This is a genomic window from Bacillus sp. ISL-46 (assembly GCF_018613205.1).
This window is the reverse complement of the sequence record NZ_JAGGQR010000015.1, coordinates 115,344-173,014: the sequence shown is the minus strand read 5'-3', so window position 1 is coordinate 173,014 and position 57,671 is coordinate 115,344. Positions and strand designations below refer to the sequence as shown.

48 protein-coding genes, 1 other RNA gene, 3 pseudogenes and 1 other annotated feature (2 of these 53 cut by a window edge) are annotated in these 57,671 nt (G+C 37.8%); of the genes and pseudogenes, 37 read left to right on the top strand and 15 right to left on the bottom strand.

The window, feature by feature from the left end:
* Together J7E67_RS10535 and J7E67_RS10530 are read right to left on the bottom strand one after the other, a co-directional pair.
* On the bottom strand, positions 1-131 hold the beginning of the coding sequence (locus J7E67_RS10535; protein ID WP_214731751.1) for a transcription repressor NadR. 406 nt of this gene lie to the left of the window's left edge; 131 of the gene's 537 nt are visible here — the first part of the coding sequence; the start codon lies at positions 129-131; its stop codon lies beyond the left edge, outside the window.
* 54 nt (positions 132-185) lie between these two features.
* The gene (locus tag J7E67_RS10530; protein WP_251026688.1) at positions 186-1,337 is read right to left on the bottom strand and encodes an IscS subfamily cysteine desulfurase; all 1,152 of its coding nucleotides are present in this window, start codon (positions 1,335-1,337) and stop codon (positions 186-188) included.
* Positions 1,338-1,541: 204 nt separating this feature from the next.
* On the opposite strand from J7E67_RS10530, the gene nadB reads away from it, so the two are divergent.
* From nadB to safA, 4 genes and pseudogenes are all read left to right on the top strand, one after another.
* The gene (nadB, locus tag J7E67_RS10525) at positions 1,542-3,125 is read left to right on the top strand and encodes an L-aspartate oxidase (RefSeq protein ID WP_214731750.1); all 1,584 of its coding nucleotides are present in this window, start codon (positions 1,542-1,544) and stop codon (positions 3,123-3,125) included.
* Positions 3,094-3,942, top strand: coding sequence for a carboxylating nicotinate-nucleotide diphosphorylase (gene nadC, locus J7E67_RS10520; protein WP_168245211.1), 849 nt, complete (start codon positions 3,094-3,096; stop codon positions 3,940-3,942). Before nadB ends, nadC begins: the two co-directional genes overlap by 32 nt.
* Position 3,943: 1 nt before the next feature.
* A complete protein-coding gene (gene nadA / locus J7E67_RS10515; protein ID WP_214731749.1) occupies positions 3,944-5,041 on the top strand; it encodes a quinolinate synthase NadA in 1,098 nt (365 codons plus the stop codon).
* A gap of 163 nt (positions 5,042-5,204) precedes the next feature.
* Positions 5,205-5,339: pseudogene (safA, locus tag J7E67_RS32530) on the top strand (SafA/ExsA family spore coat assembly protein); the annotation flags it as partial.
* Between the two features lie 182 nt (positions 5,340-5,521).
* Here safA and J7E67_RS32295 read toward each other — a convergent pair.
* A pseudogene (locus tag J7E67_RS32295) lies at positions 5,522-5,596 on the bottom strand (pentapeptide repeat-containing protein); the annotation flags it as partial.
* A 1,760-nt stretch (positions 5,597-7,356) separates the two neighbouring features.
* On the opposite strand from J7E67_RS32295, the gene J7E67_RS10505 reads away from it, so the two are divergent.
* The 8 genes from J7E67_RS10505 to yajC all read left to right on the top strand — a co-directional run bounded on the left by J7E67_RS10505 (position 7,357) and on the right by yajC (position 14,360).
* Positions 7,357-8,346, top strand: a complete 990-nt coding sequence (locus tag J7E67_RS10505; protein WP_214731748.1) for a phosphotransferase — start codon at positions 7,357-7,359, stop codon at positions 8,344-8,346.
* Between the two features lie 105 nt (positions 8,347-8,451).
* The gene (locus J7E67_RS10500; RefSeq protein ID WP_214731746.1) at positions 8,452-9,147 is read left to right on the top strand and encodes a YhcN/YlaJ family sporulation lipoprotein; all 696 of its coding nucleotides are present in this window, start codon (positions 8,452-8,454) and stop codon (positions 9,145-9,147) included.
* Between the two features lie 125 nt (positions 9,148-9,272).
* Entirely contained in the window at positions 9,273-9,818 is a 546-nt protein-coding gene (locus tag J7E67_RS10495; protein ID WP_214731744.1) for an intercompartmental signaling factor BofC, read from the top strand.
* A 367-nt stretch (positions 9,819-10,185) separates the two neighbouring features.
* Positions 10,186-10,797 (top strand): Holliday junction branch migration protein RuvA, encoded by a 612-nt coding sequence (gene ruvA, locus J7E67_RS10490; RefSeq protein ID WP_088089124.1) that lies wholly within the window; start codon positions 10,186-10,188, stop codon positions 10,795-10,797.
* Between the two features lie 10 nt (positions 10,798-10,807).
* A complete protein-coding gene (gene ruvB / locus J7E67_RS10485) occupies positions 10,808-11,812 on the top strand; it encodes a Holliday junction branch migration DNA helicase RuvB (RefSeq protein WP_214731742.1) in 1,005 nt (334 codons plus the stop codon).
* A gap of 29 nt (positions 11,813-11,841) precedes the next feature.
* Positions 11,842-12,870: a tRNA preQ1(34) S-adenosylmethionine ribosyltransferase-isomerase QueA gene (queA, locus tag J7E67_RS10480; protein ID WP_214731740.1), complete on the top strand. Its 1,029-nt coding sequence runs from the start codon at positions 11,842-11,844 to the stop codon at positions 12,868-12,870.
* A 27-nt stretch (positions 12,871-12,897) separates the two neighbouring features.
* Complete coding sequence (gene tgt, locus J7E67_RS10475; protein ID WP_168245203.1) at positions 12,898-14,037, top strand: tRNA guanosine(34) transglycosylase Tgt; 1,140 nt, start codon at positions 12,898-12,900, stop codon at positions 14,035-14,037.
* A 29-nt stretch (positions 14,038-14,066) separates the two neighbouring features.
* Entirely contained in the window at positions 14,067-14,360 is a 294-nt protein-coding gene (gene yajC / locus J7E67_RS10470) for a preprotein translocase subunit YajC (protein ID WP_214731737.1), read from the top strand.
* 97 nt (positions 14,361-14,457) lie between these two features.
* Here yajC and J7E67_RS10465 read toward each other — a convergent pair whose 3' ends face one another.
* Entirely contained in the window at positions 14,458-14,820 is a 363-nt protein-coding gene (locus tag J7E67_RS10465; protein WP_214731955.1) for a TIGR04086 family membrane protein, read from the bottom strand.
* A gap of 262 nt (positions 14,821-15,082) precedes the next feature.
* Here J7E67_RS10465 and J7E67_RS10460 point away from each other — a divergent pair, with 262 nt between their 5' ends.
* Complete coding sequence (locus J7E67_RS10460; RefSeq protein WP_214731735.1) at positions 15,083-15,742, top strand: DUF421 domain-containing protein; 660 nt, start codon at positions 15,083-15,085, stop codon at positions 15,740-15,742.
* 46 nt (positions 15,743-15,788) lie between these two features.
* Here J7E67_RS10460 and spoVB read toward each other — a convergent pair whose 3' ends face one another.
* Complete coding sequence (gene spoVB / locus J7E67_RS10455) at positions 15,789-17,336, bottom strand: stage V sporulation protein B (protein ID WP_214731733.1); 1,548 nt, start codon at positions 17,334-17,336, stop codon at positions 15,789-15,791.
* Positions 17,337-17,474: 138 nt separating this feature from the next.
* Between spoVB and J7E67_RS10450 the strand changes: the two genes are divergently transcribed.
* The 6 genes from J7E67_RS10450 (at position 17,475) to dtd (ending at position 26,020) form a co-directional block, all read left to right on the top strand.
* On the top strand, positions 17,475-17,771 hold the full coding sequence (locus J7E67_RS10450; RefSeq protein ID WP_214731731.1) for a post-transcriptional regulator: 297 nt from the start codon (positions 17,475-17,477) through the stop codon (positions 17,769-17,771).
* 142 nt (positions 17,772-17,913) lie between these two features.
* Complete coding sequence (secDF, locus tag J7E67_RS10445; RefSeq protein ID WP_214731730.1) at positions 17,914-20,178, top strand: protein translocase subunit SecDF; 2,265 nt, start codon at positions 17,914-17,916, stop codon at positions 20,176-20,178.
* Between the two features lie 98 nt (positions 20,179-20,276).
* On the top strand, positions 20,277-22,640 hold the full coding sequence (gene recJ, locus J7E67_RS10440) for a single-stranded-DNA-specific exonuclease RecJ (protein WP_214731728.1): 2,364 nt from the start codon (positions 20,277-20,279) through the stop codon (positions 22,638-22,640).
* The gene (locus tag J7E67_RS10435) at positions 22,631-23,143 is read left to right on the top strand and encodes an adenine phosphoribosyltransferase (RefSeq protein ID WP_214731726.1); all 513 of its coding nucleotides are present in this window, start codon (positions 22,631-22,633) and stop codon (positions 23,141-23,143) included. The genes recJ and J7E67_RS10435 overlap by 10 nt, the downstream gene beginning before the upstream one ends.
* A gap of 221 nt (positions 23,144-23,364) precedes the next feature.
* Entirely contained in the window at positions 23,365-25,563 is a 2,199-nt protein-coding gene (locus J7E67_RS10430; protein WP_214731724.1) for a RelA/SpoT family protein, read from the top strand.
* A gap of 13 nt (positions 25,564-25,576) precedes the next feature.
* Positions 25,577-26,020, top strand: a complete 444-nt coding sequence (gene dtd / locus J7E67_RS10425) for a D-aminoacyl-tRNA deacylase (protein WP_214731722.1) — start codon at positions 25,577-25,579, stop codon at positions 26,018-26,020.
* A gap of 88 nt (positions 26,021-26,108) precedes the next feature.
* Here dtd and J7E67_RS10420 read toward each other — a convergent pair whose 3' ends face one another.
* On the bottom strand, positions 26,109-27,656 hold the full coding sequence (locus J7E67_RS10420; RefSeq protein WP_214731720.1) for an N-acetylmuramoyl-L-alanine amidase family protein: 1,548 nt from the start codon (positions 27,654-27,656) through the stop codon (positions 26,109-26,111).
* 166 nt (positions 27,657-27,822) lie between these two features.
* On the opposite strand from J7E67_RS10420, the gene J7E67_RS10415 reads away from it, so the two are divergent.
* The 5 genes from J7E67_RS10415 to J7E67_RS10395 all read left to right on the top strand — a co-directional run bounded on the left by J7E67_RS10415 (position 27,823) and on the right by J7E67_RS10395 (position 32,747).
* Positions 27,823-27,999: a hypothetical protein gene (locus J7E67_RS10415; protein WP_168245176.1), complete on the top strand. Its 177-nt coding sequence runs from the start codon at positions 27,823-27,825 to the stop codon at positions 27,997-27,999.
* A gap of 61 nt (positions 28,000-28,060) precedes the next feature.
* Positions 28,061-28,302, top strand: a binding site (T-box leader).
* A gap of 196 nt (positions 28,303-28,498) precedes the next feature.
* The gene (hisS, locus tag J7E67_RS10410; RefSeq protein ID WP_214731717.1) at positions 28,499-29,770 is read left to right on the top strand and encodes a histidine--tRNA ligase; all 1,272 of its coding nucleotides are present in this window, start codon (positions 28,499-28,501) and stop codon (positions 29,768-29,770) included.
* 14 nt (positions 29,771-29,784) lie between these two features.
* Positions 29,785-31,554, top strand: a complete 1,770-nt coding sequence (gene aspS, locus J7E67_RS10405) for an aspartate--tRNA ligase (protein WP_214731715.1) — start codon at positions 29,785-29,787, stop codon at positions 31,552-31,554.
* Positions 31,555-31,620: 66 nt separating this feature from the next.
* A non-coding RNA gene (gene ssrS / locus J7E67_RS10400) (6S RNA) lies at positions 31,621-31,818 on the top strand.
* A 161-nt stretch (positions 31,819-31,979) separates the two neighbouring features.
* Complete coding sequence (locus J7E67_RS10395) at positions 31,980-32,747, top strand: tRNA threonylcarbamoyladenosine dehydratase (RefSeq protein WP_214731713.1); 768 nt, start codon at positions 31,980-31,982, stop codon at positions 32,745-32,747.
* A 1,008-nt stretch (positions 32,748-33,755) separates the two neighbouring features.
* On the opposite strand, the gene J7E67_RS31250 is transcribed toward J7E67_RS10395, so the two are convergent.
* On the bottom strand, positions 33,756-34,256 hold the full coding sequence (locus tag J7E67_RS31250) for a nuclease-related domain-containing protein (RefSeq protein WP_251026686.1): 501 nt from the start codon (positions 34,254-34,256) through the stop codon (positions 33,756-33,758).
* Positions 34,257-34,442: 186 nt separating this feature from the next.
* On the opposite strand from J7E67_RS31250, the gene J7E67_RS10385 reads away from it, so the two are divergent.
* The gene (locus tag J7E67_RS10385; RefSeq protein WP_214731710.1) at positions 34,443-35,372 is read left to right on the top strand and encodes an ABC transporter ATP-binding protein; all 930 of its coding nucleotides are present in this window, start codon (positions 34,443-34,445) and stop codon (positions 35,370-35,372) included.
* On the top strand, positions 35,365-36,309 hold the full coding sequence (locus tag J7E67_RS10380) for an ABC transporter permease (RefSeq protein WP_214731708.1): 945 nt from the start codon (positions 35,365-35,367) through the stop codon (positions 36,307-36,309). Before J7E67_RS10385 ends, J7E67_RS10380 begins: the two co-directional genes overlap by 8 nt.
* 67 nt (positions 36,310-36,376) lie before the next feature.
* Here the strand turns inward: J7E67_RS10380 and J7E67_RS10375 are convergent.
* Positions 36,377-36,877, bottom strand: a pseudogene (locus J7E67_RS10375) (AAA family ATPase); the annotation flags it as partial.
* 379 nt (positions 36,878-37,256) lie between these two features.
* Between J7E67_RS10375 and J7E67_RS10370 the strand changes: the two are divergent.
* Positions 37,257-38,561, top strand: a complete 1,305-nt coding sequence (locus J7E67_RS10370) for a replication-associated recombination protein A (RefSeq protein WP_214731707.1) — start codon at positions 37,257-37,259, stop codon at positions 38,559-38,561.
* A 176-nt stretch (positions 38,562-38,737) separates the two neighbouring features.
* Here the strand turns inward: J7E67_RS10370 and J7E67_RS10365 are convergent, their stop codons facing one another.
* Positions 38,738-39,586 (bottom strand): hypothetical protein, encoded by an 849-nt coding sequence (locus J7E67_RS10365; RefSeq protein WP_214731706.1) that lies wholly within the window; start codon positions 39,584-39,586, stop codon positions 38,738-38,740.
* Between the two features lie 263 nt (positions 39,587-39,849).
* Between J7E67_RS10365 and J7E67_RS10360 the strand changes: the two genes are divergently transcribed.
* From J7E67_RS10360 to J7E67_RS10340, 5 genes are all read left to right on the top strand, one after another.
* Positions 39,850-41,340 carry a class I SAM-dependent DNA methyltransferase gene (locus tag J7E67_RS10360; RefSeq protein WP_214731705.1) on the top strand — a complete coding sequence of 497 codons (1,491 nt, stop codon included), beginning with the start codon at positions 39,850-39,852 and terminating at the stop codon, positions 41,338-41,340.
* Positions 41,337-42,503, top strand: a complete 1,167-nt coding sequence (locus J7E67_RS10355; RefSeq protein ID WP_214731704.1) for a restriction endonuclease subunit S — start codon at positions 41,337-41,339, stop codon at positions 42,501-42,503. The genes J7E67_RS10360 and J7E67_RS10355 overlap by 4 nt, the downstream gene beginning before the upstream one ends.
* A 5-nt stretch (positions 42,504-42,508) precedes the next feature.
* Positions 42,509-45,847: a DEAD/DEAH box helicase family protein gene (locus tag J7E67_RS10350; protein ID WP_214731703.1), complete on the top strand. Its 3,339-nt coding sequence runs from the start codon at positions 42,509-42,511 to the stop codon at positions 45,845-45,847.
* 380 nt (positions 45,848-46,227) lie between these two features.
* Positions 46,228-46,602, top strand: a complete 375-nt coding sequence (locus J7E67_RS10345; RefSeq protein WP_214731701.1) for a hypothetical protein — start codon at positions 46,228-46,230, stop codon at positions 46,600-46,602.
* A gap of 15 nt (positions 46,603-46,617) precedes the next feature.
* On the top strand, positions 46,618-47,313 hold the full coding sequence (locus tag J7E67_RS10340; protein ID WP_214731699.1) for a hypothetical protein: 696 nt from the start codon (positions 46,618-46,620) through the stop codon (positions 47,311-47,313).
* 320 nt (positions 47,314-47,633) lie between these two features.
* Here the strand turns inward: J7E67_RS10340 and J7E67_RS10335 are convergent, their stop codons facing one another.
* Entirely contained in the window at positions 47,634-47,960 is a 327-nt protein-coding gene (locus J7E67_RS10335; protein ID WP_214731697.1) for an Abi-alpha family protein, read from the bottom strand.
* A 218-nt stretch (positions 47,961-48,178) separates the two neighbouring features.
* On the opposite strand from J7E67_RS10335, the gene J7E67_RS10330 reads away from it, so the two are divergent.
* A complete protein-coding gene (locus J7E67_RS10330; RefSeq protein WP_214731695.1) occupies positions 48,179-48,997 on the top strand; it encodes a MerR family transcriptional regulator in 819 nt (272 codons plus the stop codon).
* Positions 48,998-49,059: 62 nt separating this feature from the next.
* Positions 49,060-49,743 (top strand): DUF554 domain-containing protein, encoded by a 684-nt coding sequence (locus J7E67_RS10325; protein ID WP_214731693.1) that lies wholly within the window; start codon positions 49,060-49,062, stop codon positions 49,741-49,743.
* A 447-nt stretch (positions 49,744-50,190) separates the two neighbouring features.
* Here the strand turns inward: J7E67_RS10325 and J7E67_RS10320 are convergent, their stop codons facing one another.
* From J7E67_RS10320 to J7E67_RS10310, 3 genes are all read right to left on the bottom strand, one after another.
* On the bottom strand, positions 50,191-50,676 hold the full coding sequence (locus J7E67_RS10320) for a DUF4393 domain-containing protein (protein WP_483861510.1): 486 nt from the start codon (positions 50,674-50,676) through the stop codon (positions 50,191-50,193).
* A gap of 325 nt (positions 50,677-51,001) precedes the next feature.
* Positions 51,002-51,397, bottom strand: coding sequence for a GIY-YIG nuclease family protein (locus tag J7E67_RS10315; protein ID WP_251026685.1), 396 nt, complete (start codon positions 51,395-51,397; stop codon positions 51,002-51,004).
* Positions 51,398-51,423: 26 nt separating this feature from the next.
* Positions 51,424-51,735, bottom strand: coding sequence for a hypothetical protein (locus J7E67_RS10310; protein ID WP_214731687.1), 312 nt, complete (start codon positions 51,733-51,735; stop codon positions 51,424-51,426).
* 456 nt (positions 51,736-52,191) lie between these two features.
* On the opposite strand from J7E67_RS10310, the gene J7E67_RS10305 reads away from it, so the two are divergent.
* Entirely contained in the window at positions 52,192-54,045 is a 1,854-nt protein-coding gene (locus J7E67_RS10305) for an ATP-dependent nuclease (protein WP_214731684.1), read from the top strand.
* Positions 54,032-55,765 carry a UvrD-helicase domain-containing protein gene (locus J7E67_RS10300; RefSeq protein ID WP_214731682.1) on the top strand — a complete coding sequence of 578 codons (1,734 nt, stop codon included), beginning with the start codon at positions 54,032-54,034 and terminating at the stop codon, positions 55,763-55,765. Before J7E67_RS10305 ends, J7E67_RS10300 begins: the two co-directional genes overlap by 14 nt.
* 60 nt (positions 55,766-55,825) lie before the next feature.
* On the opposite strand, the gene J7E67_RS10295 is transcribed toward J7E67_RS10300, so the two are convergent.
* Positions 55,826-56,119: a hypothetical protein gene (locus J7E67_RS10295; RefSeq protein ID WP_214731680.1), complete on the bottom strand. Its 294-nt coding sequence runs from the start codon at positions 56,117-56,119 to the stop codon at positions 55,826-55,828.
* A 374-nt stretch (positions 56,120-56,493) separates the two neighbouring features.
* On the opposite strand from J7E67_RS10295, the gene J7E67_RS10290 reads away from it, so the two are divergent.
* Positions 56,494-57,003, top strand: coding sequence for a GNAT family N-acetyltransferase (locus tag J7E67_RS10290; RefSeq protein ID WP_214731677.1), 510 nt, complete (start codon positions 56,494-56,496; stop codon positions 57,001-57,003).
* Positions 57,004-57,369: 366 nt separating this feature from the next.
* Here J7E67_RS10290 and J7E67_RS10285 read toward each other — a convergent pair whose 3' ends face one another.
* Positions 57,370-57,671, bottom strand: partial view of a hypothetical protein gene (locus J7E67_RS10285; protein ID WP_214731675.1) — the 3' portion only. 196 nt of this gene lie beyond the right edge of the window; 302 of the gene's 498 nt are visible here — the last part of the coding sequence; the start codon falls outside the window, past its right edge — the gene reads right to left on this strand; the stop codon is at positions 57,370-57,372.

Here is a 57,671-nt window from a genome sequence, read left to right as displayed (position 1 = left end):
ACGATCACCTGTCTGCTTACATTGGTTCGATTGGCAAGTTCACTTCCTGTCAGCGGGACAGGGCTATCTTTTAACTGTTGTAGAATTAAAGACCTCCTTTCCTCTCCCAATATTTTTTTTTGCTCGACCATAAAATTCCTCCTATTTCTATTGCTGATTACCTATTCTAGCACAGTTTAAATTTTTTATATAACGGAAACGGCATTGAATGCATTCACGATTTTAACGATACTTTCCCCTAGTTGAATAACATCCTCCAAGCTAGTGGAATGGCCAAAAGAGATGCGGATAAACTCTTTTGCTTCCTCAGTCGATAATCCTAATGCCTGCGTGACTTTGGCTGGGGACTGCATGCCAATTTGACAGGCGCTGCCCGTTGAAATCGCAAACCCTAATCGATTGCATTCCAGCATCATCCATTGGCCCTCAATTCCGGAAATCCGAAGCCCGATAATACTAGCGAGCTGCGAATCTTCTTCACCTTGATAAATCTTTACTTGTTCCTTAATGGGCTCAAGCGTATCCATAAAAGCCTTCCGCAACAATCGATATTTATTATGATCCGCTTGCAAGCTTCCGGTTATTTTCTGTGCGGCAACTGTCATCGCGGCAATTGCAGGGACATTGACCGTGCCTGGACGGAATCCTTTTTCATGAGAGGTTCCTGGAAAAAACGACTGCCATTTAATACGGGGATCAACATAGACGCCCCCAATCCCTTTGGGTCCATATATTTTATGCCCGGAAAAAGAAAAACTGCTGACATGCGGAGCTATTGATTTTAGATCTATTTTTCCAAAAGATTGAACAAAATCGCTGTGCAGATGAATATTGTGGTCCTTGCAAATTTTAGCGATTTCAGCGATTGGCTGGATCGTCCCAATCTCAGAATTAACATGCTGCAGGGTCATTAGTATGGTTTCTGGTGTAATCGACTTTACAAGTTGTTCAAGATTGATCAAACCATTTGAATGTAACGGAAGCAATGTGATGTCATAGCCAGCTTCCTTTAGTCTGTTAAGGGCCCCATGGACGGATGAATGTTCCGCCATACCCGCGATAATATGGTTTCCTTTCTTTTTTGGGGAGGACAACAAGGCTTCTATTGCTAAAAAATTCCCCTCCGATCCTCCACTAGTGAAGAATATCCCATTTTTATCAACCCCAACTAGATTAGCCAGTTCTTCGCGGCAATTTTCAAGTAAGGCAGCTGATTGTCCTCCGATATCATGGAGGCTGCTGGAATTGCCAAAGAATTCAGTGGCAACTTTCAAATACACTTCTGCTGCTTCAGGGTTTAATGGAGTTGTCGCTGCAAAATCAAAATATTTCATCATCCATCTCCAATACTCGAATTTTTTTGGTTGTGGTAAAGGTCATTGTTTATTTTAAAGCCTACGTTGATCGAAGCGCCCGGAGCGGAAATCAACAGCCATGTTTAACACTGTGCATTTCTACTTTTCTATAAAAGTACTTGTTTTTAGTTTAAATCTATGTAAATATATATGTCAAGACACCTGTTAGGTCAGGAGGATTTTTAGATGACAAATGACGATATATTAATTATTGGAAGTGGAATAGCCGCTTTACAGCTGGCTGTACAATTAAATAATGAATTGAATGTGAGAATTCTCACAAAGGGGAAATTACGAACGGCAAATTCGTATCTGGCCCAAGGTGGGATTGCGGCAGCGTTGGGTGCAAATGACCATCCTTCTAAACATATTGTCGATACGCTGGAAGCGGGAAGATTTCACAACAATCAAGAGGCTGTTCAGCAAGTCATTAATGCCGCACCGGATCTGATCAAGAACATTGCTCGCCAAGGGGATATATTTGATAAAGATCAAACGGGGGAATTGTTTCTTGGGATGGAAGGGGCTCACAGCGAAAAGAGAATTGTACATGGCGGTGGCGATGCCACTGGCAAAAACGTCATGGAGTTTCTGATCAGTCAGCTCAAGCGTAAGAAAAATATCACGGTCGAAGAGAATGTCTTCGCCTATGAATTACTGCTAAATTCCGAACAGAAACGTTGTGTAGGTGTTAAAGCCAAAACATCAACAGGTGCGATTCAAAGGTTTTACGGCAATCATGTCATTATTGCGACAGGCGGCTGCGGACAACTATATACCTACACTTCCAACGCTAAAACAGTCAGCGGCGATGGAATTGCGATGGCCTATTTAGCCGGTGCAGATATCGTTGATATGGAATTTATTCAATTTCACCCTACGCTTTTATCTATAAACGGTGAAACAAAGGGATTAATTTCTGAAGCCGTTAGGGGGGAAGGGGCGACCCTAGTTACCGAGGATGGTACTCTTATTATGGAGGGTGTCCACCCCTTAAAAGATCTTGGCCCGAGGCATGTGGTCTCGCAACGGATCTATGAATTTATAAAAAAAGGCAAACAAATTTATTTGGATATAAGTAAAATTGAAGAATTTAGTAAAAGATTTCCTTCGATTACTTCTATTTGTGAGGACAATGGAATCCGTATCTCGGATGGGAAAATCCCTGTCGCACCCGGAAGTCATTTCCTAATGGGAGGAATTAAAACCGATTTAATTGGACGATCTTCGATTGATGGGCTTTATGCGATCGGGGAAGCCTCCTGCACTGGATTGCACGGTGCAAATCGTTTAGCTAGTAATTCCTTATTAGAGGGATTATTTCAAGGGGAACAGTTGTCGAAATGGATCAATGAAGCGGGTAAAGAAACACAGGTTTTCGTGCAGGATTATTTTTATTATCCAACGAAGGAAGAAAAAATGAATTTGCCAACCATTGAAAAAATTAAAGCATTAATGATGGAACGGGTTGGAATTGTCCGAAATAAAGCAAATCTGAAAAAGCAGCAAGTTTGGGTATCTCAATATAAGGCTGAAAAGATCCATTTAGATACTTGTTCAACACAAGACATGACCAAGGTTTTTATGCTGATCATCGCCAATCTAATCACAGAATCTGCATTGAAGCGGACAGAGAGTCGGGGCGGTCACTTCAGAAGTGATTATCCGAAAGAAGAAAATCACAGTTGGTTAAGGAAATCAATTATTCATAACTATAATCAGGGAATGGAGAAGTCCAATGAACACATTGAAACTGCGCTCGCAACTTGAGAAATTTTTTATGGAAGATATCGGGGAACAGGATATTACGACCGATCTAATCTTTGGTGATAGCACAAATGGGGAAATTGTTTTTCTTTCAAAAGATGATGGTGTTTTTTGTGGAGAAGAAATTATCAAAACCGGATTTCAGCTGTTAAATAACGAAATTTCAACTCAAGTGTTTGTGAAGGATGGTCAGTCAATCAAATACGGCGACAAGTTAGCACATGTCTCTGGAAAAATAGCTGATTTATTAAAAGGGGAAAGAGTCATCCTTAATCTTATTCAACGGATGAGCGGGATTGCTACCTTAACGCGTCAAACAGTTCACACCCTTGATAGTGGACATACAAAAGTTTGTGATACACGGAAAACTACGCCAGGACTCCGGATGCTTGAAAAATACGCTGTTCGCACTGGGGGCGGTTTTAATCACCGTTTTGGATTATACGATGGGGTCATGATTAAAGACAACCACATTTCGTTTGCCGGCTCGATTACCAAGGCGGTAGAAGCGATTCGCAAAAATGCCGGTCATATGGTGAAGGTTGAAGTGGAAACTGAGACGGAAGCACAAGTAATTGAAGCCGTAAATGCAGGGGCGGATGTCATCATGTTTGATAATCGTACCCCTGATGAAATTAAGGAATTGATAAAATTAGTTCCAGCTAACATCATTACCGAAGCTTCAGGCGGAATCCAATTAGCCAATATTGCTGATTTTCGGGATACAGGTGTAGATTATATCTCACTTGGGTACTTAACTCATTCATATAAAGCACTCGACATCAGTGTAAAAGTACTTTGGAATAAGGGAGATGAGTAAAATGAATATTTTGGCTACATTACAAAAAAATATCATGATTCCTGAAAAATACAAGCAAATGACGAGAGAAGAACTTGAAAACCGTGTGATTGAGGTAAAGAAACAGTTGGGTTCACGTCTGTTTATTCCAGGTCATCATTATCAAAAAGACGAAGTCGTTCAGTTTGCTGATGCGACAGGTGATTCCCTGCAACTTGCACAATTATCAGCTGAAAATACAGAAGCTGAATTTATTGTTTTCTGTGGTGTACATTTCATGGCAGAAACAGCAGATATATTAACAAGTGAAAAGCAAAAGGTAATCTTGCCTGATATGCGCGCAGGTTGTTCGATGGCTGATATGGCGGATATCCAGCAAACAGAAAGAGCATGGGAAACGCTCCAGGAAATATTCGGAGACACGATTCTTCCATTAACATATGTCAATTCAACCGCAGCAATTAAATCATTTGTTGGTGCAAATGGCGGGGCTACGGTCACTTCATCCAATGCCGAGACGATGGTTAAGTGGGCATTTGAAATGAAAGAACGTATTTTATTTTTACCAGATCAGCATTTAGGAAGAAATACTGCCGCTGATTTAGGCGTAGGTTTAGACGAAATGGCGATTTGGAATCCAATTAATCATGTCCTGGAATACGAAGGTGATTTTTCAAAAATTAAAGTGATCCTTTGGAAAGGGCATTGCTCGGTTCATGAGAATTTCACTGTCCAAAATGTGATCGATACACGCTATAAATATCCTAATATGAAAATCATCGTTCATCCGGAATGCCGCCGTGAAATAGTGGAGTTAGCGGATATGGCCGGATCAACAAGTTATATTATCAAAGCGATTGAAAGTGCTGAGCCCGGAACAGCTTGGGCGATTGGAACGGAGATGAATCTTGTCAATCGCTTAATAAAAAATAACCCTGATAAAAAGATCATCTCGTTAAATCCGCATATGTGTCCGTGTCTAACCATGAACCGAATCGATCTACCGCATTTAGTTTGGAGCCTAGATACACTAGAAGAGACAAATAATATTATTAAAGTAAGTCCTGAGATTGCTGAAAATGCAAAATTAGCGCTTGAACGGATGTTATTAAATTCATAATTAATATTAAAAAAGATGCAATTTACCTGATTGCATCTTTTTTATATTTTAGGGGGGATTCATATTCTTTTGAAAAATAGCATAAGTTTTTGTGAAGAAGGATAGCACTTTGCCCATTTTCACATAGACTATATGGACTTATGCCATAGGAGGGGAAATCAGAGTGAAGATCCATATCGTACAGAAAGGGGATACTCTTTGGAAGATTGCCAAGAAGTACGGCGTGAATTTTGAAGAGCTGAAAAAGATGAATTCACAGCTCAGCAACCCTGATATGATTATGCCCGGTATGAAAATAAAAGTCCCAACTTCAGGTGGAACGATAAAAAAAGAAGCACCGATGGGGACCAAACCTGGTACTACAATCAACTTAGGAGTAAAAAAAGAAATGCCGCTTGCTGAGCAACCGTTAGTCAAAGAGAAACCCGTAAAAGAAGCACCGATTAAGGAAGCGCCAATTGCGAAAGAAGCACCGATTAAAGAGGCTCCAATCAAAGAGGCTCCAATCAAAGAGGCACCAATCAAGGAAGCACCGATAAAAGAAGCGCCAATCAAGGAGGCACCGATCAAGGAAGCTCCAATTAAGGAAGCACCAATTATTAAAGAAGCACCAAAAGCACCTTATACTCCAAAAATGCCTCTACAAATAGTCCCAGAAATAGATATCAACAATTATTACATGATGAACATGCAAAATATGACTGTTCAACAGCCGCCTAAACCTGCCAATATACTTCCTGAGATAAAAGAAGTGCCAAAAAAAGAAGTCCCTATCAAAGAAGTACCAATTAAAGAGACTCCAATAAAAGAGAATATTGTTTTTGCTCCACCACCAGTCATGGAAGCACCTGTAGAAGTGGCACCGCAACAAGATTATTGTGTACCTGTTACGCCAGTTATGCCTGGCCCTGGATTCTGTCCACCATTTGGAGTTGGTTTCCCGATGCAAATGAACCCGAACCCATTCATGCCTTACCCGCAAATGCAAGGTGGGGGTATGCCGATGCCAATGCCTTACCCGCAAATGCAAGATGGTGGAATGTCGATGCCAATGCCTTATCAACAAATGCAAGATGGTGGTATGCCGATGCCAATGCCTTATCAACAAATGCAAGATGGTGGAATGTCGATGCCAATGCAGCCAAGTGGGTATCCTGGTAATGCACCGTCAGTTGCAGGTGCATCGTTTGTAGCGCCGCAGTTCGATGATGAATCATCATCCTTTATGCCGCAGCTACCTGTTATGAACCCAGCGTATAATCCGGGCGCTGTAATGGGTGAGCAATCACCACAGCAGCCAATCGGTTACCCTTCAATGGCCCCAGCCGGATATGGTCAAATGCCACAAGGCTATGGCCAACAAGTGCCAGCCGGATATGGTCAAATGCCACAAGGTTATGGCCAACAAATGCCAGCCGGATATGGTCAAATGCCACAAGGTTATGGCCAACAAATGCCAGCAGGCTATGGCCAACAAGCGCCAGCAGGATATGGTCAAATGCCAGCGGACTATGGCCAACAAATGCCAGAAGGATATGGTCAAATGCCAGCGGGCTATGACCAGCAAATGCCAGGAGGATATGGTCAAATGCCAGCGGGCATTGGTCAGCAAATGCCAGGAGGATATGGTCAAATGCCAGCGGGTTATGGCCAGCAAATGCCAGCAGGATACGGCCAAATGCCAGCGGGTCATGACCAGCAAATGCCAGCAGGATACGGCCAAATGCCAGCGGGCTATGACCAGCAAATGCCAGGAGGATATGGCCAAATGCCAGCGGGCTATGACCAGCAAATGCCAGGAGGATATGGTCAAATGCCAGCGGGTTATCCAATGGAAAGCCCTTCTGGATTCGAGACACCACAAAACCCAACTGACTTTGCTCCACCTCCAGTAATGCCTGGAAACCCGTTCGGAAATCCAGCAATGGCTAATCCGTATGGAATGGGAGCACCATATGGCCAAATGCCATACGGATACCCGCAGATGGGTGGTCCAATGAGTGCACCTGCAGGCTTTGGAACACCAGAAATGGCGGGACCAGGTCTATTCATGCAGCAGCCAAATCCAACACAGGGGTTACCAGTAGGAACCGGATCGATGGGGGATTGCGGCTGTGGAGCTGCACCAGCTGGAATGCCTGGATCTGAAGCCACACCGCAGCCAGCAGCCATGCCACCAAACTTTGTACCGCCAACGCCGCCAATCTATAGCGCACCATATACAGGACCTGTTAATGCTGCACAGCCTCCTTATATGAATCCATATGGTATGGGTCCGGTTGGAACAAGTCCTTACGGTATGCCGGGTTACCAAGATGAGAGCCTTTAATACAGCAAATAATAAAAAGGGAGACGATGATTATTTTGATCGTCTCCTCTCTTATTTTCAATCACAGTTCTATGATAGAATCCTTCAGATGATTCCGATTCGAAAATCCGTTATTTTTTTAAGAACGGATAAAATTGATTATGTCATAAAAGGGTATCATACCAACAATAGACTTAGACTCCAAGAAGCCTTCACAGCAACATTGAAAAAAGAAGGATTCAAAAAGACATATTTATTTTTAACATCCCCGGTGAGAGACCAGCTTTTTTTTGAGGGAACTTACTTCGGATGTATGGAGTACATTCCGCCGAATAAAACCGTCTTTTCTTTTCATACTCATAAAAATCGCCAAGAAGGAATGGAGTTATTAGAGCAATTTCACCAAACCACAGCTTCTTTTGAATCACGCTATCGTACCTTACTGCCAAAAGGGCACCTTATTGAAAAATGGACAGAAAGGTTAAATGTTTTCTCCAATAATCTTCCCTATCTTGGGTATTTTATCAATGAACCCTTCATCTCGGAAATGTTGTCTTGGGCAAAATGGTCACTTGAAGGTATGGAAAATAATCGTGTTTTTTTTCAAAAAGAACCAACCGTCATATTGCATGGGGATGTAGCCCATCATAACTTTTTAAGGGATACAGAGGGGCAGTTACATCTCATTGATTTTGATTTAATTAGTATCGGACCCGCATCATTTGATTATTTACAATATGCAAACCGGATTTTGCCTTTTATCGATTGGTCATTTGAAAGACTGTCAAGCCTTAAACAAATTAAGAAATACTTACACGAAGAGGCTTTTTTATTTGCCTTAGCCTATCCCGCTGATATTTTTCGGGAATGGAATCGAATGATCCGTGAAAAATCGTACACAGATCATACAAAATATAAACAGGTAATGGACATAACCATTAGTCAGTTTTATGCAAGAAAAAAGTTTATTGACCACTTAAAGGAGTTATTGGACTGAGCAGCTTTGGAATTTTCCGTCTGAATGAAATCCCCCCGAAAATAACACCCTATTAATGAGCATGTTAAGCTCATGCTCAGGATGTTAATGGAGGGGGTTTTTCGCTTGAACAAGAAACAGTGGATGATTCCTCTTTCAGCCGCATTGATGTTGGGGCTGGCTGGATGTGCAAATGATAATAATCGTGCGGGTGTTAATAAAAACAATAACAACTCGTTAAGGCCGGTTGGATATTATTCCAATGAAAACCACCCAACTTCAGGTAACGATTTATTTAGGGATGATGACGGGGCAATAACGGAAATGATGGACCATTCTCTTGGGGATGAGGATCAAGTTACAAATGAAAACAGAAGAAGGCAGCTTCAATCACGAGACGAAAATGGAAATCCAAAAAATCCATCATCACCTTTAGCTTCCAAGGACCGTAATTTTTTCCAACACGATAATCGTTTTAGTACAAGCGATATGAACTATCACGGTCATCTGAATGCAAAAACTGGAAATGCCGGGGTTGTTACGGATCCTGACTTCCAGGATAATTTTACTAATAAAGTCAGAAACAAAGTAGAAGCGATTCCGAATGTACAGACCGTAAGATCCGTCGCTTATGGAAATACTGTCATTGTTTCAGTGGTGTTAAATGATCAAGATAAAGCCTCTGCTACAAAAAGTGCAATTAAGAGAGCTGTGAGGCCTTACGCAAACGGAAGAACGGTAAAGGTCATAACCGATGAAGGAACCCTTGGCCGAGACCGCAATTTCAACAAAGATAGTCAGCCCGAAAAGGGCGGAAGGTAATTCCTGGTGAGGGCAAAGCTTACGAGCTTTGCCCTTTTAATATTGCATGAAGGATAAAAAGGCAAAATAAGGCTAAACTAGTACTGGATAGATTGTTCAATTTTTAACAATAAGAGGTGAGTAGCATGAGGTATAAGTGGATGGCATGGTATCGGTATAGTCTCGCCGGATTTGCTGTTCTTCTCTTCATGTTTATTTTTAATGCCAAAGGAATGACCATTATCGCCGCTGCTTCACAAATGGATACCCAGAAAAAGACTGAACCTTTACACATGACCGTTATTTTGGAAAGGGTCTATTTAGATGGGGAAATAAGTCAAGAAGTAGTCCACGAGACTTGCTGGTCTGCCGAGAATTTCTGGGCAAAATATGACCAATGGCAGCTGACTGATATCGATGAATCGACAATGGTATTTCGGAAACAGGACAATGACATATCACCATTGCTTAAAGCGAATGGCTTTTTTGGGATAACGGAAGATGGTGTTTTGAGCATTTTTAATGGAAGACCTGACCAATTGAGAATTATTCAATCATTTTTTCAAATAGATATTAAGAAGTTGGAAAGTACGAAGCAAGAAGAACTTCTTCAAGGCATACCAATCAAAACAAAAGATCGATATGTTGAAGTTTTAGAGACATTTAAGCCTTATTCTTTAAAAAAAGAATAGTAATATCACCGAATCAGACTGATGCCGCCACTTCAGCCTGGTTTTTTTTGAATTCTCCTTGTTCGAGTCGTAATTTTGTGAATCTTAATGATTTATCGGCTTGAATGGGCGAATTTTGAGGATTAATGGGTGAATTCCGCAGTCCAATGGGCGAATATTGAGGTTTTATGAGCGAATTCCGTAATTCAATGAGCGAATCCAACTCTATCAGCGGAATCCCATGGTTCTATCAGCGAATCCCAGACTTCTATCAACGAATCCCGAATTCCGAATAGTTTGATGTTTCGTCTACCAGCCGATTTTCTACAACTAACCTAAAATTGTATGATAGAATGAAATACAGTGAAAAACTAGGGGAGAGAATGTAGTGTACGAATTTATAAAAGGGACCGTTGATTTTGTCGGACCAGAATATATAGTTGTTGAGAACAGCGGCATTGGCTACCAAATATCTACACCCAATCCGTTTATTTATGCTAGTAAAATGGAAACAATGGTAACCGTCTATACCTACCACTACGTTCGTGAGGATGTAATGGCCCTGTACGGTTTCGAAACAAGAGAAGAGAAAAAGCTTTTTACAAAATTACTAAATGTATCAGGAATCGGTCCAAAAGGGGCGTTGGCCATCCTTGCTTCTGGTGAAGTACAACAGGTGGTTACTGCCGTTGAAAACGAAGATGAAAGCTTCCTAGTCAAATTCCCCGGGGTTGGCAAAAAAACAGCCCGGCAAATGATATTGGACCTAAAAGGAAAATTGCAGGATATCGTTCCCGACTATTTCCCCAATTTATTTAATACCGACCAACTTCACTTACATACACAAGCAAACAACTCGAACTTGGAAGAAGCAATTCTTGCTCTGAAAGCATTGGGTTATTCCGAAAAAGAAATCAAAAAGATTTCACCTGAGTTAAGAAAAGAACAAATGTCAACGGACCAATACATTAAGAAAGCCCTTCAACGGCTTTTAAAATAGGTGATGATTCATGGATGACCGAATTATTTCGAGTGAAGTCAATGAGAGTGAAATCAGCATAGAACAAAGCCTTAGGCCGCAAACCTTAAGACAATACATCGGACAGGATCAAGTAAAGGAAAATCTTGATATTTATATTAAGGCAGCAAAAATGCGTAAGGAAACGTTAGACCATGTGCTCCTTTATGGTCCGCCCGGATTAGGGAAAACAACACTCGCTGTCATTATCGCCAATGAAATGGGCGTGAACATCCGCACCACTTCAGGACCTGCGATTGAAAGGCCTGGTGATTTAGCTGCAATTCTTACCGCACTCGAACCTGGGGATGTTTTATTTATTGATGAAATTCATCGCCTGCAAAGGACGATTGAAGAGGTACTTTACCCAGCGATGGAAGATTTTTGTCTTGATATTGTCATTGGTAAAGGCCCAAGTGCGAGATCAGTCCGCCTCGACCTCCCACCCTTTACGCTTGTTGGAGCGACTACGAGGGCAGGCTCCCTTTCAGCCCCTCTAAGAGACCGGTTTGGAGTTTTAAGCCGACTCGAGTATTATAAGGAAGATCAATTAAAAAATATTGTCCTGCGAACAGCGGAAGTGTTCGGTACCGAAATCGATGACCTCTCAGCGCAAGAGATAGCCAGGAGATCAAGAGGGACCCCGAGAATTGCGAATCGTCTTCTTCGCCGGGTTAGAGATTTTGCCCAAGTAAGAGGGAATGGGACGATTGAGCTGGCCCTAGCACGAGAAGCACTCGAACTCCTCCAAGTAGATCGACTTGGTTTAGACCATATCGACCATAAACTGCTGAAGGGCATTATCGAGAGATTCCGCGGCGGCCCTGTCGGCCTTGATACGATTGCCGCATCGATTGGGGAAGAAGCCGAAACGATTGAAGATGTGTATGAACCATATTTATTACAAATTGGCTTTTTGCAAAGAACTCCACGGGGCAGGGTGGTAACCCCATTGGTCTATCACCATTTTGGGATGGATTCGCCTGCCACTGATTGATCATTAAATTTAGATTAGGGTGTCATAATATGAAGGTAGATTTGTTTGATTTTCATTTGCCTGAGGAATTAATTGCACAGGTTCCGCTTCAAAATCGGACGGACAGCAGATTAATGGTCCTAGATAAGGAATCAGGCGAAATAAAGCATGAAGTTTTTAAGAATGTTATCGACTATTTGCGTGAAGGAGATTGCCTTGTTTTAAATGATACCAAGGTACTTCCTGCACGTCTTTTTGGCGTCAAAAAAGATACAGGTGCAAAAATCGAAGTCTTACTCTTGAAGCAGCTGGAAGGCGATCAATGGGAGACACTTATCAAGCCTGCAAAAAGAGTAAAAGAAGGAACGGAAATAGATTTCGGTGATGGCCTTCTTACGGCCGTTTGCACAGGGACCTCGGACCATGGCGGGAGAATTTTAGATTTTAAATATGAGGGTATTTTTTATGAGGTCCTTGACCAATTAGGTGAAATGCCGCTTCCTCCCTACATAAAAGAGCAGCTCGAGGACCGGGATAGGTATCAGACCGTGTTTGCCCGTGAACCTGGTTCAGCCGCGGCACCAACGGCAGGGCTTCATTTTACAGACAGCTTATTAGAAGCGATTAAAGAAAAAGGTGTTCATATCGCCTTTATTACCCTTCATGTAGGGCTCGGAACCTTCCGTCCTGTAAGTGTAGATGATGTATTGGAACACGATATGCACTCTGAATTTTATATCGTCACAGAGGGGACAGCGCGTCTGCTTAACGAGGTACGCAGCAATGGAGGCAGAATTATTACCGTTGGGACTACCTCAACACGAACCCTTGAAACGATTGCATCCGCAAATGATGGACGTTTTATCGAGGGCAGTGGCTGGACCAATATTTTTATTTACCCAGGGTACGAATTTAAAGGAATTGATGGCATGATAACGAACTTTCATTTGCCAAAATCAACCCTGATTATGCTCGTCAGTGCGTTAGCAGGCAGAGAGCATGTTTTACATGCTTATCAAACTGCCGTTACAGAGCGGTATCGTTTTTTTAGCTTTGGCGATGCAATGTTCATCATCTAAGAGGTACATAAGGAAGGAGAAAAAAATTTGACTGCGATTCGTTATGAATTAATCAAGACATGTAAACAAACAGGGGCCAGGCTTGGCAGAGTCCATACCCCGCACGGTTCGTTTGATACCCCTGCATTTATGCCGGTAGGAACGCTGGCAACTGTGAAAACAATGTCCCCCGAAGATTTAAAAGAAATGGGAGCGGGGATCATTTTAAGTAATACCTATCACCTGTGGCTCAGGCCGGGGCACGAAATCATCAGAGAAGCAGGCGGACTACATAAATTTATGAACTGGGACCGAGCCATCCTTACAGATTCGGGCGGATTCCAAGTATTTAGTTTAAGTGAATTCCGTAAAATTGAGGAAGAAGGAGTCCATTTCCGTAACCATATGAGCGGTGAAAAATTATTTTTATCACCAGAAAAGGCGATGGAAATTCAAAATGCCCTTGGTTCCGATATTATGATGGCCTTTGATGAATGCCCTCCATACCCTGCAACATATGAGTATATGCAGAAGTCTGTCGAGAGAACATCACGATGGGCGGAGCGCTGTTTAAATGCACATAGCCGCCCCAATGACCAAGGCTTATTTGGGATCGTCCAAGGGGGAGAATATGAGGAGCTTCGCAAGCAGAGTGCGAAAGATCTTGTTTCGTTAGACTTCCCTGGCTATGCGGTTGGTGGGTTGTCAGTGGGTGAACCAAAGGACATTATGAATCGCATGCTTGAACACACGACACCACTTTTACCTACAAATAAACCAAGGTATTTAATGGGTGTAGGATCACCTGATTCATTAATTGATGGCTCAATCCGCGGAATTGATATGTTCGACTGCGTGCTGCCCACACGAATTGCCAGAAATGGTACATTGATGACAAGCACTGGCCGACTTGTTGTAAAAAATGCACAATTTACTAGAGATTTTGGCCCGCTGGATGAAAATTGCGATTGCTATACCTGCCGAAATTATAGCCGTGCATACATTCGTCACTTAATTAAATGTGACGAAACATTTGGAATTCGTTTAACGTCTTACCATAATCTCTATTTTCTGTTAAGATTAATGGAGAAAGTCAGACAAGCCATCATGGAAGACAGGCTTGGTGATTTTAGAGAAGAATTTTTTGAGCAATATGGTTTTAACAAACCGAATGCGAAAAATTTCTAATAGATTATTTTTGAAAGGAGGGAAACAAGATGTCAGGAGGAATTGGTACCATTGTTCCATTAATATTAATGTTTGTGTTATTTTATTTCCTATTAATTCGCCCGCAGCAAAAGCGCCAGAAATCGGTTCAGAAAATGCAAAGTGATTTAAAAAAGGGTGATAAAGTAGTCACGATTGGTGGATTACATGGTTTTATAGATTCAATTGATGAGAATAAAGCCGTAATTAAATGTGGTGACGGAAGCCGTCTTACATTTGACCGTAATGCCATTCGTGAAGTCACTGCGGATGCAAGTGAAGGAAGCGTCAATCTAACAAAATAGGAACAAACGAAAAGGAAGCCGTCGTGTATGGCTTCCTTTAATTTTTTAATTGTCTAGCTCCAGCGCCCAGCAGCCCCAGCCCTTCCTCTTTTCGATGCTAAGCGGATCTCCGTGAATTGTTGGTTGAGATGTTTACCCCTAAAATTCCACCCATCATCGCAATTAAGGTATAGCAAGTATGATAAATTACTTGTTCGGAATTAAACAGGCGATCATATCCTAAGTATTGGAATAAAAAGACAACGATCGAGTAGATAAGTCCAGTTAATCCGCCAATAAGCCAACCCTTTTCTTTTCTTTTCCCGCCAGATAGAAAACCGCCTCCGAATAGCCCGATGAATGATAATGCCGTGATGACATATTGTAGTGATACTTCACGAGCAGACGTAAACTTGAGAATAAACGCAAATATAATGCTGCATATCACGGCAAATACAAGAATAAAAATTAATCCGTACAGAATTGAAGTACCAAAGCTTTTCGATTCGATTTTAACTCTCCCCCTTCAGTGCCTTCAGGCTGGCAAATAAGCCTAAATGTATAGTACTGCCAGACCCTAGATACATGTTTCACTCCTAGTACAAGCGTATTCGTAGAAGGAGGAAAGTAGAATAGGTTTCCGTGAATTTTTCTATTGAAGAGTAGGTTGGTATTTTATTCCGCTAATTTTTTAGCCACTAATGCAAATAATACCGTTGAACGTAAAAAAAGGGGCGACGGTTGTGGAGGATTATCTAACGATTGTGTTTCGAACGCTATTGTTCTATACCCTAATCCTAATTATTTTTCGTGTTATGGGGAAAAGGGAAATCGGTGAATTAAGTATTCTAGATCTAGTGGTTTTCATTATGATTGGTGAGCTGGCGGTTGTGGCAATTGAAAGACCCAAAACTCAACTGTTTCATACAATAATCCCAATGGTATTATTAATGTTAATTCAAATTTTGTTTGCAATTATTTCCTTAAAAAGTAAAAGAATACGTAATCTCATTGATGGGCAGCCAAGCATTATTATTAATAGGGGGAAAATAGATGAGAACGCAATGCGGAAGCAGCGGTACAATTTTGATGATTTAATGACCCAGCTCCGAGAAAAGAACATTCGCAGTATTGCAGACGTGGAGTTTGCAATATTAGAATCCTCTGGAAGTTTGTCTGTCATTGAAAAATTAAAGAATAATAATAATGAACCTGAGCTAGGCGATATTACCATCCCTTTAATCCTAGATGGAAACATTGAAGAAGAAAATTTGAAAAGAATTAACAAAACAAATCTCTGGCTTCGGCAGGAATTGAAAAAACAGGGCTATCGCGATGTGAAGAAGATTTCTTTTTGCAGTTATGAAAATGGGAAATTCTTTATTGATCTACAAGATGAATGAACAAAAGACACGCTAAGCATGCGTGTCTTATTTTTATAGAAAGTTATTAGGCAAACAAGTTTCGAAGCCAGGGAATACGTTTTAGCTCTTCCTTTTTAATAAGACCTAACAAAATAATCATGATCAAATAGGAAATGGACATGGCCATTAACGAAAATATTACCTTAATGGTTAACGGTTCAGTTAGGAAGGTGTTCTCAAATAACCAATAGCCTAACCAACCTGTAGCTCCCATGACTAGAAATCCCTTCAGATAATCGCGAACGTAAAATGAGAAGGAAATCTTTTTTAATACCGTTGCAAAGTGAAGAACAGTGACTAATACAAAACCAACGATAATTCCTAATGCCACCCCGTTAATTCCAAATGAGGCTTGCGAAGCCAGTAAAAAAATCACAGCTGTCTTAATAATGGCGCCAATAAGACTATTAATCATAGCTGCTCGTGCAAGATTCAATGCTTGTAACACAGCTTGTAACGGTCCTTGATAGTAATAGAATAAAAAGAAGGGAGCCATCAATCTAATAAAATAAGAGCCCTTCGCTGAGCCATACATGAGTTCCATCAATGGGTTAGCCAGCACATATAGAACGACAACGGCCAGTCCACCCGATAAAAAGGCAAAGCGCAATGCTTGCTGTAACCGGTATTCAATCAATTTTTTGTTGTTCTGCGTATTGGCTTCGCTAATCGCAGGCACAAGTGATGTAGCTAAAGAAAAGGTGATGAAAGACGGTAACATTAACAGTGGCATCGCAAAACCAGTTAAGGCACCGTATTGTTTGGTAGCTTCTACAGTGATGACACCAGCAAGGGCTAAGCTATGGACGACAACTATTGGTTCAAAGAACCATGCCACAGATCCAATCATTCTGCTCCCCATTGTCGGTAAAGCGATATCCATGAGTTCTTTGAAGGTTTGTTTCCCGCTGTGGACAAATTGAAAGAAATTTTTCCTAAGCCTAAAACGTTTTTTTAATTTAAAGGCAGTCATTAAGTAGATGAGTGAGACAAGTTCGCCGATCACAGAAGAAACCATTGCTGCTGCGGCGGCATATTCAATTCCATAGGGAAGGAACGCTTTTGTCATCACAGCAATCAAAGTAATTCGCACAAATTGTTCTAAAATTTGTGAGATTGCCGAGGGACGCATGTTTTGTCTGCCTTGAAAGTAGCCCCGAAGCACAGATGAAATCGCAATTACTGGAACCACTGGAGCTATTGCAATTAAAGGATAAAAGGTTCTTGGGTCAGTAAACAATGTTTTTGATAGAATGGGTGCAAGTAAGATTAGCGCTGGCGTAAATATAAGTGATAAAGAAATAGTCGTCGCTAGGGATACAACAAGAATTTTTTTAATCTCTGCAAAATTTCCCTTTGCTTCTGCCTCTGCGACATTTTTTGAAATAGCAACAGGGAGCCCTAACTGAGTAAGCGTCACTACAAGGATGAATGTAGGAAACGCCATCATGTATAAGCCAACACCTTCTTCCCCAATACTCCTTGCTATTACAATCCGATTAATAAAACCAAGGACTCTTGTAACAAGACCTGCGATTAATAGGATAAAAGTCCCCTTTAAAAACTTCGACATGCGGATTCCCACCTTCTCAAATAAGAAGAATTCATATACAATTATCTATATGCCTAATGGTGGACAAAGCATGACAAGTAGTAAAAGCTTTTTGAAAAGTTCAATTCAGGTGGGAGAGCTCCCAAGGAGGCAGTCATAATGGATAATAGTCACAGATTCGAACATTTTCGCACCCAGGTCCAACCAGCAGTAGCAAGTAAACTCATGGAGTTTCAATTGCTAGGGATTGATTCTGTAACGGAGAAGGAACTTTGGGATTTTTTAATTAAGAAAAAGTGGAAAAAGGTAAAGGAAGAAATGAAACTGTACGAAATTATCCAAGAAATCCTGTCTGTTAAGGCGAGCGATTATCTCAGCTTCGCGACGATTGAGGCATATAAAACGACCGAATTCTCATTTGATAATGAAGAAGAATTGAAAGAGCTTTTAAAATGAAAATGCCTTATGAATTCATATTATTGTAAATTGACAGCCAATCTAACTTCTTTCATAATGAAGGAAGTGACTTTTTGGTAATTTATATAAGGATTATATGGAACAGTGCTAATGCACATGCACTAAGGAGGAACAATACATAATGGTAAAGCGCAGTAGAATTGTTGCTTTTTTTCTTGTCGTCCTAATTATAGGAAGCACAATGGGAGCAACAACAAAGAACATCTTAAATAATATGAAGCTAGGACTAGACCTTCAAGGTGGATTTGAAGTTTTGTACGATGTTAAGGAAGCGAAAAAAGGTCAAAAGATTGATAAAGAGGTTTTGGCAAGTACCGCTGAGGCACTCGACAAGCGGATCAATGTCCTTGGGGTGAGTGAACCTAGTATTCAAATTGAAGGAAAGAACCGGATTCGTGTGCAGCTTGCTGGGGTAACAGACCAGAATAAAGCTCGCGAAATCTTATCTACTCAAGCAAATCTAACCTTCCGTGATGCTAATGACCGTCTGATGATGGATGGTTCTGACCTAAAACAAGGCGGAGCTAAGCAAACTTTTGATGAAAATGGTGCACCAAGCGTTTCTTTAACATTAAAAAGTGCCGATAAATTCCGCAAGGTGTCCGAAGAAATTATGAATATGGCACCAAACAATGTTCTTGTTATTTGGCTGGATTTTGAAGAAGGAAAAGACTCCTTTAAAGAGGAAGTAACAAAAGAGAACCCTAAATTTTTATCAGCCCCAACAGTAAAGCAAATATTTAATCAAAATACAGTTTCGATTGTTGGCAGTTTTACTGCAAAAGAATCTCAAACCTTAGCTTCGCTTTTAAATGCAGGCTCCTTACCGGTTAAGTTAAAAGAGGTGTATTCAACTTCCGTCGGAGCTAAGTTCGGGGAACAGGCATTACATGATACGGTCTTAGCTGGAATCATTGGTGTTGTAATCATATATCTTTTCATGCTTTTCTATTACCGTTTTCCAGGATTCATTGCTACTGTTACGTTATCAATTTATATATTTCTCGTCTTATTAATTTTCGATTGGATGAATGGGGTTCTGACCTTGCCGGGAATTGCCGCGATTATTCTCGGAATCGGTATGGCCGTCGACGCCAACATTATTACTTATGAACGGATTAGAGAAGAACTAAAGGTAGGTAGAAGCATTAAATCAGCGTTCCAAGCTGGTGAGCAGCATGCTTTTACAGCTATTCTTGACGCCAACTTAACAACAATCTTAACAGCTTGTGTATTATTCTTTTACGGGACAAGCTCTGTAAAAGGGTTTGCGACAATGTTAATAGTGAGTGTCCTAATGAGCTTCCTCACGAATGTTTACGGTGCAAGGTTATTGCTAGGGCTTTGGGTCCAAAGCGGTTTATTAAATAATAAACCTGGTTGGTTTTCAGTACGCAAGTCCCAAATTAAATCTATTAACGATAATGTAGATACAATCGATCTTCCGACTCGATTTGATAAAATTGATTTTGTTAGACTTAGGAATAAAGTATTCATCCTATCCGGAGTTCTCCTTGTTGCCGGTGTTATCATTCTCGCTATTTTCCGTATGAATTTAGGAATTGATTTTTCAAGCGGAACACGTGTAGAGGTTCAATCAAGAACACCTTTAACCACTACCCAGGTGGAAAATGCTTTTAACAAACTTCATTTAACTCCAGATGATGTCGTCATTTCTGGTGATAAAAAGCAAATTGGTGCCGTCCGAATGATTGGGGTACTGTCAAAAGATGAAATTTCAACTTTGAAAGCAGATTTTAAAAAGCAATTTGGCTATGAGCCGAATGTTAGCACCGTTTCTCCAACGATTGGAAAAGAACTAGCGAAAAATGCCTTTTTTGCCGTCTTGATTGCATCAATTGGTATCATTCTCTACGTTTCGATTCGGTTTGAAGCTTATATGGCAATCGCCGCGATTGCTGCCATCCTTCATGATGCATTTTTCATGATTGCTATTTTTAGTATTACAAGACTTGAAGTAGATTTAAACTTTATCGCCGCAATTTTGACGATTATTGGTTACTCAAACCATGATACGATTGTTACATTCGATAGGGTTCGCGAGAATATGCAAAAGAAAAAACGGCTTAAAACGGTTCAGGATATTGCTGATGTGGTAAATGTTAGTATTCGCCAAACTTTAACACGGTCGTTTAACACCGTTTTAACAGTCCTCATTACGACAGTATGCTTAATGATTTTTGGAAGCCCGGCAATTCGCAATTTCTCTATCGCTTTATTCGTTGGATTAATTATTGGGGTATATTCCTCCGTCTTTGTCGCAGGCTCTTTATGGTATGTGTTGAAATGTAAAGAATTGAAGAAGAAGGGCGTAATTAAAACGGTAAAAGAGAAAAGAACGTACTCTGATCAACCACAAGTATAAATTTAGTTGAAAACCGCAGATATCCTGCGGTTTTTCTTTTGATTGAATCCTGTATTCTACTCCTGTATAATAAGAAGGTCTGAGGGGTGAACATACACATGTTAAGTTCGAAAACAAGATGGATTGTTCGGAAATCCGATGAACAACTGATCAAAAAGCTAGAAACTGAATTGAAAATAACGCCTCTTGTCGCTTCACTGCTTGTCAACCGTGGCTTTAATACCGTTGAGTCTGCACGGTATTTTTTATTTGGAAAGGAAGAATTCCACGATCCCTTTCTCCTGACAGGAATGGATATTGCAGTTACGAGAATTCGTGAAGCCATCGAAAACCAAGAGCCGATCCTCATATTCGGCGATTATGACGCTGATGGAGTAAGCAGCACATCAGTATTAATGATCACGCTTCGTGACCTTGGTGCAAATGTTCAATTTTACATCCCTAATCGTTTCACTGAAGGATATGGCCCGAATGAGGCCGCATTCCGGATTGCAGCGGAAAATGGAATAAATTTAATTATTACTGTGGATACTGGAATATCAGCTACCTATGAGGCATCCGTTGCAAAAGAGCTAGGCATGGATCTCATCATTACCGATCACCATGAGCCTGGGCCGGTATTACCTGAGGCACTTGCGATCATTCATCCCAAGCTTCCTGATAGTACCTATCCGTTTCGTGAACTGGCAGGAGTGGGTGTAGCCTTTAAACTTGCCCATGCCCTTTACGGGGAGGTTCCAGAGCATTTGTTAGAAATAGCTGTGATTGGGACGATTGCGGATTTAGTCTCGTTAAAGGATGAGAATCGACTGATCGCTAAAAAAGGACTTGAAAAACTAAAAACAACGAATAATATTGGCCTTAGAGCCATTTTAAAGCTGGCAGGGGTCGATCCCATGTCGATAAATGAAGAAACAATTGGCTTTACCCTCGCGCCAAGGATTAATGCCGTGGGGCGTTTAGAAGATGCTGACTTAGCTGTTCAACTGATCTTAACCGATGATCCACTCGAAGCAGAAAGCCTAGCATCAGAAATGGATGCTCTCAATAAGTCAAGACAGTCGATTGTTAATTCGATTACGACTGAGGCGATGGAAGATGTTGAAAAGAATTTCCCGATCGAGTCTAATAAAGTTCTAGTCATCGGTAAGGAAGGCTGGAATGCCGGAGTCATCGGAATTGTTGCCTCAAGACTCGTTGAAAAGTATTACCGGCCAACGATTGTATTGAATTTTGACCCGGATAAGGGAGTGGCAAAGGGTTCAGCACGCAGTATTGCAGGTTTTGACCTATTTAAAAATTTATCAACCTGCCGTGATATTTTGCCGCACTTTGGCGGTCACCCCATGGCAGCAGGGATGACCTTAAACCTAGAGAATGTTGCGGAACTCCGCACAAGGTTAAATTTACTGGCAGAAGAACAACTGACTCATGAGGATTTAATTCCAGTAACATTTCTCGATGAGGAAATTAAACTTCAACATGTAAATCTATCATCATTAGATGAAATGAGTCTACTTGCTCCTTTTGGAATGGACAACCCCAAACCAAAGGTTTTAATAAACAATGTCGATATTACAAATATCAGAAAAATTGGCAGTGAGCAAAACCACTTAAAGGTATTAGTGAATGAAAGTGGTGCTAATCTGGATGGGGTAGGCTTTGGTTTAGGACCCTTAGTGGATCATATCTCACCTGCATCAAAAATTTCATTAATTGGAGAATTATCTGTTAACGAATGGAACAATATACGTAAACCACAAATTTTCATCCACGATATTGCCGTGGAGTCATGGCAATTATTTGACTATCGCGGACAAAAGCGGATCAACAGCCTTTCAAATGCTGTCCCTGCTGATAACAGGAAGTTTATTATTTTTAATCAAGAACATCTTGGAAAAATAAACCCTAATTTGATCGATGAGACCATTTTTATTAAAGATGTAGAAGAAGCAAAAGCGTTCGATGGGAACAAGGCAAATATTGTTCTGGTTGACTTTCCTTCATCAAAAGAAATCCTAAAGGTTTTATTTAAAGGGAAACAACCAGCTAGGATTTATGCTTATTTTTATAAAGAATCCAGTGATTTCTTTAGTACTGTCCCGACCCGTGACCATTTTAAATGGTTTTATGCTTTTCTGTTAAAAAAGGGTCCGATCGATCTTAAACGACATGGGGGTGACCTCGCGAAGCATCGCGGTTGGTCGCAGGAAACGATAAACTTTATGTCAAAGGTGTTTTCTGACCTGGATTTTGTTACAATAAACAATGGATTTATAACTTTAAACACCGGAGCGCAAAAGCGTGACCTAACTGACTCTCGAACCTACCAAATAAAACAAGCACAATATGAACTTGAAAGGGAATTATTGTTTTCATCCTTTCAGGATTTAAAAGCCTGGTTCGATCAAGTTATTCAAGAGTCGGTTGAAACTGAGGAGGCAATTGAAGAATGGACTTAAAAGAATTTATTACAATCGTGCCTGACTGGCCAAAAGAAGGAATTAAATTTAAAGATATCACCCCTTTAATGAATGATGGTGAGGCATATAAATATGCAACAGACCAAATCGTTGCTTATGCAAAAGAAAGACAAATTGATCTGATTGTTGGACCTGAAGCCAGAGGATTTATTATTGGCTGTCCGGTTGCTTATGCCTTAGGCGTAGGCTTTGCTCCTGTCCGTAAAGATGGTAAACTTCCAAGGGAAACAATTAAAGTTGGTTACGGGCTTGAATATGGTAAAGATGTTCTAACCATCCATAAAGATGCCATCCAACCTGGCCAACGTGTCCTAATTACGGATGATTTGTTGGCTACAGGCGGTACAATCGATGCGACGATTCAATTAGTGGAGCAACTTGGCGGTGTGGTTGCAGGGATTGCTTTCTTAGTTGAGTTAAGTTATTTAGAAGGTAGAAAAAAACTTGATGGTTATGATGTTTTAACATTGATGCATTATTAAACCATTAAAGAGGGCACTCAGGGCGAGTGCTCTCTTTATATAATTTAAAGCGGAAGTGCCCGTTTAGCACAATCTTTCCTGAATAGTGTGGAAAAAGACTCTCAATCTCTTTACATCTTGGCTTTTTTTTTCGATAATAATAACAATCATTCCTATTTAGAACAAATTTTTAGAGAATGACATTTATATAAATAAAATGAGACGAAAATAAAGGTGATTTCATGGCGAATGATCTAGTGTTAACAGCCGACCAAGTCATCGACAAGACTCGGAATTATTTAAATGATGAACATGTTAAATTTTTGGAAAAAGCATACGAATTTGCAAAACATGCTCATCGTGAACAATATCGAAAATCGGGCGAACCGTACATTATTCATCCGATCCAGGTTGCTGGCATTCTAGCTGACTTGGAGATGGATCCTGCCACGGTTGCAGCTGGTTTTCTTCATGACGTCGTTGAAGATACGAGTATATCTTTAAAAGATATTGAGTCTTCTTTTAATGACGAAGTGGCCATGCTTGTCGACGGCGTAACCAAATTAGGGAAAATTAAATATAAATCTCACGAGGAACAGCAGGCAGAGAACCACAGAAAAATGTTTGTGGCAATGGCCCAGGATATCCGGGTCATCCTTATTAAGCTTGCCGACCGTTTGCATAATATGCGGACACTTAAACATCTTCCTTTAGAAAAGCAGCGTCGGATTTCAAATGAAACACTTGAAATTTTTGCACCTTTGGCACATCGTCTTGGTATTTCTAAGATTAAATGGGAACTGGAAGATACAGCCTTAAGATATTTAAATCCGCAGCAATATTATCGAATTGTTAACTTAATGAAAAAGAAGCGTGCCGAACGTGAGCAATATTTAGTGGATGTCATTGAAGAAGTTAAGAACCGAATGGGTGAAGTGTCCATTAAAGCAGAGCTATCTGGTCGTCCGAAGCATATTTATAGCATTTATCGGAAAATGGCATTGCAAAACAAACAGTTCAGTGAAATTTATGATCTGCTAGCTGTTCGTATCGTCGTAAACAGTATTAAGGATTGCTATGCTGTTTTAGGGATTATTCACACTTGCTGGAAACCAATGCCCGGCCGTTTCAAGGATTATATCGCGATGCCGAAGCCTAATATGTATCAATCCTTGCATACTACCGTAATCGGCCCAAAAGGAGATCCGCTTGAGGTTCAAATTAGAACGAATGAGATGCATCGGATTGCTGAATTCGGGGTGGCAGCACACTGGGCTTATAAAGAGGGCAAAGAAGCACTTAACGAGAGCACTTCTTTTGAACAGAAATTAACCTGGTTCAGAGAAATACTCGAGTTCCAAAATGATACCGCCGATGCGGAAGAGTTTATGGAGTCATTGAAAATTGACTTATTTTCGGATATGGTTTTTGTGTTTACACCTAAAGGTGATGTCATTGAGTTGCCGTCTGGTTCTGTTCCTATTGATTTTGCTTATCGAATTCACTCCGAAATTGGCAATAAGACGATAGGCGCAAAAGTGAATGGCAAAATGGTGACGCTGGACTACCGGCTTAAGACTGGTGATATCATCGAAATCCTTACATCGAAACATTCATACGGTCCAAGTCAGGATTGGTTGAAGCTGGCGCAAACATCGCAAGCGAAAAACAAGATTCGGGCCTTCTTTAAGAAGCAGCGCCGCGATGAAAATGTCGATAAAGGCAAAGAGATGGTTGAAAAAGAAATTCGTAATATGGAGTTCGATATTAAAGAAATATTGACCTCTGACAATCTGAAAAAGGTTGCTGAAAAGTTTAATTTCTCCAGTGAAGAAGATATGTATGCAGCAGTTGGTTATAATGGTGTAACGGCTTTACAGGTCGCCAACCGATTAACCGAGAAATGGCGCAAAAAGAGGGATCAGGAACAGAGTTCAAATATTACCAATGCCATAACGGACCTTAAAACCTTCCCATCTTCCAAAAAACGTGAATCCGGTGTCCGAGTTTCCGGGATTGATAATTTACTGATTCGGTTATCAAGATGCTGTAATCCGGTTCCAGGCGATGAAATTGTTGGTTTTATTACAAAAGGCCGCGGGGTCTCTGTACATCGTTCGGACTGTACGAACATTGATTCTAATGATGCTCAGTCTAGGTTAATCCCGGTAGAATGGGAATCGTCCTTAAATGATCGGAAAGAATATAATGTTGATATTGAAATTAACGGTTATGACCGTAGAGGGCTTCTGAATGAAGTACTTCAAGCTGTAAATGAAACGAAAACAAATATCTCTGCCGTTTCAGGCAAATCGGATCGGAATAAAATGGCGACAATTAGCATGTCGATTGCCATACACAATGTGAACCATTTGCAAAAGGTGGTTGAACGAATTAAACAGATCCCCGATATTTATTCCGTCCGTCGAATGATGAATTAAGGAGTTTCAAAAAATGCGTGTAGTTGTTCAACGAAGTAAAGGTGCCAGCGTAACTGTTGGCGGGGAAGTAACTGGTCAAATAACAAAGGGGCTTGTCTTACTTGTCGGTATCACCCATGCTGACAAGGAAGAGGATGCCATCTACCTAGCCGATAAAATTGCCAACCTCCGTATTTTTGAGGATGCCGATGAAAAGATGAATCTATCTTTATTAGATGTTGGCGGTGAAATTCTGTCTGTTTCGCAATTTACTCTTTACGGTGATTGCCGAAAGGGGAGAAGGCCAAACTTCATGGATGCGGCCCGGCCAGACCAAGCTGTTCAACTTTATGAGTTACTTAACAGCTTGCTGAGGGAAAAAGGGATTCGTGTTGAAACAGGCATATTCGGTGCGATGATGGATGTTGAACTCATCAATAACGGTCCCGTGACGTTGATACTTGAAAGTAAATCATAAAAAAGGCTTGGCACTTTCGATTAGGTGCTAAGTCTTTTTTATTTTATATAGGAAAAGCCCTGGAAATTGTAGAAACCTTCCAAGGCTCTTAATCATTCTCTTTAAAATATCTGGCTAATCCATTAAACAAACCAGAAGCGGCATTTTCTTGGAATACACTGGATTTTATCGTCATTTCTTCTTCCGGGTTACTTAAATAGCCAAGTTCTATTAAAACGGCTTTTTGACTATTCTCACGGATCACATGGAAATCGCCAAAACGCACCCCGCGGTTTATCAATTTTGTTTGTCCAATGGTTGATGTAAAAATGGATTCAGCCAGGGCTTTTTGATAGGAATGATAATAAAAGCCAGTCATTCCTCGAACACTGCGATCTAAATTACTATCGTAATGAAGGCTGATAAAAGCATCCGCCTTGTAATTACTTGCCATATTCACTCGAGCCGCGAGTTGTAAGTAAGAATCATTTTTTCTCGTTACGTAGACATTGGCTCCTGCGGCTTTTAATTTATTAGATAAAAGCTGGGATGTCCTAAGTGTAAGCTCTTTTTCATATGTTCCGCTCGCTCCAGTAGCCCCTTTATCCACTCCGCCATGTCCTGGGTCCAGAACAATGGTTTTATTTTTAAGATATAATTCGGCTCCGGGCTTTTCAATCTGTTGTTTCGTTCCGTTAATGGAAACAAGCCAGCCAGCAACATACCCTGTTTTTCCGTTCTTCAGCTTAATCTCATACCAGTCATTGATTACCCTTTTAACGGGATAATTACTGCCTTTATTTGCACGCTCGAGGACACCTGATTGCACATTTGGATCTATTCGGATATTTGTCCCGTTGTGTATTATCGTAATGATACTTTTCTTGACAGCTTGTCCAGATTGGGATTTCACTGTTTTTTTATCAAGATACCATCCGGCAACCCATCCGAAACTACCAGTCTTGTATTCTATTTTTTCCCAGTTATTCTTCTCTTCTACTATCTTATAACTTAAACCATAGGTTACCGTCCCAATGGGGTTTGAATTAAATGAGGCCTCTGAGCGAACACTAAGACTATTCGCTGTTACGGTACCGGTGACGGTACTGGCAGTCTTTTCGTTTTGAGTCGTGCCATTTTGAGCACTTGATGATTGGCTGTCAATAAACTCAGAACGGACCCATCCCCTTACATTAGAAAAGCCAACCTCTAACCAATTATTTTGTTTAGAATAAATGGTTACGCTTGTCCCACCTGTTAATTTCCCAATAACGGGACTCGATGTGGAGGGTTCATGTCTTATGTTTAATGTATCACCATTGACGATCCCTGTATTATTTTTCGTTGCAGTACTTTCTGGTTTACTTTCTTGTTGGAAATCGTTATCTTTTGCGACTAGCCAATTAACTAACCAGCCAGTTTTACCAAATGATAATTGAATTTGAATCCAATCACCTTGCTCCTTTACAATCTGATACTTCTCGCCCCGATTGGCTATTTTTACAAGGGGATAACTCAAGCCTGGGCCGCCGCGGACATTGACTAAATCGGTGGAAATAGTAATGGAACCTGTCGCTGCTACACTTTTCCCTTGAGGAAGGAAGGCTCCAAAAATAAGAATAATAGATAATAGCAATAAACTATACTTCTTGACCATAACACCCTCCTTTTTATTAATTCAATTTTAACGTATTAAAAGCTGGAAATCATTCCTAAATTGCTAATATTGTCCAATAAGTTGAGAAATACTTATTGATTATGCAAGTTTTTCACGAATGGTGGAAATAATATTAGTATTGAAGAAAGGGCAGAGGTGATTAAGGATGAGAGCGAGTGAAAAAGGAATGAACATCCAGTCAATGGATGGACGACTTTTCGGCGTTGATTTTCATGATTTTATTCAAAAGGAACAGCATGCTACCTCGTTTGAACTGGCATCAGAATTTGGATTAACGATCGGTGATGTCAGAAAGTTAAAAAAACATTTAGAAAGATCATAAAACACTATTGACATTACCATCGATGCTCCGTAATATTAATAAAATAAAATGACATATTGCGACATAACCAATGATGGAGCATAGTAATTAAGCACAGTCATGAAAAGAGAGGAAATGCCCTAGGCTGAAAGCATTTCTACATGGAACTTAATGAAGGAACACTCCGTAGGCTTCTCTCTGAAAAAGGAATAACTCTAGTAGGAGAAGAACGTAGCAGGCGTTAACTGTTAAAGAGGAAGTGCATGAAATCTATGCCTTCAACTAGGGTGGCACCGCGGGATTATTATAACTCTCGTCCCTTGTATTCATACAAGGGATGGGAGTTTTTTGTTGTTTAAAAGAAAAGCGGAAGCGTCCGTTTAGCGAAGTTCACTAGCCGCAGGACGCTCTTCAGAAAAGCTAACGCTTTTCTTTCGTGCGAGGTATCGCTTTCGAAGATTACTCAAATGGAGCTAAACACAATACTTACATAACTGATTAAATGAGGAGGTTTTCCACTATGTCAATAAGCATTCCACGGGGAACGCAAGACATTTTACCCGGAGAGGTTGAAAAGTGGCAGCTGATTGAAGCAAAAGCGAGAGAACTTTGTGAGAAATATCAATACAAGGAGATTCGCACCCCAATTTTTGAACATACCGATCTTTTTTCAAGAGGCGTTGGCGATAGCACCGATATTGTTCAAAAGGAAATGTACACATTTGAAGACAGGGGCAAAAGGAGTCTCACGCTTAGACCAGAAGGAACTGCAGCGGTAGTTCGCTCCTATGTTGAGAAAAAAATGTTTGGGCTGCCTAATCAGCCTGTAAAGCTTTATTATATGGGGCCAATGTTTAGATATGAACGCCCACAAGCAGGACGGTTTCGCCAGTTTGTCCAGTTTGGAATTGAAGCATTAGGCAGTAATGACCCTGCCATCGATGCAGAAGTTATTTCGCTCGCGATGAACTTGTATAAAGAAATGGGCTTAAAAAAGCTGAAGTTGATTATTAATAGTTTGGGTGATAAGGAAAGTCGGAACGCCCACCGCGATGCGTTAGTCAATCACTTTAAACCAAGAATCGGCGAGTTTTGTCATGACTGTCAAAATCGTCTCGAAAAAAATCCGCTCCGTATCTTGGATTGTAAAGTGGACCGCGAGCATGAGTTAATGAAAACAGCGCCATCGATTCTTGAGTTTCTGAATGATTTTTCAAAGAACTATTTTGAAAAATTACAGCGCTATTTAACCCAGCTTGATATTCCGTTTGAAGTGGATGCCAACTTAGTGCGCGGGTTGGATTATTATAACCACACCGCATTCGAAATTATGAGTAATGCGGAAGGCTTTGGGGCAATTACCACGCTTTGTGGAGGCGGTCGTTATAACGGGTTAGCAGAAGAAATTGGCGGTCCTGAAACGCCTGGAATAGGTTTTGCCTTAAGTATCGAACGTTTTATTGCTGCGCTTAATGCAGAAGGAATCGAGCTGGAGATTAACGAAAGCATTGATTGCTATCTAGCTGCACTAGGGGAAGAAGCTAAGGATTACACGGTCGGACTGTTGCAGCAGCTGCGCAGGGCGGGCTTTTCAGCAGAAAGAGATTATTTAAATCGAAAAATTAAAGCTCAATTTAAAGCAGCCGATCGTCTAAAAGCAAAATATGTGGCGGTTCTTGGCGATGAGGAGCTTAAAAATAATAAGATTAATGTGAAAAATATGGCGACTGGTGAGCAAGTAGAAATCGATTTAGCAACTTTTATTAAACAATTCCAAGAGTTGCAGGAATAAGGGGAGGATATTTTATGTTTGGCAGATCATATTTTTGTGGGGAAGTACCTGAATCAGCAGTTGGTGAAAAAGTAACTTTGAAAGGCTGGGTCCAAAAAAGACGCGACCTTGGCGGATTAATTTTTATCGACCTTCGCGACCGTTCAGGTGTTGTTCAAGTAGTGTTTAACCCTGATTTATCTAAAGAAGCGTTGCAAATTGCTGAAAAGATCCGTAACGAATTTGTTTTGGATATTGTGGGTACTGTGGTAGCCCGCGATGAGGCAACCTTCAATGAGAATTTGAAAACAGGTAAAATTGAAGTGCAAGCGGAAAAAGTAACGATCATTAATGAAGCGAAAACACCGCCATTTATGATTTCTGACAAAACCGATGTTTCAGAAGATGTTCGGTTAAAATACCGTTACCTAGACTTCCGTCGTCCGGTGATTTTTGAAACCTTAAAAATGCGTCACCAAGTAACAAAGCAGATCAGGGATTTCCTGGACGGTGAAGGCTTTTTAGATATTGAAACACCCATTTTGACAAAAAGTACACCTGAGGGTGCACGTGATTATTTAGTACCAAGCCGTGTTCATCCAGGAGAATTCTATGCGTTACCACAATCACCACAACTTTTTAAGCAGTTACTTATGGTGGGTGGAATTGAACGCTATTATCAAATTGCGCGCTGTTTCCGAGATGAGGACTTACGTGCCGACCGTCAGCCGGAATTCACACAAATCGATATCGAAACCAGCTTTTTAAGCCAAGAAGATATCATGGGTATGATGGAAAAAATGATGACGAAGTTAATGAAAGAAGTAAAAGGAGTAGACGTACCTGCTGCCTTCCCACGCATGACCTACGACGAAGCAATGAGCCGCTTTGGATCGGATAAACCTGATACTCGTTTTGGACTAGAGCTTGTCGATCTTTCAGAAATCGTCAAGGACTCAGGCTTTAAAGTATTCGCTTCTGCAGTGGCAAATGGTGGGCAAGTTAAAGCGATCAATGTAACAGGTGCAGCTGAGAAATACTCACGAAAAGACATTGATGCCTTAACAGACTTCGTTGCTGTGTATGGCGCAAAGGGGCTTGCCTGGCTTAAGGTGGACGCTGAAGGACTAAAAGGACCGATTGCAAAATTCTTCACTGAAGAAGACGCAAAGGCACTTATGAGTACTCTTGAGGCTTCAGCAGGCGATTTGCTTCTGTTTGTTGCTGATAAGAAGAAGGTTGTCGCCGATGCTTTAGGTGCACTTCGACAAAAGCTAGCTAGAGATTTAGATTTAATTGATCCAAGTTTGTTCAATTTCTTATGGGTAACAGACTGGCCGCTTCTTGAGTATGATGAAGAAGATGGTCGTTATTACGCTGCCCATCATCCGTTTACCATGCCGTTTAGGGAAGATCTAGAGTATTTAGATTCAGATCCTTCAAAAGTACGAGCCCAAGCGTATGATATTGTCTTAAACGGGTATGAACTAGGCGGTGGGTCACTCCGGATTTTTGAACGTGATATCCAAGAAAAGATGTTCAGCATACTTGGGTTTACACCTGAAGAAGCAAAGGAACAATTTGGTTTCTTGTTAAATGCGTTTGAATATGGAACCCCTCCACACGGCGGTATCGCGCTCGGTCTTGATAGATTAGTCATGCTGCTTGCTGGCAGTACAAATTTAAGGGACACGATTGCTTTTCCAAAAACCGCAAGTGCAAGCTGCTTGTTAACAAACGCTCCTGGTGAAGTTTCTGAGGCGCAATTAAAGGAATTAAATTTGTCACTAAATGTTAAAAAATAGCAGGAATTCGCTTTCATGAATCCTTGAATACCGATTTTTAATATGCTATTATAAAAGCATCAAAGAAGAGTCCTGAAATGTACGTTGCGTTGCCTGAAGTTTTGACCGAACATTATTTATACGGGAGTCTAGAGTTTCCTGATTGCGTAAATGCCTCACCCTACTACGGGTAAGGGGACTTACAATTTCGGGAACAGGACACCCACCTGCTGAGGGCGGGATCAAAACTAAGGTATTAAGAGTGACGGCATAATTGGGACTCTTTTCTATGTGCTTAAAATCAACCTCCTGAACGTTACGGGAGGTTTTATTTTGCTTTCCAACTTTATTATTCCTATCAAGATACTTGTTTTTAATGGAGTGTATGATATATTTTTAATCGGGAAAAAGAAACTTAACGAATTTAATTAATTGGAGTGAACATAATGCTGCATCAATTTTCACGTAATGAACTGGCCATTGGTAAAGAAGGCCTTGAGATTATGAAAAATAGCACAGTTGCTGTTTTAGGTATCGGCGGGGTTGGTTCCTTTGCTGCTGAAGCACTGGCCCGTTCTGGCGTTGGCCGGTTAATTTTAATAGATAAAGACGATGTTGATATTACCAACATCAACCGACAGCTGATTGCTTTGCTTTCCACTGTTGGTCGACCTAAAGTAGAGATTATGGAAGAGCGGATCAAAGATATCAATCCAGATTGTGAAGTCATTTCATTAAAAATGTTTTATACAGAAGATACATATGAACAGATTTTTAGCCATAATTTGGATTTTGTCGTCGATGCTTCTGACACGATTGTCTATAAAATTCATTTAATGAAGGAATGCTTGAATAGAAATATCCCAATTATTTCAAGTATGGGAGCAGCCAATAAAATGGACCCAACCCGTTTTAAGATTGCTGATATTTCGAAAACTCATACGGATCCGATCGCAAAAGTCATCCGCACCAAGCTCCGTAAGGAAAGAATCCATAAAGGGATTCCGGTCGTTTTTTCCGATGAAAGCCCAATTGTTATTCGTGAGGATATTAAAAAAGAAGTCGGCAATGAAAATGCACCTATCCGCAAAGCACAAATGCCTCCAGCATCCAATGCCTTTGTTCCATCTGCTGCAGGTCTGATCATGGCAAGCTATGTGGTAGGACAATTATTAAGAAGCATAAAAATCCAACGAGTATCTGATGAGAAATAAGAATTGTATTGGGGCCCTAAACTTTTATTCGTTTAGGGTTATTTTTTTATGTAGTAAGGTTCTTGGCTCACTTAACTTGGAATAAAGGGAAAAAGCAACGTAGGAAGGGTCTACGTGACCGGAACCGTGAAAAGAATGATGGGAGGGTAACGTAGGAGGGTTCTACGTTACCGGAATCGTTCAAAAAGGATGAGAGGGTAACGTAGGGGGGTTCTACGTGACCGAACCCGAGAATGGAAGGGTAACGTAGGAAGGCTCTACGTTACCGAACCCGTGAAAAGAAAGATGGGAGGGTAACGTAGGAAGGCTCTACGTGACCGAACCCGAGAAAAGAAGGATGAGAGGGTAACGTAGGAAGGGTCTACGTGACCGAAACCGTGAAAAGAATGATGGGAGGGTAACGTAGGAGGGTTCTACGTGACCGGAACCGTAAAAAGAACGATGGGATGGCAACATCTTATGTTTTATGTGACTGTAAAAATGAATAGCAAAAGAAAATGGTCACTTAGGATCCACTAAGTGACCAAACTTATTAATAAAAGAAGGAAAGGGTATTTATGATAAATGTTTTTCTCAATTTAAGATACAATCCACAATTCATTCATAATAGAACCACCGACAATATCCTATTGCTTTATAATTTTCCATTAGTACCCTTCTAATCATCTTTTTAGACTTTACTACGTGACACCATTCATAAACCAAAACAGTGGTAATTTTTATATCTGGGAAAAGGAACTTTAGTTCCACGACACTACGTAGTACTGCTGATTCAACCGTTTCTACATACCCACATTTTTTACACACAACAATAATATTATCCTCACCAGAAATCATCAATGAGGCGCACTTTTTACAAGCCATACCTTTCTTAAGTTTTCGATATTTATAAGTAGGTAATCGGGTTGCATAGGGTGATTCGTTCGAATGTAAAGATATTAATCGGTCCGCTAACTTTTTGTGTCTGTCATTTAGTTTTGACGGTGTCACATCAAACTTTTTCATAAATCAATCAATCTGAGTTGGATAAATAATCGGCTGGTTAATAGGCGCTTGATATAAGGTAAACTCGGGGTTGATAAAAATGACGGTTGGTTCAACGGGTATTTTATAGCCAAGATTTTGAAGCAACTGGCGGAGTAATAATTTACTGCGTCTTATCTGGTCTAATGGATTAGTTATATCGGTCCCGGATACTTTATGGAACCCTTCAGTGTCGTAATAATAATCTCCGGAGTAGTTTTTTACCTCAAATGGATAAATCCTATCTTGAGCAATGATTAAAGTATCAATTTGAAACACAGTGTCGTTAACCTCAAGGCACAAGTCGTTTATTACTAACATATCACCTTGAAGCTTTTCGGTTAACAGATCAAACATCAATTCACCTTGGTAGCCTTTTTCAAGCTTAAAAAAGTACTTCTTTTCTGTTGGAGATAAATTACTTCGTATGTTTAAAGATCTCATAATTTTTAATTCCTTCGACTCACAACGAGACTTTAATGCCATAGTCCACTTCCTCTCATTTTAATAGAACCTAATCTTATTTTACAAAAAAGAGGGTACGTTTAGGGGAAAGTATATGAATATTTTGTTAAAATTTGCCGAAATCATTTTTGGTGATAACCTTAATATGAGGTAAATACTTCTGCAATAAGATAAACTAGGTGAGGATACATTGAGAGGAGTGAGCGGTTGGAAAAAATCGTTGAGTTAAAAAATGTTACAAAAGTAATTAAAGGAAGAACCATAATAGATAATATTAGCTTTCAAGTAAATAAAGGAGAGGTATTTGGTTTTTTAGGTCCAAATGGAGCAGGGAAAACTACAACTATTCGAATGATAGTTGGTTTAATGGATATTACATCAGGGGATATCAGTGTTGGCGGTTCAAGTATTAAAAGTGATTTTGAAGACGCGGTGCGTCATATTGGTGCGATTGTTGAAAATCCGGAAATGTATAAATTTCTAACTGGCTATCAAAACCTGGTCCATTATGCAAGAATGTCAAAAGGAATTTCCAAGGAGAAGATTGCCGAAACAGTGGAACTCGTGGGATTAACTGACCGCATAAATGACAAGGTAAAAACCTACTCCCTGGGTATGAGACAAAGATTAGGGTTAGCACAGTGTCTATTGCATGATCCACAGGTGTTAATCCTTGATGAACCAACCAACGGTTTAGACCCTGCAGGAATAAGGGAAATTCGTGACTATGTCCGCCTCCTGGCACGTGAAAAAAACCTAGCCGTGATCGTTTCAAGTCATTTGCTTTCAGAAATGGAAATGATGTGTGACCGGATTGGGATTATACAAAATGGGCGCTTGATCGATGTGCAGCTTGTCCATGAACTAGTCCACGGTGAAACTGAAATGACCTATGAAATGGAAGTAGTCCCTAGCGAAAAGGCGTTGGCCCTTTTGGAGACCCACTATCCCAATCTTCGAGCAAACCGTTCAAGAAATGGTATAAATGTGGAGCTTCCAAAAGAAGAAATTCCGAATCTAGTGAAAACATTTGTTTCAGAGGATATTCAAGTTTTTACGATCAAAGAAGTAGCCAAGACGTTAGAAGATCGCTTCCTTGAACTGACAACCGAAAAGGGGGCGCCAAGTCGTGGTTAATTTAATTAAAAATGAATGGATGAAAATTTTTAGACGCCCTGGAACGTATGTGATGATTTCAATCCTGGTTGTTATCATATCTATTTTTGGTATTTTTCACAAATACCAGGAACAGGATTTCAACCTCGATAAAAACTGGGAACAAACATTACAGCAGGAAAATGATGCACTAAAGAAGCAGATGAAGCAAAGCAATTCGAAGCTGGAGAAGCAGTTTTATAAGGAAGAAATTGCTATTAATGACTACCGAATAAAGCATCATATTCCCTATAATGAAAAATATAATGTCTGGACGTTTGTAAAAGATGCGTCACAACTGATTATCTTGGCAGGATTATTTACAATAATTATTTCGGCAGGGATTGTTGCGAGTGAATTCAACTGGGGAACCATCAAGCTGTTATTAATCCGGCCGATAAATCGCAGCAAAATCTTAGCATCCAAATATCTTACCGTCATGTTGTTTGCGTTGCTGATGTTGGCCATCCTATTTGCATTCTCTACTTTACTTGGTGCCATCCTGTTTGGAACGCCAGACCATCCTGTGCCATATTTGAATTATTCCAATGGGCAGGTAACGGAGCAAAATATCATTGTTTATCTAATGATTTATTATGGGTTTAGATCCATTGACACGATAATGCTTGCGACGATGGCGTTTATGATTTCATCAGTTTTCCGGAACAGTTCTCTAGCAATTGGCTTATCATTATTTTTGTTATTCACAGGGGCTCAATTTACAGTATTGCTTTCGATAAAATTTAGCTGGGCTAAATACATCTTGTTTGCCAACACCGACCTAATGCAATATGTGGACGGTACACCCATGATGGAAGGAATGTCGATGTCATTTTCAGTCATCATGCTCCTCATCTACTTTGTAGCATTCCAATTATTAGCCTTTCTTGTCTTTAAAAAACGAGACGTGGCTGCCTAGATAAAGAAAAGGGTGTCAGGCACCATGTGAATTTTTCACATGGTGCCTGACACCCTTATTATTATTATTATTTCTTCCTTGATAGTTTCTCATAGACAATCGCAAGTGCTTGCTCGAATTTTCCGGTTTTCTTTGGTTGGTAGTATTGTTTGTGTTTTAATTTGTTGGGTAAATATTGTTGCGGTACCCAACCGTTTTCATAGTCATGTGGGTATTTGTAGTCAATTCCTCTGCCAAGCTCTTTTGCCCCTTTATAATGGGCATCCTTTAGATGGTCAGGTACTTCGCCGACGATGCCTTTTTGAATATCTTCGAGCGCGGCCTGAATGGCTAAGACAGCCGAGTTAGATTTTGGTGATAAGCATAGTTCAATCACGGCATTTGCTAGTGGGATTCTCGCCTCAGGAAAACCAATTCTCTCGGCGGTTTCAATCGCCGCTAACGTGCGTGCGCCTGCTTGTGGGTTGGCTAGTCCGATATCTTCATAGGCGATGACAATCAATCTGCGGCTGATACTCGGCAAGTCACCGGCTTCAATTAATCGGCTCAGATAATGAAGGGCAGCATGTATCTTAAAAGTTTGGACATTAATTATTCCATTGATAAAAAAAAGATAAAAAAACACTTCCACCCTAATAGTGACAAGGAAAAAAATAAATATCAATAAAAATTAATTTGATAATAATTAATAATGCTCTTTTACAACAACAACGGTTTTTAAACATGGTTTACAACAACACCATCTACCACAACACTTTCCACAACCACAAAGTAGTACAAAAATTATTTGGGGTGTGATGAGCTTTTTACTCAACGAGCCCCCACTTTCAATTTATGGAGTATTATTTTATTATAAAAATTCTATTCATATATTCCGTATTTAAAAGATAAATATTTGAACTTGTCCATTAAAAATGTTGTATACTTCGAATGGAGGTGAATTAATAATGGATTTATTTAATTATGATGACTTCAATAACAACAAACCTCTTGCATATAGAATGAGACCAAAAAATTTGGATGAAATAGTTGGACAAAAACATGTTATTGGCAAAGATACAGCTTTATACAAGATGATAAAAAAAGGACATGTACCTTCGATATTACTTTACGGTGAACCTGGAATTGGTAAGACATCAATTGCACAGGCAATTGCTGGTACGGTAAACAGACCATTTATTCCTATAAATGCTACAACTGCTGGTAAAAAAGATATTGAAAGTGCAGTGACTATAGCGAACCAAGAAGGCAAGGTAATTTTATTTATTGATGAAGTGCATAGATTTAACAAAGCCCAACAGGATTATCTCTTACCACATGTGGAAAACGGATTAATAACTCTTATTGGTGCAACAACTGAAAATCCATTCCATGATGTTAACCCTGCGATAAGGAGTAGATGTGGTCAAATCAAAGAACTAAAGAGGCTTTCAACTGACGATATTGACGAGTTACTTAAAAGGGCTTTGGCTGATAAGGAAAACGGATTAGGTACAATGAATATTGAAATATCACAAGAGGCAATTGATATCATTTCTTCTTCAACCAATGGTGATGCTCGATCAGCTCTTAATGTATTAGAGGATGTTGTTTTCGCCTCGAAAGATGAGGAAACAAAACAAGTGGTTTTTGAACTTCAAACTGTGAAAGAGTGCGTTGAAAATAAAGGATTTTCTCATGATAAAAATGGAGATATATACTACTCACTATTATCATGCCTACAAAAAAGTATAAGGGGCAGTGATGTTAATGCAGCCCTGCATTATTTAGCAAGACTTCTTGAAGGTGGGGACCTTGTTTCAATTTGTCGTCGCATATTAGTATGTGCCTACGAAGATATCTCGATATCTGCTCCTGATGTTCCAGTCCGTACACTGGCAGCTTGCCAGTCAGTAGAAAGGCTTGGATTGCCGGAGGCAAGAATACCTTTAGCAAACGCTGTTATTGAGTTATGTTTATCACCAAAGACAAATAGTGCATATAAAGCCTTGGACCTTGCTATAGAGGATGTAAGAAAAGGTCTGGTGGGAGAGATTCCAATGCATCTAAAAGATGCTCATTACAATGGAGCAAAAGTGTTAGGACATGGGGTAGATTATAAATATCCACATGATTATCCAAATTCATTTGTAAATCAAAAATACCTACCTGATTTACTAAAAGACAGAATATACTTTCATCCAAAGCAAAACGGTCAAGAAAAACACTTTGCTAAAGTATATCAAAGGTTAGAAGAACTTAAAGGTCACTAATAAAGAGGGAAATCCCTATCCATTAGGAGAGGATTTTCCTCTTTATTTATCTTGCATTTTTGTTATTATTTATGAAATTCAATATTGGAGGGATTTTTAACTTTGCTCAACTAGATTCCAGTTAAGAACTACATTTCCACTTGTCCTTTTTTCTGAAACGCATAGAAAATCCCATATTATTTGCTAAGTTGATCAATTATTTTTTGATTGCACAAATTACACAAATGCTCCTCGTAACAAGAACACCATTTCTTTTCTATTATGACATAGTAAATATCAACGCTAAAATAGTGCAATCTATGTTTCTTATTTCTATCTAACTTGCCACTCCTGACTTCATAATAAGGTGAAGGAAAAGAACTTAGAAAAGTATTTTCTATTTCTTGTAATAATGTTCCTTGTTGGCGGTACGGTTCAAAAGTTTTTAGCTTATCATGTAAACCACCTGTCATATCATAAAGATATTTTATGTAGGAATCATAAGTAAACCAGTTATCCTCCCAACGATCATAATAAAATGGGTCAATAGTAAAATCGGTAATAAAACACACTTCAAATTGCGTAATACGTTTCTTGTCAATTCTTTTCTCTATTATTTGATCATTTTTTTCAAAATCAGATAAGAAATTATTGACCCAATTTTTCCATTCAGATGGAATAAGAATTCCAGTAGTGTACACATTTTTACATTCTATGATTGAGATGTAGTTAGGGCTAAGATCCTTGTCTTTATAGAAATCTTTTGATACTAGGACAGCCATATCCATTTTGGTCTTTTTTTGGGGATTCTTTCTGTTTCTAATTTTTACCGGAGGATCCAGTTTATCGGAAAACTCTCTAGGGAAAATGACATTAAAATTATTGCTCTGTTGAAAATTATAGAATAAAGAGTACCCAAGACGATCTCTTAAAGTTGTTTCGCTTTGGCTAGTTAAACCAAGGTAAGCCAGTTCATCATCATAAAATTTCATGTAATTAAGTGCTAATTCAAGGTCATTTAAATTAAACTCATATTCAACCTCCAAAATTACTCCCTCCTTAATATGTATAGTTAAAAAGTACGATGTTGTTTATGAAAAATCCTGCAGATTAAGCATTGTTCAATAAAATAACTTAGATATTCCTTTTAAAATAAGATAAAACAAACTTCAACATGTACTTTCAGTTGGAATAAAAAAATCATATGATTTTAAAATTTCTTTATATCCTTAAAAAAGGACAACCTATAATGAAAAATGGTAAAATAGTAATAAACATATGTACTTATAATACAACGGAGTGATAACTAGTGATTACTGGAGAAGTAAAAAACAAAGTAGATAAAATATGGGAGCATTTTTGGACAGGTGGAGTTACAAATCCCTTAACTGTAATTGAACAATTTACATATTTGCTTTTTATTAAAGGTTTAGATGATACCCAAAAGCGTATGGAAAAACAGTCATTAATTACAAGAAAGCCAATAGAAAGACCTCTTTTTACAAAGGAACAAGAGCACTTGCGCTGGTCTAAATTTAAAGAGCAAGAATCAGAAGAAATGTTCCGTATCGTAAAGGATGAAGTTTTCCTTCACATGAAAAATATTGGTGAGGAGAATTCACATTTTACTAAGCATCTTGAAAATGCGGTATTTGTCATACCTAACGCTTTACTATTGCAAAGGGTTATTACAGGGATTGATAATTTATTAAATGACCTACCGGCACAAAACAGAGATGCTTTAGGTGACTTATATGAATACCTCCTTTCAAAATTAGCGACATCAGGAACAAATGGACAGTTCCGGACACCAAGGCATATCATCGATATGATGGTTAAACTCATGAAGCCAACTCCAAAGGATAAAATAGTCGATCCAGCAGCTGGCACAGCGGGATATTTAGTTTCGGCTGCAGAATATGTGTATAAACAGCATTATGATGAAATTTTTAATTCAAATGATAAGAAATTACGTGATTATTATAATTCTACAATGTTTAATGGTTTTGATACGGATTCAACGATGCTTCGAATCGGGGCAATGAACTTAATGCTTCACGGTATAGAAAATCCCAATGTTATACAGTTAGATTCCCTATCTAAATCAAATAGCGTAGAAGAAGAATACACTCTTTGCTTGGCTAATCCACCGTTTAAGGGGTCACTTGATTCAGAAGAAGTTAATCCTAACTTACTAAATAAAGTTAAAACAAAAAAAACTGAGCTGTTATTCGTTGCACTAATGACACGTTTATTAAAAATTGGTGGACGGTGTGCAGTAATAGTTCCTGAAGGCGTTCTTTTTGGTACTTCAAATGCCCATAAAGATATTAGAAAAGAATTAGTTGATAACCAAAAGGTTGAAGCGATTATTTCAATGCCTCCTGGTGTTTTTAAGCCGTATGCAGGGGTCTCGACTGCTATTATTATTTTTACAAAAACTAATAATGGCGGCACAGAAAATATTTGGTTCTATGATATGCAAGCTGATGGTTTTTCGTTGGATGATAAAAGAATACCATTAGACCAAAATAATCACGTAGAGAACAATATTCCGGACATTATAGAACGTTTTAATCATCTTGATGAAGAAATAAAACGTAAACGAACGGAACAGTCATTTTTTGTGGGTGTTACAGATATTAGGGCTAATATTTATGACTTAAGTATAAATCGGTATAAAGAAAATATTATTGAAGAGATTTCTTATGAAGCACCCGAAAAAATTATTGCTGAATTGAAAGACCTAGAAAATAAATATATTGAAGGGCTTGAAGAGTTGGAGGCTTTATTAAAGTGAAAGTTGTTAGATTAGATGAAGTATGTAATTTTCTAAGTGGATTTGCATGGAGTTCAAAAAAGTTTAATATGAGTCAGACAGATAACTCTATGCCTATTATTAGAATTCAAAACTTAAGTCCTGAAAATAAAGAATTTGTATATTGGAATGATGAATACCAAGAGAAATACGTAATAAAAAATAAGGACTTATTATTAAGTATGTCTGGCAATATTAAGTTGTATTATTGGGATAAAGGTCCGGCATTATTAAATCAACGTATAGTTAAAATAGTCCCTAATGAAAATTTAAATGAGAGATATCTTTTCCATGTCCTACAAAGTTTAACGGGGAACATTGAAAAGCTTGGAAAAAAATCAATTATTAATAATGTTTCGATATCAGATTTAAAAAATTTGGAAGTTAACCTGCCTTCACTTGAAAACCAGCAGAAGATAGTAGAAATATTGGATAAGGCAGAAGGGCTTATTAAAATTAGGGAAATTTCATTGGTAACTATAAATAAACTAAAGGACTCATTATTCATTAACTTCTTTGGGGATTTAATTGAAAATTACCCAAATGCTAAGCTGGCTGAAATCTCTGAGGTAGTATCTGGCGTTACAAAGGGTAAAAAAAATAATGGTCCTACTATTACTTTACCTTATATGCGCGTAGCGAATGTTCAAGATGGTTACCTGGATTTAAACGAAATTAAAGAAATCGAAGTTACCTTAGTGGATTCGGAAAAATATAAACTCGAATATGGAGATGTTTTATTAACAGAGGGTGGTGATCCTGACAAACTTGGAAGAGGTTCAGTTTGGCGTAATGAAATTCCAAATTGTATACATCAAAATCATATTTTTAGAGTAAGACTCAATAAAGAGTTAATTAATCCAGAATATTTTAGTAAATATGCTGGCAGTAAATATGGGAAATCCTATTTTTTAAAGTCTGGTAAACAAACGACTGGTATAGCCTCTATAAATTCTACTCAATTAAAAAATTTCCCTGTACCTATTCCACCAATGGAACTACAGGAACGTTTTGAGTCAGTATGCTTTAAAATTGAATGTAGAGTAGTAGAGCTAAATAAATCTCTTAAAGGTTTACATGAACTATATAACTCCCTCCTTGATCGTGCATTAAAGGGTGAACTTACAAAACAAAAAGTGAGGTGACCACCATGCCTTACAACGCAGATATTATTAAAAACAATTGGTCGTTAATATATGAAGCAGCGGTGGAAGCAGAGAAGAATGTTTACTCTGCTCCCCGTACTTCCCTTTTTTATAGTCGTTTAGCATTGGAACGAGCAATTAATTGGCTTTATGCTAATGATGATTATTTAAAAAAACCGGAACGTGATGATTTATACAATTTAATGTATGAGCAAACCTTTCGTGAAAATTTGACCCCTAGCCTTTTTAAGCCAATTGATCTTATACGTCGCCTTGGAAATGTTGCAGTACATAGTGAACAAAAGGTATCAAAAAATGAGTCCTTTACTGCTTTTGAAAATTTATTTCATTTTTTAAATTGGCTTCAGCGCTATTATAGTGATACACCTCAGAAAGACATCAACTTTGAGCCTCAACTAATTCCAATAGAAAAACAAAAAAACGATAAATCAGCAAAAGAATTAGAACAACTAGCCTATGAAATCGAAAAAAAGGATAAAGAACTTAAGAGAATATTACGTGAAAACGAAGAGCTTCGTAAACAAATTCAAATAAACAAAAAGAAAAATGAAAAGGACATATCGAAGGAAACCAAACCCTACTCTGAAGCCAAAACTAGACAGTTGTTTATTGACCTGATGTTAAGAGAAATTGGCTGGGACCCACATGGACCAAATGTGGAGGAATACGAGCTTCCTGGTATGCCTAACCGTTCACAAGTAGGATTCGCTGATTATGTTTTATGGGATGACAATGGAAAGCCTTTAGCTGTAATTGAAGCTAAAAGAACAACAAAAAGCCCTGCTACAGGAAAAAAGCAAGCTGAACTCTACGCAGATTTATTAGAGAAACATTATACCCAACGCCCCATCATTTTCTATACAAATGGATATGAAACTTGGCTTTGGGATGATGTAATGTATCCTCCCAGAGTGGTACAGGGTTTTTATACAAAAGACCAACTGCGATTAATGATTGAACGACGATCAACAAGAAAAAATATAACGAAGCAAACAATTAATAAAGATACTGCAGGTCGTTATTACCAAGTTGAAGCTATACGGCGAACTGCCGAAACATTTGAAAATAAAAAACGACATGCATTGCTTATTATGGCTACAGGGACAGGAAAAACACGAACAGCAGTTGCTCTTGTTGAATTACTAATGAAAGCAGGATGGGTTAAGAATGTCCTTTTTCTAGCTGACCGTAAAGAACTTGTGCGTCAAGCCAAAAATGCCTTTAGCAAATACCTGCCTAATACCTCTGTCATAAATTTGCTTGAAGAAAAAGAAGATGATACTAGCCGGATAATAGTTTCAACTTATCCAACCATGATGAATTTAATTGACCAGACAAAAAAAGAAAGTAAAAGATTTAGTGTCGGTCATTTTGACTTGTTAATTGTTGATGAATCGCATAGGTCTATTTACAAAAAGTATGGTGCTATTTTCGAATATTTCGATTCGCTCATGATTGGTCTAACTGCTACTCCTAAGACCGACATCGATAAAAATACTTATACAATTTTCGAATTGGAAGATAATGTCCCGACCTTTGCATATGATTATCAGCAAGCAGTTGATGATAAATACTTGGTTCCTGCACAGCCTATTAAAATTAAAATGAAGATTCCACGGTCTGGTGTTAAATACAGCCAATTATCGGATGAAGAAAAAGAAGCATATGATGAGGAATTTACAGATGCTGTCACCGGTGAAAAACCAGAGGAAATCAGTTCAAGTGCTATTAACACTTGGCTTTTTAACAATGATACTGTTGATAAAGCGTTAAAAATAATGATGGAAAAAGGAATAAAAGTCAAGGGTGGAGACGAGCTTGGTAAAACAATAATTTTTGCCAAGAATCATAATCATGCCGAATTTATAGCTAAACGGTTTAGTGTTTTGTTTCCTAAACAGAAAGGTAAATTTTTAGAGATCATTGACAACAAGGTTTCTTATGCGGAGTCACTGCTCAATGATTTTAAAATTAAGGAAAATTACCCGCAGGTTGCAGTCTCAGTTGATATGCTTGATACTGGTATTGATATTCCTGAAATCGTCAATCTTGTAATACTGAAGGAAGTTCATTCGAAATCCAAATTCTGGCAAATGATAGGTCGTGGGACAAGGTTATACGAAGATTTGTTTGGACCAGGGTTAGATAAACAAGAATTTTATGTTTTTGATTTTTGTGGGAACATAGATTTCTTCGAAGCATTTCCGGAAGGAAAGGAAGCAAAAGCTCAAGACTCATTAAATGAACAATTGTTTACTACAAGGGCAAAATTGATTTATTACTTGCAAGATGACAAAGAACAAAAGGATTTTCATCAAGCGCTAATTGACTTTGTATCAAATCAAGTTGCCCAGCTAGATGAACAACACTTTTTAGTCCGACCTCACCATCGCCAAGTTGAGCGTTTTCGACTTAATAAAGGCTGGGAGCCAATTAGTGAAGATAGCTTACGTGAAGCTCTTGACCACCTTGGAAGATTGGTTTCAACCGATGATGATGAAGATGTAAAGCGATTTGACCTTTTAATACTAAAATTACAACTTTCTTTGGTTCAGCCTAAATCAACCAAATCCACTAAAAAACTTGTTACAAATGTTATTAAAACTGGACAAAAGCTGCAAGAAAAAGTGGTAATTGAAGCCGTTAAAAAAGTATTGCCTGTTATTGAAGAAGTTCAAACAAATGAGTTTTGGGAAAATGTAACTGAAACAGATTTAGAACGTGTACGATTAGCGTTAAGAAATTTAATCCAATACATTGATAAAAATGAAAGAAAAGTTGTTTATACGGATTTTGAGGATAAAATCGAAGGAATAGATGAAGATTCAACTATGCCGGAGACAACAGACTGGCGTGACTATCGTGTTGAAGTGAATCGTTTTATTCTCAATCATCAAGACCATATTACAATTCAAAAAATCCGGAAAAATAAACAAATCACTCCAAAGGACATGGAGGAGTTGGAAAAAATCCTTTTTACAGAAGGAAATTTAACAATGACTGAATATGAAAAGGAATTTGGTAGTGACCGCCCTCTTACCTTGTTTATTCGGGAGGTTTTAGGGATGGATCAGGCTGCAGCTAAGGAAGCATTTTCGGAATTCCTTGAAGGAACTACGTTGAATGCCAATCAAATTCAATTTATTAATAAAGTCATTGAATTTTTCACTAAGAATGGTACGTTAGATCCTTCACTGCTGTTTGATGAACCATTTACATCAATTCACCATGAAGGCATTACGGGATTGTTTGATGACGATATGGCAATTAAGTTAGTCAGTGTAATAAGGGAACTAAATGATTCTGTAAGAATAACTTCATAGTGCTTTCTTTCAATAAGGGGTTAATTTCTGCCCCCTTTTTTGTTGTTTAGGTTAAATCACAGGTTGAGAAAGTGAAAAAAATACTAGTTTATGTAACTTCCTTTACTGGACAGTGTTATAGGTTTGTAGGTCGTCCAATACAAATTACTTTTCATTAAGATTATGGACTGGTTGAATTTTGTTAGGACGATTACCATGGACAAGGTCCTTATCAACTGGAAAATGAAGATATAATTATATTAAGAAATAATTATCGAGGAAAATTCTATGTATTGGTGACCTGTATTTCAACCGTGTTATTAGACAAAATAATTAAGAGGATAAAAGATTAGTTTTAGATACATAACATTTATGTAAAGAAAAAAGGGGGAGACAAATTAGTGAATGAACTATTAGAAATAATTGGACAATTTAAGGAACATATTAAACAAAATCCCATGGGAAATGAACTATTAGAAGAAATTGAAAACAAAATTTCTCAAGGGAAAGAAGTAAAATTAAAAGATGGGCAAATTGTTAATGAGCCTATTACTAAACCTGAAGATGAGATATTTATATATATAGATATATTAGAAACCTATTTTGTAAAATTACCAGCTTGTATTAACTCTACATATGATTACTTTAATGAGTATTCGCTTGAATCAGAAATTCATTTTGAAAATGAGGTTGTAACACTTTCAAAATATGATATTGATGAAATAAAAAATGAAATAAAGGAATTAAGACAGATGATTTCTGACTATTTAATTTAAAAGGGAGGAAAACCAATGCCATCTCCTACAAAAAGAGAAATAATTAAAAAATATAGAAGTTTATTAACAAAGTTAAATTCTGATAAGAAAATGGTTGGAATTCTAAGAAGAAAAAAAATTGACTCAGCATATGAGGTTTATATATTTTCATTAATATTAAAAGCTGTAAAAAATATATCAGATGATAATAAGATCAAGTTTAGAGGCATTAAAAGTGACCCTACAAAAAAAATAATATTTAGAGGATCTCCTGGTAAGATACATAGCACTAGGTATAATTATGGATATGCGGAGTTTACTTATTTAGAAAAGACTTACGAAGTTCATTTAGATATTCTCTATACTGGCACATCAAAAGTTCAACATGAAATTGATATTTCAATCATTGACAAGGAAAGTGCAAACAATGCTAGGAATAAATTAGAAAACCCTAATACAAGGGGGCTGAGGGTTGCATTTGAATGTAAATTCTATGATAAGCTTGAAATTCATTTAATTAGAACTTTTATAGGTTTATTAGATGATATGGGACAAGTTAATTTTGCGTGTTTTTTAAGTAACAACAAGTCCGACAGCATTAAACAATATTGTACAGGGAAAAAAAACAGACCATTTTTCTTCCCACTTGTCACCCCATTGGAGCCTGATTTTGAAATTAAGTTTGTTAATTTCATTGAGGTTTATATACAAAAAGCTTTTGGAAGGGCGTAAATATATAACCCTATGATATGTTGCTAAGAATATCATATAGTTTAGTTTTCTTTTATTGCGTGGAATAGTCTCATTAGTCATTGTCATTTTACAACTAGCCATAATACAGATGTGGTGAAGTCTATAATCTAGAACTTCAATGGAAGTTCTTAATAAAATGTGATATAAGCATCCATCAGTCAAATTTGATTGGTGGTTTTTTCTACTTATTCTTAAATTTAGTTTTATCACTCAAGGAATTTTTCATAAAAATAACTTTCCCTTTTTAAAGGAAACGCCTTTTTAAGATCTATTTGCACCAAATTATAATTTATTAAAGCCTAGTCTTCTTCAGGCTCTACATAACTCATTTCAAGGAGAATATCAGGGTCCGGGTACATAACAAATAGAAAGGAGAAACCTAATGTCGATGGTTGAATTATTCCTTTTTGTATCAAAATCTCCTTGTAATCTCCCGTTGGTTTACCGGTATGTAACTCCCATCTTTCTTGCAATGATTTATACTCAAAGTGGTGTTTAAATTGTTCATAATCTTTTTGTTCCAGTAGAAAATCAGATAGATTTTCATAAGTAATATCAACTAATCCGAGTCTTTTTAAATTCTGAATTGAATTTATTAATAAATAATTGTCAAAACCTTCTCTCATGTATACGTCACGAGTGTTTCTGGCAATTAACTTATGTATGTTTTGGCAGTATGTTTATTAACCTTTATGAATCATTATTTAAGGGCAAACTTGTATAAAAACTAATATTTATTCATATTTGTGTAGCTATGCTTACAGCACTAACGGGCAGGTTAGTTTAACTTCATATAATTGTGTATTATAGTGATAATATAAAGTTTTTCTAAAGGAAGATTAAATTGAAGAATAGATTTTCAATTGGAGAAATGGCTAAACTCCATAATACGACCATAAAAACCCTTCGATATTATGATGAAATTGATTTATTAAAACCTATACAAAAGGATATAAACAACGGTTATAGATATTATTCAACGGAACAATTTGAACATTTGAACACTATTCATTATTTAAAGGAATTAGGTTTTTCATTAAAGGAGATCAAGGGACATCTAGACGACAGGAATATCGATGGTTTTTTGTATCTCTTAGAGGAACAGAAACGATTAACCGAAAAAAAAATGAAAGAACTGGAACGAATTAACCGAAGGTTCCAAAATCGAATCAAGGACATTAAATTAGCACGAGAAATAAAGGAATTGGAAGTGCCATTCATACAGGAGAGGAAAGAGAGAAGGATAGTAAGGTTAATAGAAAGAATCAGTTCAGAACCTGAGATGGAAGTTTCCCTACGACGATTAGAGAGTATGTCCAATATGAGTTCTTCTATATTTATTGGGGGAGTAGGTCTTACGATAAGTATTAATAATACATTAAACAACAAGTTCAATGAATATAACTCGATATTTATTTTAGTCGAAGAAGATGATATTCAAAATCCTTTAGTGACAACTCTTCCCGAAGGAATGTATGCCTGCATTTATTATAATGGGAATCACAGCGATTCCCCCAAACATTATAGAAGCTTACTCAATTGTATTCAAGATAACGGTTTCCAAGTTATCGGGGATTCCATTGAAAGAACAATAATTGACCATTATATCTCTGGTAGTAAAGAAGACTATCTGACAGAAATACAAATACCAATAAAGTGTTGACCCTCCCGTTACAGGAGGGTCTATATTTTTGGATAGAACAATAGTTGAAAGGAGAAATGATTATGTTTGGAACAATCTTTAATACAATGATGATAGTAATCGGAAGCATTGTCGGAAGCATCTTTAAAAAGGGGATAAAAGATGAATATCACAACATTCTAATGCAGGCTATGGGGTTAGTTGCGTTGGGGTTAGGAATAAATGCACTAGTGCAACATTTACCTTCCAGCAAATATCCGGTACTTTTTATTGTAAGCTTAGCCGTAGGGGGATTGCTCGGTCAAAGGCTGAATTTAGAATCAAAATTTAATGCTTTAGTTAATAAATATTCCAGGGGTAATTTAGCTGAGGGGTTAGCGACTGCTATCCTATTATTTTGTATTGGAACGTTATCTATTTTAGGTCCTGTAGAGGCAGCGTTAAAGGGAGATTATACGTATCTGCTTGCAAATGGGGTGTTGGATGGAATTACCTCGATTGTGTTAGCATCCACATTTGGTATTGGGATAGCTGTTGCAGGAATTGTTTTATTTATTTGGCAAGGTGCCATTTATTTAATTGCTATTTTAATGGAGAACTCCATAAATAATGATCTTCTGAACGAAGTGACGATTGTAGGAGGTATATTGATAATCGCATCTGGTTTAAATATTTTGGGGATTAAGAAATGTAATACCTTAAATCTTTTGCCATCAATAATAATTCCCCCTATTGTATTTTTAGTTATTCATTTTTCTCATTTATAATATTTGTGAAATATTACACTTAAACTCCCATGAAAATTCAAAAAGTTAAAAATCTAAAAAAGAGCATAACAAAATAGACTCAGAAAATAGCTTTTTTAAAAAAAGGCTGAGCCTTTAGATAGGTAAATCATATATTCAATTTGTGTAAATAAAATTAGCGGATCATTCCTTCAAGTGGTATAAAAAGGCTTGGCTGGTGCAACAACCAGAAAAGGGTTAATCTCCCATACGTGCTACCCATATAGGGTGCGACAGTCAGTGGTGCACCGTGGTCGCTGGAGTCAGACTAACGGACGGGCTCTATGGCACCATAGTTCATCGACCTTCCTCGCCAGCCATTAAAAACAGTATCGACCGCATAATCCATTTTCATTCTCTGTGGTGCAGCGCCGATTTTTGCGCTGCATGGATGGCTAACGGGTGCTTTAACGCAATAAGGAATAAAAATTAAGAGCCTAAAATATGCAATTTTTTATACACTACTTGCGTATTTTGACTCTTTTTACATTCATAAAAGATACTGCCATTTATAGCATTTTTTAATTGCCAAATACAACGAGCATCAATAATTAAACGTCCACCAAATTCTTCAAAGTCTTTATGACCAATATTTACAATCGGCTGCTTACTTTCATCCGAAAAGGAAGAAATAACTAGAGCGTCTACTGGAGATAATTGTTTAATTATTTCAATGAAAGCTGGGTGAACATAACTTGCTTGGCGGTTATCCATTGAAGCAGCAACTACTTTTGCGAACATTGAACGAAGTTCTTCTTCCTCTATATAAAATTTTGATGCTTCTAGCGCGGGTCCTACAATACTTAAAGGTGGTTCAATCAAATTTTCAGGGGGTATAGATAAAACTTCTCTTTCTAATACCTTTTTATAGGCTTCAAGATTTACAGCATATTTTGCACGTTTTTTCTCAGCAATGGAATGTATTAATCCTCCAATGGAAATATCCTATACGTCGTTTAAGGTACGAAGAGGACCGTTATCTTTATCAGAAACAAAATTGGTTAACAAAGTTGTACCGATTGACGTTAATACTGTATTTGGATCCAATCTGATCATCTCCTTTAAAAAAAGTATACCAATATGTTTAATAGTTTCACAGAAGTAAAATTGTTTAAAAAAGTTTTTTTATCAATATTTCCAGAGGGACTTTTCTTCATTGGATTCAACTTTATTTATAATCTAATCGATTGCTTTGCTAAACAATATCCGCTAGGTGTTTTGTTGATGTACAGTAAACCGATTATTTCATGCTAAGCGAAACGGAGTACATTGGTTTTAAAATGGCATTTAGGAAATCTTCAACGCATCCCCTTAGCAATATATCTTCTATTACCACAAATCGAATTAAAAACATTTTCTCAATGTAATAATCTATTTCATCATCAGTTGTAACTGCTTCAAGCTTTCTTGTCTTTTTTTGACCCAGAAGTGCTTGCCTAAAACTAGATTTACCTTTGCCATTTAAATGAACATCAAATACTCTGTCTCTCAAATCACCTGTTTTTCCAGCGTAAACACACTCATCATCCTTGGTAGTAAAAAGATAAACCCCACCTTTCTTTGGAAAATTATATCTAGTCAGTGTCTTTATCTCTAAAGGTTTAAGAGTCATAATATCAAAACTTATCTGTTCCAACTTTGACTTCCATAAAGAATCAAAATTCATAACAGACTTTCCTTTTTTACTTCTAGGGGTTTACAGAAATTGCAGGGTTCCCACGAATTACCACGTTTCTCTTTTACAAATTTCAGTAGTTCTTCGATGTTGTTGGAACATACCTTTTCGTATTTAGTTGTTCTTTTTCCTTCATCACTCTTCCTCCGAAGGTATGGACAATCTGCTATATGCACCTTATTCATTTTCGATTGTTTTTCTGTTCCATCAAAGTAATTCAAGACGTATCCGGACTTATTTTCCTTGTACCACGCTTCGTATTCAGATTCTCTTTCAAAAAAACGTTCAATCATGTTCATTCGTCTCCTTCCATCAATGTTTAATATAATACTTATTCTGTGGAGAGATGTTTCAATCCTGCTAGAATACCGACTTCATAACACCAATAAAACTGCGATTCAAATGTTTATAAGTTAATGGTGCCTGAAGGGGTTAGTCTAAAATACTAGACTGCACCCCTTTATAGTAGATGTTTAAAACCCCCAGTTGGGCAACATTGACTTTAGGGGTGATTTTTTATGGCAAAAAAGGGACAAAAATTTTGGCAATTAGGCTTGTCAGTGTAATTAGGGAAATAAATGAATCTGCAAGTATATATTCATAATTCCAAAATGAAATGAATATTTCCATTTATTACTTGTAGGTGTAAAATATAGAAATAAAAGGGCTTTTCAAAAAGCCCTTTTTTGTACAATAAAATAAAGAATATCAATCAACGAAAATAATACAGTTTTTATTCAATTTGGAGGACGAACATGAGGTTAAATTATATAGAGCTGAAAAATTACCGAAACTTTATCGATACTAAATTACGTTTTGATGAGAAGACACTTATTATCGGGGCAAATGATATTGGTAAAACCAATGTTTTATATGCCTTACGACTGCTCTTAGATAAATCATTATCTGAAAACGACTTACAGCCTCTGGATGAAGATTTTTGTATTTATTCAGGAGCAGAAGCAAACGAATTCTCTATAACTCTTCACTTTGTGGAAGCTAATGAAGAGTGTATTTTATCATGTTTTAGGGAACATATCAGTGATAATGATGATGTTTACATACGCTATGTTGCTACCAGAACTAGAATAGGTGGCACAAAGGACTACAAGCTATTCGTGGGACCTTCTCTTGAAGAGTTGCAATTAGTTTCAAGTCGATTTTATTTAAGAGCATTGAACATGAGATACGTAAGTGCTACCCGACAGATTGACCAGTATTTAAAAAATCAAAAAAATAGGCTTATAGAATATTTGCAGGACGCCAGAACTGACGAGGAAGAACAATCGGATAATGAAAAATTTCAAGATTTAAGTGGTCGGATAAAGGTTATAGAAAGTGAATTGAATACATTATCCTTTATTGGAAAGGCTGGGGAAACTCTTAATAACCAGTTAAGGGAATTGTCTGAACATCATCAAGAACAGAAATTGAAATTAGGTGTTGATTTACCAGCCAATGATGATTTGTTCCGAAAGATCAGTCTCCTATCTAGTATAGGAGAACATAATATTCAATTGGGTGGTGAAGGAAGAAAGAACCAAGCTTTTATTGCTCTTTGGTCCGCATTAAATCAAATTTCCATTCAAGATGGACAACCAAATGAAGTTTCTATTTTCTGTATTGAAGAATGTGAGGCACACCTTCATCCACACCAACAAAGAAAATTGGCTGAATATCTCGTTAATGTATTACCAACTCAAGTTATATTAACTTCACATTCTCCTTATATCGCGTGTGAATTTAATCCTAGCTCGATAATAAGGTTACATACTAAACAAGGATCTCCAGCTACAATTTGTAATCAAAATGGTGTATCAGAAGAATTGGGTAATCAAATTAGATCTATGGAATATCGTCTTAGTCCTCTTATCGCAGAGGTATATTTTAGTGACTGTGTGCTTCTGGTTGAGGGGACATCTGAAATTGTTTTTTATAAGAACTTAGCCCATCAGTTAGGCGTGGATTTGGACAAATTAAACATCAGTGTATTATCTGTAGAGGGTGTTGGATTTACAAGATATATTGATTTATTAAACGCTTTAGGCATCCCATGGGTAATGCGAACTGACAATGATTATCAAAAATACAATCGACTAAAGCAACAGTTAAAAGAAGCCTATTATTTAACCGGAATTAGAAGATTAACTAATATATTTTTAACAAAATGCTCTGGGAAAGTGCCAATTGGAGAACAACGGGAAAATCTTGCTGAATTGATTGCAGAAAATGCAGATAAACTAACTGAAAATCCTACAGCAAGTAAAGCCCATAGACATGTTATGTACAATCTATTTTACCTACCACTTAGCAATTACGGTTTGTTTTTAGCAAAAGAAGGCTTAGAAGAGGATATTTATCATTCCAATGATGATATGACAAAAGCTATAAATCAATATTTTGTTCCAAGCGATGAGGATGAGGAAGTCTTAGTAATTGAAGATATGGTAGCAGAAATGAAAAGCAAAAAATCCACATTTATGTATCATTTTTTAGACAATAATAGTGAGTGCTTAAATTCTTTAGAGGATGATCCTTTAGCGGGACCATTGTATGCATGTCAAACTATCGTTCAGCAGTTAAGGATCGGTCATCATGGTGAACTTTGAACCGACACCTCAACAAAATACCATTTTAGAATGGAATGATAATGCAGTAATTATTGCTGGACCTGGCAGCGGAAAGACTTGGACACTGGCTAAAAAGATTCAACAAGTTATAGAGGATTGTAGAGATTATCAAGGAGTTATTGCTATTTCTTATACAAATAAAGCAAGTAAGGAATTAGAGAATAGAGCTAAATTATTGTGTACTGAAATAAAACAATCCTTTTTTAGCACAATCGATAGTTTTTGCAGCTCGGAAATTGTATTGTCTTACGGTAAAAAATTGTTAGGAACACCCCCTAGACCTGTATTAGTTGAAAAAGTTCAGGACAAAGAACGAGAACAACTAATAATAACCATAAAACAATCTATTAAAACTATAATAGAGAAATATTCGCAGTATACGCTTCAACAAATATATGAACAAGACATTTGTGTTTATGAAGAATTAGACACTACTCATAGAAAATATTTAGAAGAACGGTTCCTTGCCGGATACTTTGATTTACATTTAATTGGCGGAATGGCAAATTTAATACTTCTAAGTTCAAAAGCTTGTGCAAAATATTTAAAAGCAAAATATCGATATGTATTTATTGACGAATTTCAAGATTCGGATTTCGAGCAATATAACCTATTTAGACTGTTTTCAGAGTTAGGGATAATCAGTTGGGCAGTAGGTGATTTCAATCAGTCCATCTACTCGTTTAAATCCGGAAGTCCGAAATATATGGAACAATTAACATCTATGGATTCGTTTAAGCAATTTGATATGAATATTAATCATCGGTGTCACCCTTTTATCCAATCATATGCAGAACTTTTTTTGCGTCTTCAAAGGGGTCAAGACATTTCTTCTGTTCCTGAAGGTGAAAGGAGAATTGTAAGAGTTTCATTGGCAGGAACGCAGTATCAAATCGGAATATGGTTAAATGAAACCATTGACAGAATTATTAAATTATCAGGTGTAGATAAGAATTCTAAAATTGCATTGTTAGGAAGAACAAATGAAACATTGGAAATGATCTCAGAAGTATTGACAATTCCACATAGATTGCAGCATAAATTATTGTTAACTGATGACCGTAGTATTGGTGGCAATATGCTTCGCCAATTGTTGATAATATCGTTTAACCCGAAGGAGTACACTTCAAAGGATTTTATTGAGAGTTATTTTGATTATCGGGTTCGTGGAATACGAAAAAATGTAATTGCTGTTAAGAATTTAATAAATGAATTTAAACGAGAATGCCTATACGAAGGCAGTGATAATAAAAAAAGTGCTAGATTAATTAATACACTGGATGAAATAATTCAAAATATTTATCCTGATTACGAACTAAGTGAATTAACAAAATTAGCATGTGAGCAATTGATTAATAATCCAGCATTACTTGAAAATTTTACTCCATTTAAGGATCAGGAAATACAGTTATTAACCATTCACGGTTCAAAGGGATTAGAATTTGATATTGTATTACACTTAGACTTATTTGATGATACTTTCCCTGATTATCGTTCAATGGGTAAACCTGAAAAACTGCGAGAAGATGAAAACCTGCATTATATAGCACTTACAAGAGCAAGAGAATATGTATTTCTTATTTCAAACACAATAAAGAGATTTTATTCTTATAAAGCACAAGACTATTGTGAATATAAGAAAAGACCTTCACAATATATATTAGGTACAATTGAAGAGTATCAGATTACAATTGAATAAGCACAATAAAACCCACTTAACTACACAGTTACGTGGGTTATTTGTCACGTAGAAATTAGGTCATCTGTTAGGCTTGATTCGTATCCTGTAGTTAGCCCGCATTAATCTATGTAGTTCATCTTTGGGATAACCAGAGATGATATTTTTTACATACTCGTGGTTTAACTCTACCCAGTTATTTGTAAATCCTCTTTTGTTTCCTCGAATAACGACTTCACGAATGCTCCCTGTGAATGAATATTCTTTTATTATCCATTTTTCAAGGCTGTTCGCTTCATAGGATTCAACAAGATTAATAAAGTCTTGTAACCGCCTAATTTCTTTTTTAGCACTTGGAACAGTCAATATTTTCACGCAATACACCCCCTTCCAAACAAATAGCAATTGGAAAAATAAAAGGATTGCATCTTAGTGCTTAAAAAGCAATTCAGAAAAATGAACAAGTTTAATATCACTATACTTTGCCCCTTCTTCCCTTATTTCACAAAAACCCGAAGCATACTGGAAGAGAAGTATATAATCTTTCCCCTCAAAAATAACCGGGATCTTGGTCATAATGCCTCACATCCCTACAACAATTTAATTTAATCATAATGTAATCATCTTCTTTTGTATGTGTCTTATTAATGACATTTATATGGGAATTTGCTTTATAATAAATAAGTCATTATTTTTAGGATTGGTTTTTTCTATTGAACCTTATTTCATTTAAAGAAGGGACTGAAAACATGAAATCAGAAGCAGAGAAGATAATAATAAATAGATTTGGAATACCGGAAGTTGAAGGTATAAAAAAGGAAGATTTAATTTTAAAAACAAATGATAAAACCATTCCAGGAACCGATGAAAAAGACTATTATTGCAATGAAAATAGTTTTAAATTTTGTTTAGTTAAAGAAGAGGATCAAGTCCCAATTGAGCCTATTTTTTCTATGGACTTTTTCAAAGCTGGTACAAAAATACAAAGCTTACGAAAAGAAGCGCCGTATTTAAGATTAGAACTACTGTATGTTCATAAAGATAGTTTACGGAAAAAGGGAATTGCAACTCACTATATGAATAAACTTGTACAATATGCAAAAGAAGAAGGGTTCACTAAAATAAAGGTTTACCCTACCCCTAACGCAGATAATTTTAAAAAAGATAAAAAAGAGAATGCTTTAGATAAAGAACAATTAATTTCCTTTTACAAAAAATTTGAAGACAAAGAAATAAAAATTGACATTGAATTGCTATGAGCCTTTCTCGATTGTGAAGGGCATTCTTTATATCCATGACAATGCCTCTATCGCGAAATGCCATTCTAATCAGCTCACGATATTTAAACTAAAACGCTAGTTTGTTAATCCTACACAATTTCTTACACGTCACGTCCCTCTTGCCTCCTCCATTTTCTGCATCTATCTTACCATATATCCAGATTTTATTTTAAATTGTTGGAATTGTTCAACTAATAGCAACCCAATATGCTAGACACATAAATAAAAAGACCTCCCTTTGGGGTGGAGGTCCACTAAAATCTTTGAGACGTTGCTGCATTGGATATACAAGGGTGGCTAAGAGGTTGGATGCTATGAAAATGAAGATCGTCAGAGCCAATCTCCTTATTTTTCGACATCTGTTTTATTGAGAATTTGTTCAATTTTAAAGTCACAATCTCTGTTAAGAACAAGCTTCTTTGTGTATTGCTTCCTTTGAAAGATGGTACTGCTTGAAAGCTGGTTTTGCTGTTCCTCCATTTGTTCGAGCAGTTGGATAACCACATCTCTTTCCTGTAACGAAGGATTGTGTGTTTTTTCGTATACTTGTGAGGTTTTAAAATAGGACGCTTCGCTGAATTGTCGGAGATGCTTTGCAGATTCAGGCACGTTTTTTGGGGAAAAACCATAATTCTTCAACAAGTAAC

Bases quoted from the DNA above. Each gene is read 5' to 3' on its own strand.
- J7E67_RS10290 (WP_214731677.1), top strand. From the start codon at position 56,494: ATGAAATCAGAAGCAGAGAAGATAATAATAAATAGATTTGGAATACCG.
- J7E67_RS10305 (WP_214731684.1), top strand. From the start codon at position 52,192: ATGAGGTTAAATTATATAGAGCTGAAAAATTACCGAAACTTTATCGAT.
- J7E67_RS10370 (WP_214731707.1), top strand. From the start codon at position 37,257: ATGGATTTATTTAATTATGATGACTTCAATAACAACAAACCTCTTGCA.
- spoVB (WP_214731733.1), bottom strand. From the start codon at position 17,336: ATGTCGAAGTTTTTAAAGGGGACTTTTATCCTATTAATCGCAGGTCTT.
- J7E67_RS10395 (WP_214731713.1), top strand. From the start codon at position 31,980: ATGCTGCATCAATTTTCACGTAATGAACTGGCCATTGGTAAAGAAGGC.
- recJ (WP_214731728.1), top strand. From the start codon at position 20,277: ATGTTAAGTTCGAAAACAAGATGGATTGTTCGGAAATCCGATGAACAA.
- J7E67_RS10310 (WP_214731687.1), bottom strand. From the start codon at position 51,735: ATGAACATGATTGAACGTTTTTTTGAAAGAGAATCTGAATACGAAGCG.
- secDF (WP_214731730.1), top strand. From the start codon at position 17,914: ATGGTAAAGCGCAGTAGAATTGTTGCTTTTTTTCTTGTCGTCCTAATT.
- yajC (WP_214731737.1), top strand. From the start codon at position 14,067: ATGTCAGGAGGAATTGGTACCATTGTTCCATTAATATTAATGTTTGTG.
- queA (WP_214731740.1), top strand. From the start codon at position 11,842: ATGAAGGTAGATTTGTTTGATTTTCATTTGCCTGAGGAATTAATTGCA.
- J7E67_RS10340 (WP_214731699.1), top strand. From the start codon at position 46,618: ATGCCATCTCCTACAAAAAGAGAAATAATTAAAAAATATAGAAGTTTA.
- J7E67_RS10325 (WP_214731693.1), top strand. From the start codon at position 49,060: ATGTTTGGAACAATCTTTAATACAATGATGATAGTAATCGGAAGCATT.
- J7E67_RS10300 (WP_214731682.1), top strand. From the start codon at position 54,032: ATGGTGAACTTTGAACCGACACCTCAACAAAATACCATTTTAGAATGG.
- J7E67_RS10505 (WP_214731748.1), top strand. From the start codon at position 7,357: ATGAGAGCCTTTAATACAGCAAATAATAAAAAGGGAGACGATGATTAT.
- J7E67_RS10430 (WP_214731724.1), top strand. From the start codon at position 23,365: ATGGCGAATGATCTAGTGTTAACAGCCGACCAAGTCATCGACAAGACT.
- J7E67_RS10420 (WP_214731720.1), bottom strand. From the start codon at position 27,656: ATGGTCAAGAAGTATAGTTTATTGCTATTATCTATTATTCTTATTTTT.
- J7E67_RS10495 (WP_214731744.1), top strand. From the start codon at position 9,273: ATGAGGTATAAGTGGATGGCATGGTATCGGTATAGTCTCGCCGGATTT.
- J7E67_RS10450 (WP_214731731.1), top strand. From the start codon at position 17,475: ATGGATAATAGTCACAGATTCGAACATTTTCGCACCCAGGTCCAACCA.
- J7E67_RS10530 (WP_251026688.1), bottom strand. From the start codon at position 1,337: ATGATGAAATATTTTGATTTTGCAGCGACAACTCCATTAAACCCTGAA.
- nadB (WP_214731750.1), top strand. From the start codon at position 1,542: ATGACAAATGACGATATATTAATTATTGGAAGTGGAATAGCCGCTTTA.
- nadC (WP_168245211.1), top strand. From the start codon at position 3,094: ATGAACACATTGAAACTGCGCTCGCAACTTGAGAAATTTTTTATGGAA.
- J7E67_RS31250 (WP_251026686.1), bottom strand. From the start codon at position 34,256: ATGGCATTAAAGTCTCGTTGTGAGTCGAAGGAATTAAAAATTATGAGA.
- aspS (WP_214731715.1), top strand. From the start codon at position 29,785: ATGTTTGGCAGATCATATTTTTGTGGGGAAGTACCTGAATCAGCAGTT.
- nadA (WP_214731749.1), top strand. From the start codon at position 3,944: ATGAATATTTTGGCTACATTACAAAAAAATATCATGATTCCTGAAAAA.
- hisS (WP_214731717.1), top strand. From the start codon at position 28,499: ATGTCAATAAGCATTCCACGGGGAACGCAAGACATTTTACCCGGAGAG.
- ruvB (WP_214731742.1), top strand. From the start codon at position 10,808: ATGGATGACCGAATTATTTCGAGTGAAGTCAATGAGAGTGAAATCAGC.
- J7E67_RS10350 (WP_214731703.1), top strand. From the start codon at position 42,509: ATGCCTTACAACGCAGATATTATTAAAAACAATTGGTCGTTAATATAT.
- dtd (WP_214731722.1), top strand. From the start codon at position 25,577: ATGCGTGTAGTTGTTCAACGAAGTAAAGGTGCCAGCGTAACTGTTGGC.
- J7E67_RS10415 (WP_168245176.1), top strand. From the start codon at position 27,823: ATGAGAGCGAGTGAAAAAGGAATGAACATCCAGTCAATGGATGGACGA.
- J7E67_RS10335 (WP_214731697.1), bottom strand. From the start codon at position 47,960: ATGAGAGAAGGTTTTGACAATTATTTATTAATAAATTCAATTCAGAAT.
- J7E67_RS10435 (WP_214731726.1), top strand. From the start codon at position 22,631: ATGGACTTAAAAGAATTTATTACAATCGTGCCTGACTGGCCAAAAGAA.